49 protein-coding genes (2 of these 49 only partly in view) are annotated in these 57,671 nt (G+C 67.9%); 18 read left to right on the forward strand and 31 right to left on the reverse strand.

Annotated features, from left to right (window positions below; translation table 11 throughout):
* The 6 genes from trxB to ACFVMC_RS06210 form a co-directional block, all read right to left on the reverse strand.
* Positions 1 to 840: the 5' portion of a thioredoxin-disulfide reductase gene (gene trxB, locus ACFVMC_RS06185; RefSeq protein ID WP_379207329.1), read on the reverse strand. 141 nt of this gene lie to the left of the window's left edge; the window shows 840 of its 981 coding nt (coding positions 1-840); the start codon lies at positions 838 to 840; the stop codon falls past the left edge of the window.
* Between the two features lie 90 nt (positions 841 to 930).
* Positions 931 to 1,740: a hypothetical protein gene (locus ACFVMC_RS06190; protein ID WP_379207331.1), complete on the reverse strand. Its 810-nt coding sequence runs from the start codon at positions 1,738 to 1,740 to the stop codon at positions 931 to 933.
* Positions 1,741 to 1,814: 74 nt separating this feature from the next.
* Positions 1,815 to 2,426: an RNA polymerase sigma factor SigM gene (sigM, locus tag ACFVMC_RS06195; protein ID WP_379207856.1), complete on the reverse strand. Its 612-nt coding sequence runs from the start codon at positions 2,424 to 2,426 to the stop codon at positions 1,815 to 1,817.
* A 274-nt stretch (positions 2,427 to 2,700) separates the two neighbouring features.
* A complete protein-coding gene (locus ACFVMC_RS06200; protein WP_379207333.1) occupies positions 2,701 to 6,936 on the reverse strand; it encodes a murein biosynthesis integral membrane protein MurJ in 4,236 nt (1,411 codons plus the stop codon).
* Between the two features lie 234 nt (positions 6,937 to 7,170).
* On the reverse strand, positions 7,171 to 9,771 hold the full coding sequence (locus ACFVMC_RS06205) for a DUF6049 family protein (protein WP_379207335.1): 2,601 nt from the start codon (positions 9,769 to 9,771) through the stop codon (positions 7,171 to 7,173).
* Entirely contained in the window at positions 9,768 to 10,307 is a 540-nt protein-coding gene (locus ACFVMC_RS06210; protein WP_379207337.1) for an NUDIX hydrolase, read from the reverse strand. Before ACFVMC_RS06210 ends, ACFVMC_RS06205 begins: the two co-directional genes overlap by 4 nt.
* A gap of 97 nt (positions 10,308 to 10,404) precedes the next feature.
* On the opposite strand from ACFVMC_RS06210, the gene ACFVMC_RS06215 reads away from it, so the two are divergent.
* Positions 10,405 to 11,865: a CCA tRNA nucleotidyltransferase gene (locus ACFVMC_RS06215; protein WP_379207339.1), complete on the forward strand. Its 1,461-nt coding sequence runs from the start codon at positions 10,405 to 10,407 to the stop codon at positions 11,863 to 11,865.
* On the opposite strand, the gene ACFVMC_RS06220 is transcribed toward ACFVMC_RS06215, so the two are convergent.
* The 5 genes from ACFVMC_RS06220 to ACFVMC_RS06240 form a co-directional block, all read right to left on the reverse strand.
* A complete protein-coding gene (locus ACFVMC_RS06220) occupies positions 11,866 to 12,612 on the reverse strand; it encodes a hypothetical protein (RefSeq protein ID WP_379207340.1) in 747 nt (248 codons plus the stop codon).
* Positions 12,613 to 12,650: 38 nt separating this feature from the next.
* Entirely contained in the window at positions 12,651 to 16,256 is a 3,606-nt protein-coding gene (locus ACFVMC_RS06225) for a hydantoinase B/oxoprolinase family protein (protein ID WP_379207341.1), read from the reverse strand.
* A 61-nt stretch (positions 16,257 to 16,317) separates the two neighbouring features.
* Complete coding sequence (locus ACFVMC_RS06230) at positions 16,318 to 18,504, reverse strand: tetratricopeptide repeat protein (RefSeq protein WP_379207343.1); 2,187 nt, start codon at positions 18,502 to 18,504, stop codon at positions 16,318 to 16,320.
* Between the two features lie 164 nt (positions 18,505 to 18,668).
* Positions 18,669 to 19,133 (reverse strand): hypothetical protein, encoded by a 465-nt coding sequence (locus ACFVMC_RS06235; RefSeq protein WP_379207344.1) that lies wholly within the window; start codon positions 19,131 to 19,133, stop codon positions 18,669 to 18,671.
* Positions 19,134 to 19,257: 124 nt separating this feature from the next.
* Entirely contained in the window at positions 19,258 to 21,276 is a 2,019-nt protein-coding gene (locus ACFVMC_RS06240; RefSeq protein WP_379207345.1) for a M13 family metallopeptidase, read from the reverse strand.
* Positions 21,277 to 21,390: 114 nt separating this feature from the next.
* On the opposite strand from ACFVMC_RS06240, the gene ACFVMC_RS06245 reads away from it, so the two are divergent.
* Both ACFVMC_RS06245 and ACFVMC_RS06250 read left to right on the forward strand, forming a co-directional pair.
* Entirely contained in the window at positions 21,391 to 21,747 is a 357-nt protein-coding gene (locus ACFVMC_RS06245; RefSeq protein ID WP_379207347.1) for a PEP-utilizing enzyme, read from the forward strand.
* A complete protein-coding gene (locus ACFVMC_RS06250; protein WP_379207349.1) occupies positions 21,744 to 22,370 on the forward strand; it encodes a hypothetical protein in 627 nt (208 codons plus the stop codon). Before ACFVMC_RS06245 ends, ACFVMC_RS06250 begins: the two co-directional genes overlap by 4 nt.
* On the opposite strand, the gene ACFVMC_RS06255 is transcribed toward ACFVMC_RS06250, so the two are convergent.
* From ACFVMC_RS06255 to ACFVMC_RS06270, 4 genes are all read right to left on the reverse strand, one after another.
* Positions 22,367 to 23,284 carry a helix-turn-helix domain-containing protein gene (locus tag ACFVMC_RS06255; protein ID WP_379207350.1) on the reverse strand — a complete coding sequence of 306 codons (918 nt, stop codon included), beginning with the start codon at positions 23,282 to 23,284 and terminating at the stop codon, positions 22,367 to 22,369. The two genes, ACFVMC_RS06250 and ACFVMC_RS06255, sit on opposite strands and share 4 nt — an antisense overlap.
* 93 nt (positions 23,285 to 23,377) lie before the next feature.
* On the reverse strand, positions 23,378 to 24,583 hold the full coding sequence (locus tag ACFVMC_RS06260) for a cytochrome P450 (protein ID WP_379207352.1): 1,206 nt from the start codon (positions 24,581 to 24,583) through the stop codon (positions 23,378 to 23,380).
* Positions 24,584 to 24,723: 140 nt separating this feature from the next.
* Positions 24,724 to 25,101 carry a DUF397 domain-containing protein gene (locus tag ACFVMC_RS06265; protein ID WP_379207354.1) on the reverse strand — a complete coding sequence of 126 codons (378 nt, stop codon included), beginning with the start codon at positions 25,099 to 25,101 and terminating at the stop codon, positions 24,724 to 24,726.
* On the reverse strand, positions 25,098 to 25,961 hold the full coding sequence (locus tag ACFVMC_RS06270; RefSeq protein ID WP_379207356.1) for a helix-turn-helix domain-containing protein: 864 nt from the start codon (positions 25,959 to 25,961) through the stop codon (positions 25,098 to 25,100). The genes ACFVMC_RS06265 and ACFVMC_RS06270 overlap by 4 nt, the downstream gene beginning before the upstream one ends.
* A gap of 131 nt (positions 25,962 to 26,092) precedes the next feature.
* Between ACFVMC_RS06270 and ACFVMC_RS06275 the strand changes: the two genes are divergently transcribed.
* The gene (locus ACFVMC_RS06275) at positions 26,093 to 26,593 is read left to right on the forward strand and encodes a hypothetical protein (RefSeq protein WP_379207358.1); all 501 of its coding nucleotides are present in this window, start codon (positions 26,093 to 26,095) and stop codon (positions 26,591 to 26,593) included.
* 64 nt (positions 26,594 to 26,657) lie between these two features.
* Here the strand turns inward: ACFVMC_RS06275 and ACFVMC_RS06280 are convergent, their stop codons facing one another.
* Complete coding sequence (locus ACFVMC_RS06280; RefSeq protein WP_379207360.1) at positions 26,658 to 27,446, reverse strand: pirin family protein; 789 nt, start codon at positions 27,444 to 27,446, stop codon at positions 26,658 to 26,660.
* A 258-nt stretch (positions 27,447 to 27,704) separates the two neighbouring features.
* Between ACFVMC_RS06280 and ACFVMC_RS06285 the strand changes: the two genes are divergently transcribed.
* Positions 27,705 to 28,175: an NUDIX domain-containing protein gene (locus ACFVMC_RS06285; RefSeq protein WP_379207361.1), complete on the forward strand. Its 471-nt coding sequence runs from the start codon at positions 27,705 to 27,707 to the stop codon at positions 28,173 to 28,175.
* Positions 28,176 to 28,213: 38 nt separating this feature from the next.
* Positions 28,214 to 29,566, forward strand: coding sequence for an MFS transporter (locus tag ACFVMC_RS06290; RefSeq protein ID WP_379207363.1), 1,353 nt, complete (start codon positions 28,214 to 28,216; stop codon positions 29,564 to 29,566).
* On the opposite strand, the gene ACFVMC_RS06295 is transcribed toward ACFVMC_RS06290, so the two are convergent.
* Positions 29,536 to 30,021, reverse strand: coding sequence for a hypothetical protein (locus ACFVMC_RS06295; protein ID WP_379207365.1), 486 nt, complete (start codon positions 30,019 to 30,021; stop codon positions 29,536 to 29,538). The two genes, ACFVMC_RS06290 and ACFVMC_RS06295, sit on opposite strands and share 31 nt — an antisense overlap.
* A 141-nt stretch (positions 30,022 to 30,162) precedes the next feature.
* Here ACFVMC_RS06295 and ACFVMC_RS06300 point away from each other — a divergent pair, with 141 nt between their 5' ends.
* Positions 30,163 to 31,710 carry a DUF4185 domain-containing protein gene (locus ACFVMC_RS06300; RefSeq protein ID WP_379207367.1) on the forward strand — a complete coding sequence of 516 codons (1,548 nt, stop codon included), beginning with the start codon at positions 30,163 to 30,165 and terminating at the stop codon, positions 31,708 to 31,710.
* Positions 31,711 to 31,713: 3 nt separating this feature from the next.
* On the opposite strand, the gene ACFVMC_RS06305 is transcribed toward ACFVMC_RS06300, so the two are convergent.
* The 6 genes from ACFVMC_RS06305 to ACFVMC_RS06330 form a co-directional block, all read right to left on the reverse strand.
* Positions 31,714 to 32,793, reverse strand: a complete 1,080-nt coding sequence (locus ACFVMC_RS06305) for an ABC transporter ATP-binding protein (RefSeq protein WP_379207369.1) — start codon at positions 32,791 to 32,793, stop codon at positions 31,714 to 31,716.
* A 132-nt stretch (positions 32,794 to 32,925) separates the two neighbouring features.
* Entirely contained in the window at positions 32,926 to 34,251 is a 1,326-nt protein-coding gene (locus ACFVMC_RS06310; protein WP_379207370.1) for an ABC transporter substrate-binding protein, read from the reverse strand.
* 15 nt (positions 34,252 to 34,266) lie between these two features.
* The gene (locus ACFVMC_RS06315; RefSeq protein ID WP_379207858.1) at positions 34,267 to 35,058 is read right to left on the reverse strand and encodes a carbohydrate ABC transporter permease; all 792 of its coding nucleotides are present in this window, start codon (positions 35,056 to 35,058) and stop codon (positions 34,267 to 34,269) included.
* Between the two features lie 71 nt (positions 35,059 to 35,129).
* Positions 35,130 to 36,059 carry a carbohydrate ABC transporter permease gene (locus ACFVMC_RS06320; RefSeq protein WP_379207372.1) on the reverse strand — a complete coding sequence of 310 codons (930 nt, stop codon included), beginning with the start codon at positions 36,057 to 36,059 and terminating at the stop codon, positions 35,130 to 35,132.
* Between the two features lie 192 nt (positions 36,060 to 36,251).
* Complete coding sequence (locus ACFVMC_RS06325; protein ID WP_379207374.1) at positions 36,252 to 37,151, reverse strand: L,D-transpeptidase; 900 nt, start codon at positions 37,149 to 37,151, stop codon at positions 36,252 to 36,254.
* A gap of 265 nt (positions 37,152 to 37,416) precedes the next feature.
* Positions 37,417 to 37,923 (reverse strand): DUF6764 family protein, encoded by a 507-nt coding sequence (locus tag ACFVMC_RS06330; RefSeq protein ID WP_379207375.1) that lies wholly within the window; start codon positions 37,921 to 37,923, stop codon positions 37,417 to 37,419.
* A gap of 182 nt (positions 37,924 to 38,105) precedes the next feature.
* Between ACFVMC_RS06330 and ACFVMC_RS06335 the strand changes: the two genes are divergently transcribed.
* Together ACFVMC_RS06335 and ACFVMC_RS06340 are read left to right on the forward strand one after the other, a co-directional pair.
* A complete protein-coding gene (locus tag ACFVMC_RS06335) occupies positions 38,106 to 38,753 on the forward strand; it encodes a hypothetical protein (RefSeq protein WP_379207377.1) in 648 nt (215 codons plus the stop codon).
* Between the two features lie 26 nt (positions 38,754 to 38,779).
* Entirely contained in the window at positions 38,780 to 40,255 is a 1,476-nt protein-coding gene (locus ACFVMC_RS06340; protein ID WP_379207378.1) for an MFS transporter, read from the forward strand.
* Positions 40,256 to 40,312: 57 nt separating this feature from the next.
* On the opposite strand, the gene ACFVMC_RS06345 is transcribed toward ACFVMC_RS06340, so the two are convergent.
* A complete protein-coding gene (locus ACFVMC_RS06345; protein WP_379207379.1) occupies positions 40,313 to 40,984 on the reverse strand; it encodes a S1 family peptidase in 672 nt (223 codons plus the stop codon).
* A gap of 467 nt (positions 40,985 to 41,451) precedes the next feature.
* Between ACFVMC_RS06345 and ACFVMC_RS06350 the strand changes: the two genes are divergently transcribed.
* The 9 genes from ACFVMC_RS06350 (at position 41,452) to ACFVMC_RS06390 (ending at position 51,029) form a co-directional block, all read left to right on the forward strand.
* The gene (locus ACFVMC_RS06350) at positions 41,452 to 42,303 is read left to right on the forward strand and encodes an MlaE family ABC transporter permease (protein WP_379207381.1); all 852 of its coding nucleotides are present in this window, start codon (positions 41,452 to 41,454) and stop codon (positions 42,301 to 42,303) included.
* A 4-nt stretch (positions 42,304 to 42,307) separates the two neighbouring features.
* Positions 42,308 to 43,171, forward strand: a complete 864-nt coding sequence (locus tag ACFVMC_RS06355) for an ABC transporter permease (RefSeq protein WP_379207383.1) — start codon at positions 42,308 to 42,310, stop codon at positions 43,169 to 43,171.
* 6 nt (positions 43,172 to 43,177) lie between these two features.
* Positions 43,178 to 44,650, forward strand: a complete 1,473-nt coding sequence (locus ACFVMC_RS06360; protein ID WP_379207385.1) for an MCE family protein — start codon at positions 43,178 to 43,180, stop codon at positions 44,648 to 44,650.
* Positions 44,647 to 45,684 carry an MCE family protein gene (locus tag ACFVMC_RS06365; protein WP_379207387.1) on the forward strand — a complete coding sequence of 346 codons (1,038 nt, stop codon included), beginning with the start codon at positions 44,647 to 44,649 and terminating at the stop codon, positions 45,682 to 45,684. Before ACFVMC_RS06360 ends, ACFVMC_RS06365 begins: the two co-directional genes overlap by 4 nt.
* Positions 45,684 to 46,676, forward strand: coding sequence for an MCE family protein (locus ACFVMC_RS06370; RefSeq protein ID WP_379207859.1), 993 nt, complete (start codon positions 45,684 to 45,686; stop codon positions 46,674 to 46,676). The genes ACFVMC_RS06365 and ACFVMC_RS06370 overlap by 1 nt, the downstream gene beginning before the upstream one ends.
* Positions 46,676 to 47,773, forward strand: coding sequence for an MlaD family protein (locus tag ACFVMC_RS06375; RefSeq protein ID WP_379207388.1), 1,098 nt, complete (start codon positions 46,676 to 46,678; stop codon positions 47,771 to 47,773). The genes ACFVMC_RS06370 and ACFVMC_RS06375 overlap by 1 nt, the downstream gene beginning before the upstream one ends.
* Positions 47,770 to 48,870, forward strand: a complete 1,101-nt coding sequence (locus tag ACFVMC_RS06380) for an MCE family protein (protein ID WP_379207389.1) — start codon at positions 47,770 to 47,772, stop codon at positions 48,868 to 48,870. The genes ACFVMC_RS06375 and ACFVMC_RS06380 overlap by 4 nt, the downstream gene beginning before the upstream one ends.
* Complete coding sequence (locus tag ACFVMC_RS06385) at positions 48,867 to 50,045, forward strand: MlaD family protein (protein ID WP_379207391.1); 1,179 nt, start codon at positions 48,867 to 48,869, stop codon at positions 50,043 to 50,045. Before ACFVMC_RS06380 ends, ACFVMC_RS06385 begins: the two co-directional genes overlap by 4 nt.
* Before the next feature lie 123 nt (positions 50,046 to 50,168).
* Positions 50,169 to 51,029 (forward strand): hypothetical protein, encoded by an 861-nt coding sequence (locus ACFVMC_RS06390; protein ID WP_379207393.1) that lies wholly within the window; start codon positions 50,169 to 50,171, stop codon positions 51,027 to 51,029.
* Between the two features lie 64 nt (positions 51,030 to 51,093).
* Here the strand turns inward: ACFVMC_RS06390 and ACFVMC_RS06395 are convergent, their stop codons facing one another.
* The 7 genes from ACFVMC_RS06395 to ACFVMC_RS06425 form a co-directional block, all read right to left on the reverse strand.
* Positions 51,094 to 51,666 (reverse strand): ribonuclease H, encoded by a 573-nt coding sequence (locus ACFVMC_RS06395; protein WP_379207395.1) that lies wholly within the window; start codon positions 51,664 to 51,666, stop codon positions 51,094 to 51,096.
* A gap of 10 nt (positions 51,667 to 51,676) precedes the next feature.
* Positions 51,677 to 52,180, reverse strand: coding sequence for an SRPBCC family protein (locus ACFVMC_RS06400; RefSeq protein ID WP_379207396.1), 504 nt, complete (start codon positions 52,178 to 52,180; stop codon positions 51,677 to 51,679).
* A gap of 103 nt (positions 52,181 to 52,283) precedes the next feature.
* A complete protein-coding gene (gene lhgO / locus ACFVMC_RS06405; RefSeq protein WP_379207398.1) occupies positions 52,284 to 53,477 on the reverse strand; it encodes an L-2-hydroxyglutarate oxidase in 1,194 nt (397 codons plus the stop codon).
* Complete coding sequence (locus tag ACFVMC_RS06410) at positions 53,474 to 54,118, reverse strand: hypothetical protein (RefSeq protein WP_379207399.1); 645 nt, start codon at positions 54,116 to 54,118, stop codon at positions 53,474 to 53,476. Before ACFVMC_RS06410 ends, lhgO begins: the two co-directional genes overlap by 4 nt.
* A 368-nt stretch (positions 54,119 to 54,486) precedes the next feature.
* Positions 54,487 to 55,278 carry a TIGR03084 family metal-binding protein gene (locus tag ACFVMC_RS06415; RefSeq protein WP_379207401.1) on the reverse strand — a complete coding sequence of 264 codons (792 nt, stop codon included), beginning with the start codon at positions 55,276 to 55,278 and terminating at the stop codon, positions 54,487 to 54,489.
* Positions 55,279 to 55,353: 75 nt separating this feature from the next.
* A complete protein-coding gene (locus tag ACFVMC_RS06420; protein WP_379207403.1) occupies positions 55,354 to 56,709 on the reverse strand; it encodes a hypothetical protein in 1,356 nt (451 codons plus the stop codon).
* Between the two features lie 33 nt (positions 56,710 to 56,742).
* A protein-coding gene (locus tag ACFVMC_RS06425) for a PrsW family intramembrane metalloprotease (RefSeq protein ID WP_379207404.1) crosses the window boundary here: on the reverse strand, positions 56,743 to 57,671 show its 3' portion. Its footprint extends 130 nt past the window's final position; 929 of the gene's 1,059 nt are visible here — the last part of the coding sequence; its start codon lies beyond the right edge, outside the window; the stop codon is at positions 56,743 to 56,745.

Genomic DNA, 57,671 nt, shown 5'->3' on the forward strand with positions numbered 1-57,671 from the left:
GACCAGATCGCCCGCCGCGAAGACTCCGGGGACCGCGGTCTCGGTGCCGGGATGCTGCACCTGGACATAGCCCTCGGCGTCCAGCTCGAGCTGGCCCTTGACCAGTTCGCTGCGGGGATCGTGGCCGATCGCCACGAACAGGCCGGTGGCGTTCAGTTCGGAGGTTTCGCCGGTCTTGGTGTCGCGCAGGGTGAGTGCGGTCACCTTGTCGGTGCCCTGCACCGCGATGACTTCGGCATTGAGCCGGAACTCGATCTTCTCGTTGGCCTTGGCCCGCTCCAGCATGATCCGCGAGGCGCGGAACTCCTCGCGACGGTGCACGATGGTGACCTTGCTGGCGAACTTGGTGAGGAAAGTCGCTTCCTCCATCGCCGAGTCGCCGCCGCCGACCACCACGATTTCCTGGCCGCGGAAGAAGAAGCCGTCGCAGGTGGCACAGGCGCTGACGCCCTTGCCGAGTAGGTCCTGCTCCCCCGGGATGCCGAGATAGCGCGCGGCCGAACCCATGGCGAGGATGATCGCGTAGGCGGAGTAGGTCTCACCGCCGACGGTGACCGTCTTGACCGGGCCGGACAGGTCGATCGCGTCGACGTCCTCGGTGCGGATGTCGGCGCCGAAACGCTTTGCCTGCTCCCGCATCTCGTCCATCAGGTCCGGGCCCATGATGCCTTCGCGGAAGCCGGGGAAGTTCTCCACCTCGGTGGTGGTCATCAGGGCGCCGCCGAACTGGGTGCCCTCGAAGAGCAGCGGCTGGAGTTCGGCGCGAGCCGCGTACACGGCGGCCGTATAACCGGCCGGTCCGGAGCCGACGATGATCAGGTCGCGAACTGGCGTAGTCATGGGGCCCTTCCGAGAGAAAAACGTGGGACTGTTCGGTCAACAACAGCCTAATGTCCGTTGTTCCCCGGGAAATCTACCTGCTCGGCGGGCCTAGCCGATGTCGGTGACGTTCTTCACCTGTGGATCGTCGGGTGTGCAGGTGGTGCCGACGACCAGCGCGGTGATCTTGCGGCCGTCCGCGCCGCTGAGCAGAATCAAGACGGCGTCGGCACCCTTGTACCGCATATCGGTGGAGCCGAGCAGCTTGCGATCGCCCAGACCGGCGGCGGCGACACAGGCATTGAGCGAATCGCGCGTCGCGAGTGTGCCGGTGACATCGAAGCGGCCGATGGCGCCCAGGGCGAAGGCGGCGGGAATGGTGTCGTCATCGACATCCGGGGTGGGCGGGGTCGGCGGCAGCGCGGTGGGGGTGCCGGGTGTGGTGGTGGTCTCGCGATAGATCTGGACCGTGATGCCCGCGCCGGTGAGCAACACCACGGCGGCGGCCGCGGCGGCCAGCCAGCGCAGTCGCCGGTCGCGGCGTTCGCGCCGGTCGGCCAGGGAGATCGGGGCGTCGGGGCGCTCGGTCGCGGAATGCGCTGTGGCGGACCCGGATTCGGGACTCGGGGCACCGAACAGCGGCCGGTGCACGGTCGCCTCGGGCATGGCGTCGTCGAGCCCTGCCAGGAAGGAGTCCAACCGGGCCGAGACATCGCCGGGCATGGGTTCGGGCTCCCGGTCGGCGAGCGCGCGCAGCGCGTTGTTCACCTCGTCGAGGGAGTCCAGGTAGGCCCGGGCCTGCGGATCCGCACGGACGACCGGCCAGAGCTCAGCACTGACCTCCGGCGCTAGATTGTCCGCGTGCAGATCGGCCAGCAGCTCCGGCGAGAAGGGAGGCTGCGGATCGGATCGGCTCGCCATCGCACCTCCAGTGGTCTCGTTCCGCCATGAAATACATCGTCTCGTTGTTCGTCACTATTAATGACGCATCCCGGCTACTTCCGGTTCCGTGGATCTCGGAGAAATTCCAGGCGTTCTTGTAAGCGTTGTCGGCCACGGGCGCAACGGCTCTTGATCGTGCCCTCCGGGACGCCGAGCATGGCCGCCGCGTCGGCCACGCTATACCCTTCCATCTCCACCGCGACCAGGGCGGTGCGCTGATCCGGCGGCAGGGTATGCAGGGCGCGCTCGACCACCATCGACATCTCCATCTCGGCGAAGGAGTCCCGGTCGTCGAGGGGTTCGGGCACGTTCTCCGGATCCAGCGACAGCGCCCGGCGAGCCTTGTTGCGCCGGATCCGGTCCAGACAGGCATTCACCACGATGCGGTGCAGCCAGCTGCGCACCTCGGATTCGCCGCGGAACGATCCGGCGGTGCGATGCGCGGCCAGCAGCGCGTCCTGGAGCGAATCGGCCGCGTCCTCGCGGGTGTAGGAGGTGCGCAACGCGGTCTGCCAGAGATGGTCGTTGTGGCGGCGCACCAGTTCGGTGAAGGCATGGCGCTGGCCGGCGGCGTGTGCGCGCAGCAGCTCGATATCGGAATGATCGTCGGGGGTGAACGGCCGGGTACGGAACGCGACCGGACCCGATGGTCGGCCCCCGCTCATTTCGGACAACAGCCACCCCTCCGACGGCGCTCACACGATTACGGCCAGGCCGACCGTGACCATCCATTTCCCGCGACATCCAGGATTCGAGACACTGTATCCCGGGAAGCTCCCACCAGAGAGCGCGTAGCGATCATAACCGGCGAGCGTGCCGTCGCAGACAGCCGGGACAGCCTGGCGCACTGCGGTTTTGGCGGAGTCGAGCGAATGGCGCGGGATGGACACGCGCAGGAGTGGCACGGAATGGACACGTGCCGGAGGCTTCGAGACCTGTCTACTTGGCGGCGTCGAAACGGAGATCGGCGATAGCGGTTTGGAACTGACCACCGGAATTACCGAGTCCGGTGATCCAGACGAGCACATAGCGGGCGGGTTGGTCGGCGCGCACCGAGATCTCGGTGACGCCCTCCCCTAGTCGCGCCGAGCCGATCAGCTGGGTCTGATCCAGTGTCGGAGCATCGGTGGGCGAGGTTCTTATCTCGACCGAGGTGCCCGGGCTGGGCGAGGTGATCGACACGGTGGTCAGCTTCGCCGGGCTCGGTAGCGTCGCCAGCAGCCCGATGCCCTTCTTCAGGGCGGGGAACTGCTGGAAGTACTGATCTGTCTTCCACACGGTGCCGGGATTGTGGTCCAGCACCGCGTTGACCGTGCCCGCGTTGTCCGGGGTGCCCTCGGGCGAGAACACCTCGACCTTGGCCACCGGCACCGGGACCCCGGCGGGTTCGGCAGCGCTCGGTGTCGCCTCCGCGCTGGGCGCGGCCGTCGGCGGGGCGGTCGCCTCGGTGGTCAGGCCGATATTGCGCTGCTCGTTGAGCGGCTGCTCGGACGCGGACGGTGCGAAGAAACTGACCATCCACCAGATCACGACGCCGACCACCAGCGCGGCCAGAATGCCCAGCCCGACCATGATCCACATCATCCGCTGGGACCGTTCGCGCTCCTGTGCGAGCAGCTCCGGATCGGCCAGCGATTCATCGATGGCGGCCGCCGAGGCGGCGTTCTGGCGTTGCCCCAATCTGAGCACCGGGATGAAATCGGTCTTCTGGTCGACCACCGACGCCTGCTCCAGCACGTGCTGGACGGTGGCCGCGGTGCGCACGCCCTTGTTCGACTCCAGCGAGCGCACGGCGACCGCGGAGATCTCGAAGGGCACCTCGGGCCGGATCTGACGCGGCTCCACCGGGGTTCCGTCGGGACCGAAATCGGCCAGGCGCAGTCCGCCGACCGTCGCCGCGGTGCCCGCCATACCGCCCGTGCGGATCGGCCAGCGCGCGGTGATCAGCGCGTAGAGCATGGCTCCGAGCCCGCGCACGTCGGACTGAGCGTCGGAATCGGACAGGGTGCCCGGGAAAGCGAGCACGGCATCGCCGGAAGCGCTGATCCGCACCCGATCCGGATGATCGATGGACAGCGAACCGCCACCGCGGTGCGCCAGCTCGGCCGCCGAGGCCAGCGCGCGGATAGCGCGCGCGGCGCCGATCGGCGAGGGCACGGTCTCGGCCATCTCGCGCAGCGAACGGCCCGGCGTCCACTCGGCGACCACGATGCCGCCGGAACTGCCGCGCACCACGTCGAGCACGCGGGCCAGACCGGGCGAATTGATCCGGCCCAGGCGCAGCGTGCGCGACAGGATGGCCTGCGGGCCGTCATGCCCGGAGTTGTCGGCCGACTTCTGATCGGCGTCGACGAAGGTGAGGGCGACCTCGCGGTCGAGCTTGATGTCCAGGGCCTGCCAGAACCGCAGACCGCGGGCGCCGCCGTGCGGCGCGAGCAGCCGGTAACGGCCACCGGCCACGGACGCGCCCGCCAGCAGCTTGGGCCCACGTGGGCCCGGGCCGCGGCGGCCCTGGTCCGGCGGCGGCGCCTGCAACGGCGGGATCGGGATCATCCCGGTGTCGTACATCGGATCGCGCGCGGGGCCTTCGCTGTCGCGTCGCCCCTGATCCGGAGTGGGTGGTTCGATGTCGGTCTCCAAACCGCCGGCTGTGGTCGCAGATGGATCGGCGGACGGGACGCCGCCCACCGCCGCGTCGTCGCTCACCCTCGGTCCTCCTTCGCCCTGATCTGTCGAGGTGCCGGCGAATTCGCCACTTGTGCTTGTCTGCCGAACAGGGTACGGGAACTCAACCCGCCCGGTGCGGTCAACGGCTACGTCACGAATGACGGGCAACACCATGGTCTGTGCGTCCATATACGGGTCGAAACCGGAGTAGCCGTAGGGATCCGGCCGCCGGAACACCTGTGTGGTGTATTCGTCCTCGACCGGGGCCTCGAGATCGAGATCCGGTGCGGGCGGCGTGATTCCGAGCCGCCGGGAAATCGCGACCGTAATTGCAACAATTTCAGGAACACCGGCGAGTCGCATCAGGCCGAACGCCACGGTGAGCAGCACGACCCCATCGATCGCCACCCGGATGAGCGAGCCGGGTCCGCCGAGTGCGTCCGAAAGTCGGTCCAGTCCGAGCACCGTGTCGACGATGAGCATCACCGCGCCGCCCGCGATCGAGGCCAGCACCACGCGGGTGATGGTCCGGCCGACATTGGCCATGCGCAGATCGCCGAGGCTGCGGTGCAGCAGGAAGCCGCCGATGCCGGCACCGACGGCGAAGCTGATCCCATTGACCGCGCCGAGCACGATCACGACCTGCTCGGGTGTCTGTGCGAGCAGCGGAGCCAGCGCCGAGAGCGCGATCTTGACACCAGTGATGCCCAGGATGATCCAGGTCGGGGTCCAGGCTTGGTGCCGGGCGTAGAAGACGCGCAGATGGATCAGCACCAGCGAGTACGGGATCAGCGTGAACGCCGACCAGGCCAGGGCCTGGCCGAGCCGCTCGGCGTCGCCGGAGAAGCGGGCGTACCCGAACAGCGCCTCGCCGATCTGCGGTCCCGCCAGTGTGAAGAAGGTGACGACCGGTACCAGCGCGATCATGCTCAACCGGGTGGCGACCGACAGGTCGTCGACCACGGCCGGGGTGTCGTCGGCGGCGGCATTGCGGCTCAGCCGCGGCATGATCGCGGTCAGCAGCGTGACCACCAGAACGCCGTAGGGCAGTTGCAGCAGCAGCCAGGTGTAGGAGTAGATGGCCGGGCCCGCGGCGTCGGCCTGCGAGGAGACGTGGTTGGCGAAGATCATGCCGACCTGGCTGATCGCCACGTACAGGATGATCGCGGCGCCCATGGTGCCGAATTGCCGCAGCCGCTCGTCCAGGCCCCACAGCGGGCGCAGGTCGATGCCCTCGCGCCGGATCGCGGGCAGCAGGCTCAGCGCCTGTACCACCACGCCGAGCGTGACACCGATGCCGAGGACCAGCAGTTTCGGGTCGCTCATGTGGACCGGATCGAGCGTGATCTCGCCGGGGGTGAGCGCGTAGAGCCCGAGGACCGCGAGGACCACCAGGTTGTTCAGGACCGGTGCCCAGGCACCGGGTTTGAAGTTTTCCCGCGTATTGAGGATCGCTGTGAGCAGGGCGGACATGCCGTAGAACAGAATCGCCGGGAGCAGCAGGAAGGTCAGCGCGGTGGTGAGCGCCGTGTTGACCTTGCCGTCGGCGTCGACGAAGACGTGGGTCGCCAGGATCGGGGCCAGCGCGGTGGTGAGCACCGTGGCGGTGAGCAGGACTGCGAAGGCCGCCGTGATCAGTCGCCGGGTGAAGGCCGCGCCGCGGTCCGGGTCCTCCTGTTCGGCGCGCACCAGCGTCGGCACCACGATCGCGCCGAGCACGGCACCCAGCACCAGTTCGGCGATCATGTTCGGGATCAGGCTGGCGGAGGTGAACGCCGACGCGATCTCCGGGCCGAGCACGGCCGCGAGCATGAGCACCTTGCCGAAGCCGGTGATCCGGCTGATCAGCGTCGCGACCGCCATCGAACCGGAGCTGCGCAGCAACCGTCCGCCCGCGCTCTCCTTCGATTCGGGCTGCTCGGGTTCCTTGGTGGTGGTCGGCCACTCCTGCGTATTGGTCCGCCGCTCCGGCCGGGCCCGCTCGGGCCGGCGCTGTTGCGCGGCCGGATGCGCGGGTGCCGGGTTGGGCTGCGGTGGCGGGTAATTCGGCGGTGCGGCGACCCGCTTGGCAGGTGGACGCGGCTGCCCCGACCGTGGTCGATCCGGTCGCGGCTGACCGGCCCGCGGACGTCCCGGCTGCGGTTGACCGGCCTGCGGACGTCCCGGCTGCGGTTGACCGGCCTGCGGTTGACCTGGCTGCGGTTGACCTGGCTGCGGTTGTCCGGATCGCGGACGCCCTGGGCGACCCTGCCCGGGCTGTGCTTGACCGCCGGGCGCCCGCCCGGGCTGACCGGGCGGTATCGGCGGCCGGGGCCGTCCGGGCGGGGGCTGCCGGCGTTCCTGCGGGGGGTAGGACTGCTGGCCGGGATGCGGGCGCGACCCCGGCTGACGTGGTTCGCTCCGGCCGGGCGGGGGCGGCACCGGTCTGCCGGGTTGCTGCGGCGGGCCGCCGGGCCGGCTGACCTGGGGTGGACGCTGCGGTCCACCGTGTGGATCGCGGTGGGTCATGCCCGGCTCTTCTCGCTCGGGCGGTGGTAGTCGGCGCTCCCAGGGTGCCGCGGGCGCCCGGCGGGCGTTTGTCCCGTCGGGTCTGTCGTCGGGTCCAGCGGGATGAGCGGACAATTCATCGTCGCTCATCATGCCTCCTGTACCGCGCCGGACCTACGCACCCGGCGTGCCCGCCACCCGGCGTTTCGCCGTTCGAGCTCTCCCCCATTGTGCACACCGCTCAGTGCGGTCCGCTCAACTCTCCTCACGCAGCGCTCGTTTCCGTGCCCGCAGATAGCGGTTGACGCGACGCCGGGTCTTCGGATCGAACCCCTCGTCGGCCGGGTCGGGTTGTCCCCGGAACCGGTGCCACAACCGGCGCCCGGCCAACAGGAACAACAGCAATCCAGCGCATCCGGTCATTATCGCCAACGTCTGGCCGTAGGCGTTCGAGCGGACCGAGACCGAGGTCGGATGACCGAGAGGTATGCCTTCGGCTGTGGTAAGGGAGATGGGAATGACCAGGTAACGGCTGTCGTCGATCTCGGCCGGGATCTGGAATGACCGGGAGGCGTTGGGCGGCAACGCCTGTTCACCGATATCGGTGATCTTCGTCTCGCTGGGGGCTTCGATCCGGAACCGGACCCGGACGCTGACGGGCAGATCGTTGCGGGCCACCAGCAGCAGTGGGCTCTGTTCGGAGGCCAGGGTGTAGAGGCCGCCCGGCGGCAGCACCGTCACCGAGTTGTAGAGCTTGTCCACGGCGGTGGTGTTCTGGTCGACTCGCCGCTGCGCGAAGGTGTCGGGCTGGGTGGCGTTTCCGGTGCGGCGGTCCGAAAGACTGAGTACCCGGATCAGATCATCGCGCAGCGGGTCGAGGAATTCCCGTGGCGTCGGCTCGGCTTCGGGCACCTCGACCAGCGCGTCCAGCAGGTCGGTGATTCGCGCGGACTGGTCGCGGGCGGGCGGCACGAAACGGCTGGGTACCGCGTCGCGGGCGGCTTGCCCGAGGTAGTCCAGTTCGTAGGGCGCGGGATCGGGCTGTCCGGCGAGCAGTTCGGTGAACGGGCGCGGCGTCGCGAGATTGTTGCGGATCAGCAGGTCCAGCTGTTTGAGCAGGGCGGTGGCCTCGTCCTTGTTCGCGCCCCACTGCTGCGGCGGCATGAGCAGTTGTGAACGCGGGCGTCCGGCCAGCGGATTCAGCGCTGTCCAGGAGACCGCGCCGATCGCGTCCTGGAGCCGGGCGATGCGGGAGTCGATGGTGACGTCGTAGCGGACCCGGCTCGGTGTGTAGGACGGGGTCGGCGGATTCGAGCCGACCGCGGCGAGCGCGGTGGCCGACCAGATATCGAAGGGGGCGACCCGCAGGGCGGGATCCACGGGTGTCACCGGTTTCGAGGGGGTACTCGGCGTGGTGCTGGGTGCGGCGGAGGTCGAGGCCGGGGGGCTGGTGGTGGTCGGGCTCGATTCGGCCACTTCGGTATCGGGCGGACCGGTGTCCGGCGCGGTGATGCCGGGCACCCGGACCAGGTCGGGTGCGGCGGGTTCGGGCAGTGGTCCGCCGCGGTCGGTCGCGGCGTCGGGCAGGTCGCTGGTGCCGGCCGTGCCGACCGGCACCGCGGCGGTGTCGGCGAGGACAGCGGTGCGGAAGCCGTGGCCGCGCAACAGGGTTCCGGCAGCGTTGTCGATGCTGCCGGAATCGGGCAGGCTCACCCCGCGCACGGATTTGGTGGTCAGGATGGAGTCGACGATCTCGGCGGGCGCGCGCAAGGCGCGCGCGGACAGGTCCGGATCGTTCACCGCGGCCAGCGCGGACACGTCGACCTGGCCGAACGGCAGGGCCACCGTGCACACCGAGGCGGCGACCGTGCGCAGCCGGTCCAGCCATGCCTGCGCGGCCTCGGCGCCGGAGCCCGCGCGGGTCTGCCCGCCCGGATCCGACGGGCTGGCCAATACCCGGTAGCCCTTGGTCATGGCCTGCGCGGTGAGCAGCAGGTCCGGGTCGACGGCCACACAGATCGCCGCGGCCGGGCCGGTGCGGCCGCTGTTGCCGATCGCGTTCTCCAACGCGGCCAGCAACTGGTCGAGGCGACCGCCCCGGGCGAGCGAGGCGGCGAGTTCGTCATCGGTCAGTTCGGCCGTGCGGTTCACCGCGCCGGGCTGACCGCCGACCAGGCGGGGACGGTCGGCCAGCGGCCAGATCAAGGTGGTGGCCACCGGCACGTCGGCCGGTGCGGGCGCGGCGGGCTCGCCGTCGGCGGGCGGCAGACCCAGCACCGGCAGCAGAAAACGGGCGTCGTCCAGGCGGGCCTGGCTGCCGTAGGCCGGTTCCCCGTTGACGTTCAGCAGCAGCGGATAGACCCCGGCCTGGGTCAGGCCGAGCGAGTCCGCTTCGCTGCCGCGCAGCGCGATGCTCAGCGTGAACTGTTTGCGCTGACCGGGACTCAGCCGTTCGGCCACGTCCTCGAACGGGCCGGTGACCTCGTAGTTGATCTGGTCCAGGCGCAGCGCGTAGCGCAGATCGCTGGGTGTGGTCACCGCGGCGGCGCGCTGGATGCGGACGCTGATGTCCTCGACCACCCGGTCGCCGATATTGGTGACGGTGCCCGACACGGTCAGCCGGGGATCGCTGGTGGTGGTCACCGTGGACGGCGACACCGAATCCAGCGACAGCTTCAGGAATTTCGGGGTGGAGGCATTGTTCGACCCGCTCGGCTGTGCGTTCGCGAGCACCGGTGTCGCGAATACCGAACCGATCAGGATCAGGACCGCCACGACAATCCGTACCAGGCCCGCCCGTCGCCCGACCGCCACCTCCCACGGAATCGCTTCGCGATGCGGGAACCCCTGAATCATTGCTTGCCGGTCTCCATCCGGTCGATCAGTTTGTTCGCGACCTCAGCCAACCGCCGCTCGTCGGCATAGGCGAGCCGGGAACCCAGTTCGCTCAACGGAACCCAGTCGACCTGGGTGACTTCCACATCGGCGTCGGACAACTCACCGCCGACCGATCGCAGGAGATAATGATGCACGGTCTTGTGTACCCGGCGACCCTCGGTCACGAACCAGTAATCGATACTGCCCAGTTCGGCGACCACGACACCCTGGATGCCCGTCTCCTCGGCCACCTCGCGGATCGCGGTCTGCTCGGGCGTCTCCCCCGCCTCGATATGGCCCTTGGGCAGCGACCACAGCAGCCGGCCCCGGCGATCGGTGCGGCCGATCAGTGCGGCACAGCGCTTTTCGCCGGGCCCGTCGAGCCCGTCGACCACCAGACCACCGGCGGAGGTTTCCCGCACGGTGCGCATGCGCGGTTTCGGCGCGGCGTTGGGGGCCGAACCGCGGCGCCGAGGCTGGCGGCGTCGACTGTTCGCACGATCGGCCGGAGACACCAAGCAAGCTTAGATGGTGGCCGCCGGACCACCGGACTCGGCGGCGGGCATCCGCGCGCTTAGGTCCTGGTGGCGCTGGTCGGTAAGCTGCCGTTTCGTGGTTTCGCCCAAGTCCGAGGATGCAGCACTGGATCGACGTACCCGTTTGCTGGCCGCCGCCGCGGTCACCCTGGGCGGGTTGTCGGATGTGCTGACGCCGCTGGGCGAGCTGTTCGCGGCGCGCGGTCATCAGCTCTATCTGGTCGGCGGCAGCGTGCGCGACGCGGTGCTGGGGCGGCTGGGCACCGATCTGGACTTCACCACCGACGCCCGGCCCGAGGTGGTGCAGGATCTGCTGCGCGGATGGGCCGATCATCTGTGGGATACCGGCGGGCTCGTGTTCGGGACGGTGAGCGCGGCCAAGGCGGGCCAGCAGTTGGAGATCACCACGTTCCGCAGCGACAGCTACGACCGGGTCTCGCGCAACCCCCAGGTGACCTTCGGCGACACGCTCGAGGCCGATCTGGTGCGCCGGGATTTCCGGGTCAACGCCATGGCGGTGCGGATCCTGGCCGACGGGACATTGGAGTTCGTCGATCCGCTCGACGGCATGTCCGACCTGCTCGCGGGCGTGCTGGATACGCCTGCGGCGCCCGAGGATTCGTTCGACGACGATCCGCTGCGCATGCTGCGGGCCGCGCGGTTCGTCGCGCAGCTCGGGTTCGACCTGCATCCTCGGGTGCGCGCGGCGGCCACGGCGATGGCCGCGCAGATCGATCGGATCACCGCGGAGCGGGTGCGCGCCGAGCTGGACAAGCTGATCGGCGCGCAACATCCGATCGACGGCATCAACATCATGTGCGAGACCGGGCTGGCGCAGCGGGTGCTGCCCGAGGTGCCCGCGATGAAGCTGGAGATCGACGAGCACCACCAGCACAAGGATGTGTACTGGCATTCGCTGACCGTATTGCAGCAGGCGATCGATCTGGAGGAGGGCGATCCGGACCTGGTGCTGCGCTGGGCCGCGCTGCTGCACGACATCGGCAAGCCGGACACCAAGCGCAACGAGGCCGGCGGCGGCGTCAGCTTCCATCACCACGAGGTGGTCGGGGCGAAGATGGTGCGCAAGCGGATGCGGGCACTGAAGTATCCGAAGCAGTTCACCGAGGACGTGGCCCGGCTGGTGTTCCTGCACCTGCGGTTCCACGGCTACGGCAAGGGCCAGTGGACGGATTCGGCGGTGCGCCGCTATGTCACCGACGCCGACGATCTGCTCCCCCGGCTGCACAAGCTGGTGCGCGCCGACTGCACCACGCGCAACAAGCGGCGGGCCGCCGCGCTGCGCGCCACCTACGACGATCTGGAAGCTCGGATCGAACGGATCCAGCAGGCCGAGGATCTGGCGAAGGTCCGGCCCGACCTGGACGGCAACGCGATCATGGAGCTGCTCGGGCTGCGGCCGGGGCCGCAGGTCGGTAAGGCGTGGTCGTATCTGAAGGAGCTGCGGTTGGATCGTGGCCCGATGACCCGCGACGAAGCCGAGGCGGCGCTGCTCGAGTGGTGGAAGACCCAGAACTGATCAGAAGATGATCAGGGTGGTGCCGGTGACAATGGCCGAGCGGATCTGCGCGAGATCGAACGAGCCGGACATCTCGGGTAGTTCGACGCGGAAGCGGACCAGGTCGCCCTCGCGCGTGGCCGAGTTGATCCGGGCCTGATTCGGCAGGCCGTCCAGCAATACCGCGGGTGCGGTGATCAGCTTGCGCGGCAGGCGCATTCCCCACCAGCTGGCTTTGTCGATCGTCAGGCTGAGCAGGTTGTCCGTGACGCTCGCGTCGGCCAGGACGGTGAGTTTGCGGGTGCGATGTCGAGCCTGGATCAGGCCGCTCTCGTGCACGCTCAGTTCCCACTCCAGGCCGCGTTCGTTGAGCCAGCCGACCAGGGCGGTGGTGGTGACGGTGCCGTTCAGGTCGAAACGCTGGGCGCGGAGCTTGGTCGGCACGCCCGGAATCAGCCGAACGCCGTGCGCGATCAGGGTGACCGATTCGATGGTGTGACTGTCCCAGAGCATGCGGGACAGCACGGTCTTGGTCTGGAAATGCGCGCCGCGGCGGCGGACCTTGAGTACCTGGAGGGTGGCGTGCAGGTCGTGGCCGAGCAGGGTGGCGGTGATCTCCTGGCCGCCGAATCGGCTCAGGATGCCTTCGCTGAGCATGGTCATCAGCACGTCCGGCAGCAGCGCGGTGACGGTGCCCGCGCCCAGGTCGGCCATTGCCTCGACCGCCCGAAGCGGCGACCATGACTTCGGATCGAAATACGCGGCCATGATTGCTCCGAGCGTACCGGGCGCCGGTGGCCGGTCGATCAGCTGCCGTAACCGCCGCCGCCGGGGGTCTCGATGACCAGCACGTCGCCGGGGCCGAGGTCGGCCGAGTCCGCGCCCGTCAACGGCTGCACGGTCCCGTCGGCCCGTTCCACCCGGTTGACGCCCAGCGCCCCCGGTGCGCCGCCCGCCATGCCGTAGGGCGGCACGCGCCGATGACTCGACAGGGTCGAGACGGTGACCGCCTCGGTGAATCGGATCCGGCGCACCCCGCCGTCGCCGCCGCGCCAGTGTCCGTCGCCGCCGCTGCCGGTCCGTACCGAGAATTCCTCGAGCAGCACCGGCAGTCGCCACTCCAGCACCTCGGGGTCGGTGAGCCGGGAGTTGGTCATATGCGTCTGCACCACCGACGCGCCGTCGAAGCCGTCGCCCGCGCCCGATCCGGAGCCGATGGTCTCGTAGTACTGGCAGCGGTCGTTGCCGAAGGTCACGTTGTTCATCGTGCCCGCGCCTTCGGCCTGGACCCCCAGCGCGGCGTACAGCGCGCCCGTGATCGCCTGGGAGGTCTCGACATTGCCCGCGACCACCGCGGCCGGCGGCTCGGGGGCGAGCATGGAACCGGCGGGCACCACGATGCGCAGCGGCCGCAGGCAGCCGTCGTTGAGCGGGATGTCGTCGGCGACCAGCGTGCGGAAGACATACAGCACCGCCGCGTTCACCACCGCGTACGGCGCATTGAAGTTGCGGTCCAGCTGATCGGAGGTGCCGGTGAAATCGATGGTGGCGGACCGATTCTCGCGATCCACCGTGATCCGTACCCGGATGACGGCGCCGAGATCGGTCTCGTAAGCGTATTCGCCGTCGTCGAGCGCGTCGATGACGCGGCGCACCGCTTCCTCGGCATTGTCCTGTACGTGGCGCATATAGGCCTGGACCACGTCGAGCCCGAAGTGCTCGATCATCTTGGCGACCTCTTCGACGCCCTTGGCGTTGGCCGCGATCTGCGCGCGCAGGTCCGCGAGGTTGGTGGCCGGATTGCGGGACGGGTAGGCCGCCCCGGTGAGCAGCCGATGGGTTTCGGCTTCCCGGAAGCGGCCGTTCTCGACCAGCAGCCAGTTGTCGAAGACGACGCCCTCCTCCTCGATCCGGCGGCTGTTCGCGGGCATGGAACCGGGTGCGATGCCACCGATCTCGGCGTGATGTCCGCGCGAGGCGACATAGAACAGGATGTGGGTGCCGGCGTCGTCGAAGACGGGCGTGATCACGGTGACATCGGGCAGGTGGGTGCCGCCGTGGTAGGGATCGTTGACGGCGTAGGTGTCGCCCGGTCGCATGGCGTGTGTGCCGGTGCGCCGCCGGATCACCTCTTTCACGCTGGTGCCCATCGAGCCCAGGTGCACCGGGATGTGCGGCGCGTTGGCGACCAGGTTGCCGTCGGGGTCGAACAGCGCGCACGAGAAGTCCAGCCGCTCTTTGATGTTCACCGACTGGGAGGTGGATTCCAGGCGCGCGCCCATCTGCTCGGCGATCGACATGAACAGGTTGTTGAAGACTTCCAGCAGCACCGGGTCCGCGGCCGTGCCCGCGTCCGGCTCCAGTGCGGCGGCAACACGTTCCAGGACAAGGTGTCCGATATCGGACACGGTGGCCTGCCAGCCGTCGTCGACCACGGTGGTGGAGTTCGCCTCGGAGATCACCGCGGGGCCGGCCACCGCCGCGCCGGGCGTCAATTCCGCACGGCGGTACAGGGATACCGTGCGCCAGGCGCCGCCGGTGTGCAGCCGCACGGACTCCGGCCCGGCGGCGACGGTACGAGGCACCAGCCCGGACAGCTCGGGTGCTTCGGTGACGCCGGTCGCCTCGATCGAGAGCGCCTCCACCACGATCGGGCGGTCCAGGGTGAACGAATAGGTGCCGCGATGCCGGGTTTCGAACTCTCCGGCCATGGTGTCCGGTTCGGTGAACGGTACCGAGATCGCGGTATCGGTGCCGTCGTAGCGCAGTTGCGCGCGCCGCGTCACCCGAACACGTTGTTCCGGAACGCCTTCGGCGCTGAGTTCGGCGCGCGCCGCGGCTTCGAGTCCATCGGCGATCTCGGTGACCCGCGGCATGGACGCGGCATCCAACGGCAGTTCGACCGACTGCTCGCGCATGGCGGTGGTGTCGGCCAGCCCGATGCCGAGCGCGGACAGCACACCGGCCAGCGGCGGGACCAGCACTGTGCGGATGCCGAGGGAATCGGCTACGGCACAGGCGAGCTGGCCGCCCGCGCCGCCGAAGGTGGTCAGCGCGTACCGGGTGACATCGTGACCCTTCTGCACCGAGATCCGTTTGATCGCCGCCGCGATATTGGCGACCGCGATCCGCAGGTACCCCTCGGCGACCTGTTCCGGGGTGCGGTCGTCGCCGATCCGCGCGGCGAGTTCGGTGAACCGGTCACGCACCAGCGCGTCGTCCAGGGGCTGGTTCCCGTCCGGGCCGAAAACGGCAGGGAAGTACCCGGATTGGATGCGTCCGAGCATCACGTTCGCGTCGGTGACGGTCAGCGGCCCGCCGCCGCGATAGCAGGCCGGACCCGGGACCGCGCCGGCCGAATCGGGGCCGACGCGATACCGGCTGCCGTCGAAATGCAGGATCGAGCCGCCGCCCGCCGCCACCGTGTGGATGTCGAGCATCGGCGCCCGTAGCCGCACCCCCGCGATCTGGGTGGTGAACACGCGCTCGTACTCCCCCGCGAAATGCGAGACGTCGGTGGAGGTTCCGCCCATGTCGAAGCCGATCACGCGGTCGAATCCGGCGAGTTGCGACATGCGCACCATACCGACGATGCCGCCGGCCGGACCGGACAGGATCGCGTCCTTGCCCCGGAACTGCCCGGCCTCGGTGAGGCCGCCGTTGGACTGCATGAACATCAGCCGCACCCCGGCCAGCTGCTCGGCGACCTGCTCGACATAGCGGCGCAGCACCGGCGACAGGTAGGCGTCGACGACAGTGGTGTCGCCGCGCGGCACCAGCTTCATCAGCGGGCTGACCGCGCTGGACAACGAAATCTGGGGGAAGCCGAGCCCTTCGGCGACCGCGCCGATCCGCTGCTCGTGCTCGGGATAGAGGTGGCTGTGCATGCACACCACGGCAACCGCGCGAATCCCGTCGGCGTGGGCCTGGCGCAGCTGCTCGGCGAGCGCGTCGAGATCCGGCGGGGTCAGCACCGTGCCGTCGGCGGCGACCCGTTCGTCGACCTCGATCACCCGCTCGTGCAACAGTTCCGGCAGCACGATCTCCCGCGCGAAGATTCGCGGCCGGTTCTGGTAGGCGATCCGCAGCGCGTCCCGGAAGCCGCGCGTGATCACCAGGACCGTGCGTTCCCCCTTGCGTTCCAGCAGCGCATTGGTGGCGACGGTCGTGCCCATGCGTACCGCGTCGACCAGTTCGCCGGTCGGCTCCCGTCCGGTCGCGGCGGCCAGGATCTCGCGGATTCCCGCCACCGCCGAATCGGCGTAGCGCGCCGGGTTCTCCGACAGCAGCTTGTGGGTGACCAGCGCGCCGTCCGGTCGCCGTGCCACCACATCGGTGAACGTGCCGCCCCGGTCGATCCAGAACTGCCACCCCGATGTCCCGCCCGCCGGTGTCGTTCCCGCCTCGGTCACCGAAATCTCCTGCTCCTCGCCCACCTGCCGACCCGGGCACGATACCGAACGGCGGCGCCGCTCAATCGTCGTCGGGCTCGCGCTCGCCGAGCGCGAAGGGGACCGTGGGCGGCATATCGACGGTGGTCAGCGCCGCGACGGCGGCCTCGGCGGCGCGGGTGTCGGGGTGTTCGACGCCGAGGACGCGCCGCCGCGCCTGATAGACCTGATTGCCCAGGCGGATGGCCGCGTGGACGCGGCCCTGCTCGGCGTAGAGCGCGGCCAGGTCGGCGGCGGTGGCGAGGCTGCGCGGATTGTCCGGCCCGAGCATCTGCCGGTAGGACGCGAGCACCTGCTGGTATTCGGTTTCGGCCTCGTCGAGCCGACCGCGCAGCTTCAGTACCCGGGCCAGATTGTGGCCGGTACGCAAGGTGTCCGGATGTTCGATCCCTTCGACCCGGCGGCGTGCGGTGAGCACCGCGCGGTACTCCTGTTCGGCCGCGGCCAGGTGGCCGCGCTGTTCGAGCAGCCACGCCTGACCGTGCCGGGTGCGCAGCGTATCCGGGTGTTCGAGGCCGAGAATGCGGCAGCGCGCCGCGTACACCTCGGCATAGGCGGCTTCGGCTTCGTCCCAGCGTCGTGCGTCGGTCCAGCAGTTGCCGAGCTTGTGGTGTGCCATCAGGGTGGCCGGATGTTCCGGCCCGAGGACTCGCCGGCGCAGCTCGAGCACCTCGCGGTAGACGACCTCGGCGGCGTCGAGCCGCCCCTGCTGCCGCAGCGACCAGCCGAGCTGATGGCGGGCATCGATGGTGTGCGGGTGCTCGGGGCCGAGGATGCGTACCGCGATCCGGTGGCAGGCCTCCAGTACGGACACCGCCTGCGCGTAGGCCCCGGCCGCGTTGAGGTGGCGGGCGCTGAAGATGGCCAGGCGGGCCGCGCGGGCCACGGTGTCGTGGTCGGCGTCGGCGGCCGGGCACAGCCGCAGCGCCGCCGTACCGTGCGCGACCATGCGCTTCCAGCGCAGGAAGGTGGAGTGCGCGAACGGATCGAAGCGGCTGCCGTCCTCGCCCTGCTCGCTGACCTCGGTCACCGCGTACTCCATCACCTCGACCAGCAGGCCGAGGTAGGTGGAAAGCTGGCCGGCCGAACGCAATTGGTCCAGCCCGACCTCGCGGATCAGCGGGTGCAGATCGACCATGAAGACCGGGGTGCGGGCCTCGGCCTGCTCGAGCCGCCGCAGCTCGATCAGGTGCCGGTCGGCGAGTTCGAGCAGCCCCTCACGGACCGCGTTGCCGTCGGCGCCGTGGAAGGGCGTGCTGTCGGCGAGCTTTCGCGGATGCAGCACCTCCACGGGGACCACGGCGTCGTTGAAACAGGCGAGCAGCCACAGCAGCGGTCTGGCCAGCGTGTCGCCGTGGTAGGCGATCTGGCTCAGCGAGGTCGATACCACCTCCGAGATCGTTGCCACCAGCTTCTGTCCCGCGCTGGCCGAGCGCGGCACCGCGACCCGCTCGGCGAGTGCCTGGCGGTACGCGTCGAAGGTGCGTAGCGATTCGTCCCCGGGCCAGGTGGGGCCGGAAAGCGTTGCCTTGAGGTCGTTTCCGACCAGGGTGAGTGCCAGCGGCAGGTAGCCGAGCCGGGCGGCCAGGCGCCGGGCATCCGCGGGCGAACCGGCTTCGGAACCGGCCAGATCGAGGAGGACGCGGGCGGCTTCGGCGGGATCGAGAACGTCCATGGCACAGCGTACTGCCCACGGACCCCAGGTTCGGGGCGAACCGTCTCGGCTGGTGACGATGACCGCGCCGTGTGGCGCGGCCGGCGCGCGCAGCCAGCCCGTGCCGTCGCCGACGGCCGCGTGCTGGGCGGCGAGCAGTTCCGGCCGGTCGGCTTGGTCGAGCACCAGCAGCCAGGGCACCTGCGATCCGTTCAGCCAGCGCCACAGCAGATCCGGCGCGGAAGCCAGGCCGGACCAGGCGGCCCGCACCTTCGCGTCGTCGATGCCGAGACTGATCGCCACCTGCCGCATGCCCAGGCTCAGCTGCGAGGGTGTCGAGGCATCCACCCGCCAGGTCAGGATGCCGAGCTCGTGCGCCTGCCGCGCGACTTCCAGTGCGACCGTGCTCTTGCCGCAGCCGCCCGGCCCGTGCAGCACCCGCACCCGACCTCGCGCGTGGCCGAGAACCAGTGCGTCCACCAGGGTTTCGACCAGGGCGGCGCGACCGCGGACGATCGCGGGCAGCCGCCCGAACAGCGGTTCCACCGACACCATGCACGGTTCGTCGGCGTCGCGCTGCGCGATCGTCTGCAGGAAGATCTGATCTCGGTCGGCCCGGAACTCGTAGACCGTGCGCTGGTCGATCCCGATGCTCGAACCGGCACGTACCCCGGAGAAATGGACCGATGGCCTACGGTCCGGCGCGTCGGCTCCGGGTGTTACCGACGCGCCCGGGTGGGGTCCGGGTCCCGCTGACCCGCGCGCACTCGCTGTATCTCGATCTCGCCGTGGATCTTCGCATCGACAGCACGGACGCCGGTCCCGGTGGACTCGACCGAGCCGATCCGCAGGGCCGCCGCCTCGATGCGGTGCAGGTCGACGCCGATGGCGGGGCCGACGGTGGCGGCATGCGCCCGGACGGCGGCGATCACCGCCCGGGCGGCGTCGAGCAATTCGGTGTCCTGATCGGCGCCGGCCGCCGCCAGATCCTCCGCGAGCGATTCCCGTTTGGCCGCCGACTCCGGCTTGCGCTGCACGGGCGCTACGTCGATATCGCCGTAGCGCCCGCCCAGCAGATCCTTCAAGGCCGTGTAGGCGTCACCGATCGCCTGTGAGACGACCTGGGTCGCGCCCGCTCCCGCGCCCGCGGCGATCGCCGCCACGATCACCGTCACTGGTTCCATGGCAGTAATCGTGCCGACCAATCAGCTTGTGAGTCAACCGATTACAGGTAACCATCAGGTGCCCTGACCTGGGCGGACCGGTCGGTTCGCGGTGGTGGGATGACCGGCTGACCGTCCCGGTCGGCTACCAGATCCGAACCCGCTCGGCCGGTGCCAGGTACAGCGCGTCACCGGGCTCGACGCCGAACGCCTCGTAGAAGCTGTCGACATTGCGGACCACGGCATTGCAGCGGAATTCCGGCGGCGAATGCGGGTCGGTGGACAGGCGGCGGATCGCTTCCTCGGTACGGGCCTTGGTGCGCCACACCTGTGCCCAGCCGTAGAAGACGCGTTGCAGACCGGTGAGCCCGTCCAGCTCCGTCGCCTCGGCGCCGTCCAGTGAGATGCGGTACGCCTCCAGCGCGATGGACAATCCGCCCAGGTCGCCGATGTTCTCGCCGACGGTGAACGCGCCGTTGACGCGGTGGTCGTCGGAGAGCTCCTGCGGGGACAGCGCGTTGTACTGCTCGATCAACGCCTTGGTGCGCTTGGCGAATTCGGCCCGGTCGGCATCGGTCCACCAGTCGACCATATTGCCGTCGCCGTCGTATTTGGCGCCCTGATCGTCGAAGCCGTGGCCGATCTCGTGCCCGATCACCGCGCCGATCCCGCCGTAGTTGGCGGCGTCGTCGGCGTTCATGTCGAAGAACGGCGGTCGCAGGATCGCGGCGGGGAAGACGATCTCGTTCATGCCCGGGTTGTAGTAGGCGTTCACCGTCTGGGGGGTCATGAACCATTCGGTGCGGTCCACCGGGCCGCCGAGCTTGTTCAGGTCGCGGTCGTGGTCGGCGGCGTAGCCGCGGCGGTAGTTGCCGACCAGGTCGGCCGGGTCGATCTCGACCGCGGAGTAGTCGCGCCACTTGTCCGGGTAGCCGATCTTGGGGGTGAACTTCTCCAGCTTGGTCAGCGCGGCCTTCCTGGTCTCCGGGCTCATCCACTCCAGCTGGGAGATATTGCGGCGGTAGGCCTCCTGGAGATTGGCCACCAGTTCCACCATGCGCGCCTTGGCCGCCGGCGGGAAGTGCTGTGCCACATACAGCTTGCCGACGGCCTCGCCGAGCAGCGCCTCCACCAGCGAGACGCCGCGCTTCCAGCGCTCCCGGTTCTCCGGCTGACCCGAGAGGGTACGGCCGTTGAAATCGAAGCTCTCCTCGACCAGTTCGTCGGTCAGGTAGGCGGCGCGCGACCGCAGGATCCGCCAGGCCGCCCAGGCACGCCAGTCGTCGAGCGACTCCGCGGCCCAGGTCTGGGCGAAGGTGCGCAGGTACTCGGGCTGGCACACCACGACCTCGGCGAACAGTTCCGGACCCGGCTTCGCCACGCCCTCGCTCAGCGCGGAAGTCCAGGCGGTCCAGTCGAATTCCGGGTTGGCGGCGCTGAGCTCGTCGAAGGTGGTGAGGTTGTAGCTGAGTTCGGCGTCGCGGCGTTTGACCACGTCCCAGTGCCCCGCGGCGAGTTTGCGCTCCAGCTCGAAGACCCGCTGCCCGATCGAATCCAGGTCCTCGGGCAGCTGCCCGGCGACCCGCTCGTCGGCCGCCGCGAGGGCGAACATGCGCCCGATGTGGTCGATGTACTTGGCGCGGATCTCGGCGAATTCGTCCTGCCGGTAGTAGGACTCGTCGGGCAGGCCGATGCCGGACTGGCTGGTGTAGGTCACGTAGCGGGCGGAGTTCTTGTCGTCGGTGTTGACGTAGACCGCGACCGCGCCGCCGATCCCGGTGCGTTGTAACCGGCCGAGCAGCGCCGCGAACTCGGCGCGGTCGGTGACCGCGCGCACGGCGGCGAGCTCCTCGGCGATCGGGCCGAGCCCGGCCGCGGTGACCGCGGCGGTGTCCATGAAGCTGGAGAACAGATCGCCGATCTTGCGCGCATCGGTTCCGGCGGCCGCGGCTTCGGTGGCGGCGTTCTGGATGATCGCCTGCACGTCCAGCTCGGCCTGGTCGTAGAGCGCGCGAAAGGCTCCGTCGACCGAGCGGTCCGCGGGGATCTCGTAGGTGTCCAGCCATTTGCCGTTGACATGCGCGAACAGGTCGTCCTGTACGCGCACGGCGTCATTCAGGTGGGACAGATCGATACCGGAAGGGCTCGTCAGTTCGGAAGTCACGGTCTCCAGTATGCCGGTGGATCCGAACCGGCCGCCGGGCCCGAAGCCCGCGGCAGCAAGCGGCCAGCCACCGAGCTGTTGACTGAAACTCGATCGTCAACTTATGGTTGACGCATGGTGTCACCCTCCGATCCGATCGTCACCGGCGCACCGGCCAGCCGCGGCGTCGCCACCGGCCCGGCCCGGCTGGTGCGCGGCGTCGACGATTTCGACACGGTCCGGCCCGGCGACGTCATCGTCTGCCGGACCACCGATCCGGCGTGGACCGCCCTGTTCGGCATCGCCGCCGCGGTGGTGACCGAAACCGGATCGATACTGGCCCACGCCGCGATCGTCGCCCGGGAGTACGGCATCCCGGCCGTGGTCGCCGCCAAGGGGGCCATGTCGGCCGTGGCGAAGCACCAGGTGATCTCGGTCGACGGGACACACGGACAGGTGCACGCCGTCGACTCGGCCCGGTGGTCCCGATGACACACGTCTCCGAAAGTTCGCTGCTGACCCTGCACGCGATCCGCCTCGGCGGATTCGCCGACACGCGCGTCGTGGCCGACCGATATCGCATGCCGGTCGGCCTCGCCGAATCACACCTGCGGGATTTCCGGGAGCGCGGCTGGATCAGCCGGTTCAGTTTCGGGGGCGACGCGGGGTGGTCGCTCACCGAGAGCGGGCGCGCGGAGAACGAGCGCATGCTCGCCGCCGAGCTCGCCGAATGCGGGGCCCGGACGCCGGTCGAAGCCGTCTACCGCGAATTCCTCCCGCTGAACACACGTGTGGTGCGGGCATGCACGGCGTGGCAGCTAACGGTCCTGCCCGATGGCAGCATGCGGGACAACGACCACAGCGATATCCGGCGAGATGAGCAGATCCGCGCCGAACTGGAAAGCCTCGCAGCGGAATTGGCACCCCTGAGCACCCGGCTCACCGAACGACTGGCCCGGTTCTCCGGTTACGACACCCGATTCGCCGCGGCCGTCGCGCAGGCAGCCGACCGGCCCGAGCTGGTCACCGGCGCCGAATCCGATTCGGCCCATCGGATCTGGTTCGAACTGCACGAAGATCTGATCGCGACACTGGGTATCGACCGAGCCGCCTAGTGCGCGGATCTGCGGCGGCGCCGGAAATCCCGCGGTGTTTCGCCGTACTCGGATTTGAACGCTGTCGAGAATCCGGCGCTGGTGAATCCGGCGCGGGCAGCCACCTCCCCGATCGACAGCGGGTCGGCGCCCGCCAGCAGATCCCGTGCGGCGCGCAGTGCCTCGGTACGCCGGAGCTCCCGATAGGTGAGGCCGGTCTGATGCATGACCGAGCGCAGCTGGCGTGGTGACCAGCCGAGCGCCCGGGCCACCGCGGGCAGCCGCACGTCACCGGACCCGATATTGGCCCGCACGAATGCCCTGATGGCATCGACGGTTTCGGCCACATGGGCCTGCTGCGGCCCGACATCGCCGACGCGCATCAGGCACAGCAGTTCGGCGATGCGGTCACAGACGGCGTCGAATTCCAGGGTTGTCAGATTCGATTGTCCGGCAAGTGTGGTGGTGAGCATGCCCTGCACCACCCGGCCCAGACCCGAGGACATATCGAGCACCGTCCGGGCGGCGGCGCGGGCGGGCAGGCGCTGCTCGAACTGCGCGCGGGGCAGGCGCAGCGCGTAGGCCGTCGAATCGGGAAGCAGCACCCGGCAGATCCGGTCCAGCTCGAGGACGAACCCGCGCTGCGGCGCGACCCGGGTCAGCCGATCCGGCTGCCGGATGACGTATTCGCCCCGGCGCGGGAACACGATCCAGCAGTGCTCGGTCGAGCCACGCCGGATATGTGAACCGCTGCGATTCATCAGGTGCTCGCCGCGTTGCTGTGCGCGCAGCAGGGTGTAGCCCGAGGATTCCTGCACCGTGATCCGGGCCCACCAGTTGGCCGGATCACGGTAGCGATGCTCCGCCGTCAGGAAATGGTCGGTGACCTCGGTCCACACCGCTGCGTTCGCGACGGTCAGCTCGGAATACCGCATGGCGGTTGCTCTGTCGCTCTGATGCTCAACTCCGCTGCTCACTCGGTGGTGTTCCGAATGAAAGTCTGACAGATTCCCGCCCGGGGTGCCCGGTCAGCCGAGGGAGCGCAGGTGTACCGGCACGCAGAGCGGTCCGTTGGTCATGAACTGTGGCGCGTAAGGGATTTCGGCCGGATCACACACCAACCGCAACTCCGGGAACCGGCGGTACAGCGTGGCCAGTGCGATGTGGGATTCCAGGCGGGCCAGATGCGCGCCGAGGCAGAAGTGCGGACCGCGGCCGAAGGCCAGCTGATCGGAATGATCGCGGGCGATATCGAAGACCTGGGGATCGGCGTGCTTGCGCGGGTCGCGTCCGACGCCTGCGAACCAGCCCACGATCGCGCCGGCGGGGATATCGACACCGGCGATCCGCACGTCGGTCAGGGCGTACCGGTTGAACATGGCGCAAGCCGCGTTCCGGTAGCGCAGGGTCTCCTCGACCACCTCCGACCAGCGGTCGCCGTCCTTGGCTGTCGCGAGCTGATCGGGGTTGGCCGACAGCGCCACCACCGCGTTGCCGAGCAGATGCATCGTGGTCTCGTGTCCGGCCACGATGATGATCCACAGCATTTCGACCAGTTCGGCGTCGGTGATGCCGTTTTCGGGCTGGGCCCGCACCAGGTCGGAGGTCAGATCGTCACCCGGATCGCGGTGCTTGTCCTCGACCAGCCCGGTCAGATATCCGACCATCTCGCCCATGGCGGCCTGGGTTTGCTCGCCGCTGCTGGTGTGCGAGATCAGGGTGGCGGTCCAGCCGCGGAACTTGGCCTGATCGCCGGCCGGGACACCGAACAACTCGCAGATCACGGCGACGGGCAGCGGCATCGTGAAATGTTCGACGAGATCGATTTCGGGCTGGTCGGCGAATCGGTCGATCAGATCGTCGGTGAGCTGCTGGACGCGCGGCTGGAGCTGCGCGACCCGGGCGGGGGTGAACGCGCGGGCGATGGCACGTCGCATTCGCATGTGGTCGGCACCGTCCAGGTTGAGCAGGTGGTCGGCGTCGGTCAGGACGCGCAGCGGCCAGTCCGCCGGGACGGTTCCGTCGTGCATGGCGGGACAGTTCTTCGTGCTCTTGCTGAACAGCGTCCCGTCACCGGCGAGCACCTCCTCGACCGCCTGATGGCTGACCGCCATCCAGGCCTGGACGCCACCCGGCAGCTCGTAGGGAACGATGGGCCCGGTGCGGATCATCCGATCGAAGGTGTCGATAACGGGTTCTCCGGCGGTGGGCAGCTGGAAGAGCGACTCGGTCATGCGGGTCTCCGGTGGCGTAGTCGGCGTCTGACGGCACGTTCGATACGTGCTCGACGAGTGTGCGGCCGGTCGGGTACCCGGATCGACTCGAGCGGAATTCTCTGCCTCGCAGCGAAATCCGCCGGCGCGAATCCAAAATGTCAGTGCATCTGCGCGACCCGGTCGAACTCGCCGTCGCGGGCGCCCGCCAGGAAGGCGGTCCATTCGTCCGGGGTGTAGGTGAGGCAGATGTCGTGGTGCCGCAGGGTCGCGCCGCCGTCGGCGGTGGGGCGGGCGAGCAGCTCATCGTGGACGCGGCCGCGCAGCAGCAGCGTCAGGAATTCGGTCCAGACGCGCGCGGTGACGGTGATGACGGGTTCGTCGGCCCGGGGGTTGGCCGGATCGCGGCGATACTTACTGTCGCGGATGCGCACCGCGTCACCGTCGAAGCGGACCTCGACGCACTGGTTGCCATTGTTGGAGCGTGAGGATGTGAACCAGCCGATGCGGGCCGGAAACGGGCTAGCGGTGGTGGTCATGCCGAGGACTTTACCTCGGCATAGGTCCTGATCAGGGCCAATGATTCGGCGCGGGACAGGGATTGGTCCAGCGCGCGCACATAGGCGAACCCGAGATCGCGCACCAGTTCCGGATCCTCGACCGCGCCGCCGAACACCGAACTCTCCGCCCAGCCGAAGGTCGGCAGCTGCTCGACCGCGAAGTCGATCAGGTGGAAACTCGAGCCGCCGAGGATCGCGCCCGCGGTCGCGGCGAACGGGATGACCCGCACCGCGATGGTGTCGTATTTCTCCAGCAGCTCGATCAGATGGGCGAGTTGTCCGCCGAGCACCCGCGCCCCGCCGGTCTGCTGGCGCAGCGCCGCCTCCCCGATCACGGCGGTCAGCTCCACCGGATCCGGCCCGAGTAGTCGCTCCTGGCGGCGCATTCGGATCCCGACCAGCTGTTCCACCTGTACCGGCCGGATCATGACGTCGGCGCTGATCAGCGCGCGGGCATAGTCCTCGGTCTGGAGCAGGCCGGGCACGATCAGGCTGTCGTAGCTGCGGATGCTGTGCGCGCCGAACTCCATGCCGTAGAGGCGTTGCAGTTCCGGGCCGAGCAGCGCCGCGGATTTGGTCCACCAGCCGCGCTGCTTGCTGGCCTCCAGCAGATCGAGTAGTTCGGCGCGTTCCTCGACGGCGACCTCGAGTAGTTCGAGGACCGGGCCGATGGTGTTGACGGTCAGGACGCGGCGGCCCTTCTCCACATGCGACCAGTTGGCGGCGGTGAAGCCGACCTGTCTGGCGAAGCCAGCGGAGTCGAAGCCGCGCTGCTCCCGTAATTCCCGCAGGCGCAATACCAATTCCCAACGCGCGACGGTCGGCGAGACGGGTGCCATGGCTTGCGATGCTACGCCCGAGCGATTCGCCTGCGTGTGACTATTGTCAACCCTGGGGGCCGGAGCTACTGTCGCAACCGAGCTGGCCGTTCACCCGTCGATCGATCCACCGATGCATCGAGGCGAGGTTCATGAGTCCGTCGCGCATTGATCCCGGCAGTCCCGAAGGTTTCGCGGTCACCCAGGACGCTTTCGCCCGGTGCCGCAGGTATCGCAAGGAGCACGGCCTATACGGGGTGGTCGATGCCGCCCTGGGCCGAATCATGTTGGAGGTGGGGGCGGTCGGCGCGGTCGTCATGCCCGCTCCGCTCGGCGCCCGGGTGCGTGATCTGCTGGGCCGCGCGCAGGAGCACAGCGGTCCGGTCATCGCGCATCCGCGTTCAGGCCGCTGGACATTTCTGACCGGGCCCACCGATAACTCGTATCTGGATATGACGCTGTTCTCGGAGCTGTTCCGGGTGTGCGCCTCGGTCGCGCTGCCCGGCAGCCGGCTGGTGCTGCCCTCCCCCGCCGACGAGCAGGGTGGGTATCGGGTGTGGATTCATCCCCCGCACCGCGACTTTCGGCCACTGCTGGCCGACGTGGTCGCCGCGACTCGCGCGTGTTCGGCCCGCATCTCCGCCGGCGATTAGCTCGCACCGCTGTGTCGATTCGCGGGCCTGCGTGGTTACGCGCTCGGCTGTGGCCTTCGGGACCTCAGCTCGCGCCGCCGAGCCGCGCGTGCATCTCCCAGATGAGCACCTCGGCCGGTCCGTGCGCGGTGATTCGCTGGCCGCCGGATCTGGTCAGGCGCACGGCATCACCCTCGTAGAGCGGGCCGACGTCTTCCATCTCCACCTCGCCGCGCGCGACGAAGACGTGCAGATACGGCGCGTCGGGTAGTTCGATCACCTGCGGTGCGCCCTCGGCGCCCGGCATGCGCGCCACGTGGAACGCCGAGTGGCTGCTGTTGATCGCGATGGCGGTGCGGTCGCGATAGCGCGGCAGGCCCGAGGCCACCGTCACCAGTCCGCCGCCGGCCAGTTCGTCGTCGATCTCGAGTTGCTGGTAGCCCGGCGTCAGCCCCGGCTCGTCCGGCACCACCCACATCTGGACGAAATGCACCGGCTCCTCATGCTCGGCCGCGGTGTCCGACAGCCGCCAGGAGTCGTTCTTCTCCGAGTGCAGAATGCCGGCGCCCGCGCTCATGCGCTGGGCCAGGCCGGGATAGATGACGCCGCTGTGCCCCAGCGAATCCTGGTGCACCAGGCTGCCGCCGAGCACCCAGGTGACGATCTCCATATCCCGATGCGGGTGGGTGTCGAAACCCTGGCCGGGCAGCACGATGTCGTCGTTGTTGACCAGCAGCAGGCCGTGATGGGTGTTGTCGGGGTCGTAGTGCTCGCCGAAGGAGAAGGAGTGCTTGGAGTCCAGCCACGAGATGCGGGTCTTCATGCGGTCGCCGCCACGGTGGACGTCGATATGGGGAGTCGTGAGCGTGGACATCGGGGGTCCCTCCTTCTCCGACCTGCGTTTCCGGGTGGGAGCACCTCCGACGGGGTACCCCGGATTCCTAGTAGATTGTCCTGCACCGGGCATTTTAGCCAGCGACTTTCGGGTGAACGCAATGTGCACAGTGTCGCGTCGGCGACCGGGCGCCCGGCGCCGGTCGGGCGGAGTGTCGGCCGGTCGGGGGAGCGCGGGCCCAGGGCCAGTAGGGTACGCAAAATATCTGCGCGACAACGGAACCGGAGGTGATCGGGGATGCGAGCGGAGGAATTCGAGCGGGATCTCCGTGCCACCGCGCTGGCCGAGGGCATCACCGACTTCGTGGTGGGGGTCGCGGTCTTCCGCGAGCGCAAACTGCTGGTCGTGCGCCGAGTGCCGCACGCGCACTACGGCGGGTTGTGGGAATTGCCGGGCGGCGGCGTCGAGGCCGGGGAGACCTTCGCCGAGTGCGTTGCCCGGGAATTGGTCGAGGAGACCGGGCTGCGCGTGCGCGCCATCCGGACGTTTCTCGGGGGCGTCGACTACGCCACCCGCACCAAGGCCCGGGTGCGCAAGTTCTCCTTCACCGTCGACACCGAGCCGGGCGAGGTCACGCTGGCACCGGGCGAGCACGACGCCTACGCCTGGATCGACGCGTCCGCCCTGACCGTACTGCCTTTCGCGCCCGACACCAGCCAGACCGTGCGCGCCCTGGTGGACTCGCTCGACCAGCCGCACTCGGCCTGACCGATCGTCGGTGACGGGTAACCGGCACAATCGTGGTGATGTCGACAGCCTCCGCTCCACCCGAGTCGGTGCCGTTGCGCACCGCGTTGCGGGAAAGCCCGGGCGTGCTGCGCCTGGCGATCGTGCGTTTCGCCGGACAGTTCGGCGACGGAATGTTCCAGGCGGCGCTGTCGGGCGCCATCCTGTTCAATCCCGAACGCGAGACCGACCCGCTGGCCATAGCGGCCGGATTCGCGGTGCTGCTACTCCCCTATTCGCTGATCGGGCCGTACGCGGGCGCGCTGCTGGACCGCTGGGATCGGCGCGCGGTGCTGTTGGTGGCCAATATCGTTCGCGCGGTGCTGATCGGCGCGGTGGCGATCGGGCTGCTGGCCGGGGCCGAGGAGACACCGCTGCTGCTCGGCGCGCTGGCGGTGGTCGGGATCAGTCGCTTCGTGCTGGCGGGTGTGTCGGCGGCGCTGCCGCGGGTGCTGGCGCAGCGGTGGCTGGTGCCGATGAACTCGGTGCTGGCCACGGTGGCCTCGGGATGTGCCGGGGTGGGCGCGGCCGCGGCGGTGGCGATCATCGGCGGGCTCGGCGCAGGCGATTTCGCCTCCGCGGTCGCGGTCGGGGTGAGCGCCACCGGGTCGGTACTGGGCGCGCTGCTCGCGGCCGGCTTCCGCGCCCGGGTGCTCGGGCCCCAGGACGGCACCGCGGGCAAGGAGAGCACTGTGCGGGCGATCGCGACCGGATTGCGCACCGGCGCGGTCGCGGTGTGGCAGTCCGCCCATGTGACCACGGCGATGATCGGTATCGGCACGCATCGGATCGTGTTCGGCACCAACACCTTGATCATGGTGCTGGTGCTGCGGCAGGTGCCCGACGGCGGCTCCGGCCTGGACAGCGGGCTGCTCGGCTTCGGTGTCGCGATCACGGCGGTCGCGGGCGGCATGCTGGTCGCCGCGGTGGTGGCGCCCCTGGTGATTCCGCGGCTGGGCCGGCCGCGCACGGTGGTGGCCGGGCTGCTGATCGCGACGGTGGTCCAGTTGACCCTGGTGACCCCGATCGCGCTGGCACAGGATGGCGGCGCGGCCCGCTACGCCCACCATCTGCTGCTGGTGGGCGCGTTCCTGTTCGGCTTGGCCGGGCAGACCATCAAACTGACCGGTGACGCGACCATGCAGATCGATATCGACGATGATCGCCGCGGCCAGGTGTTCGCACTTCAGGACACCGTCTTCAATATCGCCTTCGTGCTCGCGATAGCCGTTGCCGCGCTGGTGATTCCGGCGGACGGGCGTTCGCTGCCGGTGGTACTCGCCGGCGCGGCGATGTATATCGCCGGAATCGTGGCGATCGTGGCCAATGCGCGGCGGGCGCGTTATTCGGCGCGCCAGGAACTTTCGTGCTGATCGTCCGGATCGAATTCGCGCAGCGGTGCGCGCGGCGAATCATGGGTCAGCAGTGGGTAATCCGCGAGCGCCTGCCCGATTCCCGCGGACAGGACGCCCTCCGCCCCCGGCTCGGATGCGGGGGCAGGCGTTTCCACGGGTTCACCACGGGTGGACCACGCCAGCGGTTCGTTCGCGGTATCGAAGCCGGTGACCAGGTGATTCCAGGTGCCGAGCCCGGTCGGGTCGGTGTAGAAGTGGTCGAGCACGCCGTCGTCGTTCAGGTCCAGCCCGGCCACGTCGGCGCTGCCGGCGCCGCGGGTGTCCCACAGCGCGTCGTCGAGTAGGCCGTCACCGTCGAAATCCAGCTGCACCGCGTCTACGGTGCCGGTGTTCGCCAATTCCAGATCGGCCGGGGAGGACCAGACATGAAGCTCACCGTCACCCGTCCCGAAGACGTATTCGATATCGCTCATAACCCCTTGGACGCAGCGCCGTGGAATTCGGTTCCATATCGACTGGATTGCGACCGCCCGGCTTCCCGCGTTCACGCACCGGCTCGGGTAAGTTGATCTTCCCCGCCAGTACGTCCGAATCGACATGGGAGTCAACAGATCATGGGCTTGCTGCCGGAGAAACTGGATGTCCCAGTGCTCTTCGGAGTGGTCCTTACCGGACTGCTCTGTGTGCCGTCCCCGGCGCAGGCCGCCCCGCCGCCGTGGGCGCCCCCGCCGGTGAACATCTGTGGCGAGGTCGGCTTCGATCCGCTGCTGCGCCAACCGGATCCGAATCAGCCCCCACCGCCGCCGGTCCAGATCCCGCCGCGGATCGAGATCCCGGTGCCGTGGCCGGAGTTCACGCCGGTCCCGGTCCCCGATCCGCCGCAGGACAACACCCGGATCAAGCCGGAACCGCTGCCCTCGGACCCGTGCCGTAATCCGTGCCCGGATATCCGGGACACGCCGGAACCTGTGGAAGCGACGGAACCCGAAACGCCAGACACCGGGTCCAGCTCCGGGTCGGGGACGTTCGTCCTGCCGAAACTCGAGGTCAAACCGGAGATCGAGCCGATTCCCATCCCGGTGCCCGGCGGCGAGGGTGAACCGGCCCAGCCCGCTCCCCCGCCGGTCGTGCACCCCATCGAACCGGGGCCGGTCGTCGAACCCGTCGCCACGCCGCGGGTCGAGCGGGTCGAGTTGGTCGGCCAGGTGACCGGCCGCGGCTCGAGCAACCGCACCGACATGCGCTGGCAGGTGGACGGAACCGACCTGGGCCTGATGTGGGAGACCAAGCCCGGCGAGGTCGCGGTGGTCTTCGGTGACACGTTCGGCGACGGCTGGGTCACCGGCGGTGCGGGCGGACCGGACTGGCGCAGCAATGTGCTCGGTTTCAGCACCGACCGCGAGCTGGCCGACGGCCTGACCATCGATACCTTCGTGCAGGACAGCCGCTGCCACGCCGCCGAGTTCCTGGCCAGCCGCAAGATCAAGAACTGGGAGACCACGGTCATTCCGACCTCCGGGTTCGCGCTGGGGGAGCGGCAGTACCTGAGCTACATGTCGGTGAACCACTGGAGCCGGATTCCCGGCCTGTGGTCCACCAACTACGGCGGCATCGCCTACTCCGACGACGGCGGCCACACCTGGGTCAAGGACCAGCATGCCAAGTGGGACAACCTGTTCGGCCAAGGCAAGTTCCAGGTCGCGGCCATGGTCCCGCAGGGCGACTACGTCTACATGTTCGGTACGCCCAACGGACGCGTCGGCATGATCGCGCTGGCCCGGGTCGCGAAATCCGAGGTGCTCAACAAGTCCGCCTACCAGTACTGGGTGGACGGCGATTGGGCGCCCGCCGCCGAAAACGACGCCACCCCACTGGTACTCGGTCTGGCCAGCGAGATCTCGGTGCGCTACGACGCCGACGCCGACCAGTGGCAGATGGTGTACCTGGACCCGGCCCAGGCCGCCATCGTGGTCCGGAATTCGGCTACGCCCCAGGGGATCTGGACCGAAGCGGTGCCCCTGGTCGCCACCGCGGACTACCCGAAGGCCTACGGCGGCTTCATCCACCCGTGGTCCACGACCGAGGACCTCTACTTCACGATCTCGGCGTGGGACAGCTACAACGTCTATCTGATGCGTGCCGCGCTGAAACCGGCCGACTGAGTCTCAGCGCAGGCGCTGCTCGGAATCGGCGTCGAAGAAGAAGATCTCGCTCGGCTTCGGCCGCAGCCGCAGCCGATCGCCGAGCGCGATCCGGAAGTGCCGATCCACCCGGGCCACCACCTTGCCCGACCGGCTGGACCACGCCGCGGTAATCGGATGGCTGTAGACGAAGGATTCGGCGCCGAGTTCCTCGAGGAGCTCGGCGTCGACCGCGAGACTGTTGTCGGTATCGGTGCTGACCTCCCACGACTCGGGTCGGATACCGACGATGATCCGGTCCCGGGAAGTGCCGTTGGGCACCGGGATTCGCAGGTCCCCGAGGATCGCGTGCCCGTCCTGCACCGGTGCCTCGAGCAGGTTCATGCCCGGCGATCCGATGAATCCGGCGACGAAGGTGTTCACCGGATTGTCGTAGAGCTCGCGCGGCGCGGCGATCTGCTGGAGTTTGCCGTCGAGCAGCACCGCGACCCGATGCCCCATGGTCATGGCCTCGACCTGGTCGTGGGTGACATAGACCGTGGTGGTGCCGAGCCGCTTCTGCAGGGCGGCGATCTGCGAGCGGGTGCTGACCCGCAGCTTGGCGTCCAGATTGGACAGCGGTTCGTCCATGCAGAACACCTGGGGACGGCGCACGATGGCGCGGCCCATGGCGACCCGTTGCCGCTGGCCGCCGGACAGTTTCGCGGGTTTGCGGTCCAGCAGCGGCTCGAGCTCGAGCATTCTGGCCGCCTCGAGCACCCGAACCTTGGTGTCGGCCTTGCTCATTCCCATATTGCGCAGCGCGAAGCCCATGTTCTCCGCGACCGTCATGTTCGGGTACAGCGCGTAGGACTGGAACACCATGGCCACATCCCGGGCGCGCGGCGGCAGCCCGGTCACGTCCTTGCCGCCGATCAGGATGCGCCCCTGCTCGACGGATTCCAGCCCCGCGAGCATGCGCAGGCTGGTGGATTTCCCGCAGCCCGAGGGGCCGACGAGGACGATGAACTCCCCGTCGGCGATCTCGAGCTCCAGGCTGTCGACAGCAGGGCTCGGCGCACCGGGATACTGGTGCGTCACCCCGTCGAACTGCACGGTCGCCAATGCTCTTCCGCCTCTCCGCGTATTCAGGCCAGACTCATGTGCGGGAATCGGCAGCGTTGGCGGCTGCCGGTCTGTGGATGGATGGGTTAGCCGGTACCCGATGAGTTACCCATGTTCTTGCGAAATCAGTTGTTACTTGGGCAGCTTCGGTGTGATTTGTCGGTCGATGATCGCTTGGAGCTGGCTCGCTACTCCGGCGAAGGCGGTGGCCGGGTCGGCGTTCTGCAATGCGATCTGCTCCAGGCCGGTGCCGATGATCTGGTCACCGCCCGGTACGAACACGCGCGCGTAGTCCTGGGACTTCGTCACCGCCAGCTGGTCGATGGCGACCTTCGAGTTCGGGTTCTTGGCCAGGAAATCCAGTTCGCTGGGGTCGTTGACCGCCGACTTGCGCACCGGCATGTACCCGGTGTTCTGCGAGAAGTACGCGGTGTTCGCGGCGTTGGTGACGAACTCGATGAACTTGAGCGCGTTCACCTTCCGCTCATCGGAGATGCGCGACGGGATCGCGAGACCGGCGCCGCCGGTGGTGACGCCCGGCCCATTCGGGTGCGGGAGGAACGCGGTGCCGAATTGCAGCTTGCCCTCGGAGTTCTTGGCGATTCCGCGCAGGTCGCCGGTGGAGGCGATGGTGGAGGCGATGACACCGGCCCCGAAATCCGTCGCGATGGCCGGCTTCACACCCGCGTACTTCTTGGTGTGGATCATGTCCCGCAGGAACTGTCCGGCCTTGATGGTGTTGGGGTCGTTGAACTTCAACGTCCACTTGTCGGAGTAGGCGCCACCGAAGGTCCAGTTCGGGCCCTGGAAGGTCCACGCGAAATAGTTCTTCGCGTCACCCCAGCCGTGCGCCAGCTTGCCGTCGCCGACGACGGACTGGATCTTGGGGCCCCACTCGTCGAATTCCTGCCAGCTCTCCGGGCCACGGTCGGGCAGACCGGCTTTCGCCCAGACATCCTTGTTGTAGTAGAACAGCGGGGTCGAGCGGGCATAGGGCAGCGCGTAGTGCTTGCCGTTGAACAGATAGTCGGCGGCGAGCGCGTCCACGTAGTCGTCGAGCTTTACCCCGGCATCGGCGAAGTGACCGTCCAGCGGTTCGATGGTGCCGTTCAGCGCGTAGTTGAACCACCAGACATCCGACAGCACAACGACATCGGGCAGGTCACCGCCGGAAAGTGCCGCGTTGAACTTCTGCGACACCTCCTCGTAGTTCTTGCCCGCGTCGACCAGGTTCACCTTCAGATCGGGGAACTCGGCCTGGAACCGGTTGATCAGCTCCAGCTCGTAATCCTTCGAGGTGCCGGGGTGATTCGACCACCAGTTGATGGTCTTGCCGTCACCGCTCTGCTTGCTGCCGCCTCCGCCCGCGCACGCGGTAAGGGCGAGACCGGCCGTGGCCGCGCCGGCCAGGCCGAGGAAGCCTCGTCTGGACAGGTTGGGAAATCGTGAAGTGGGCATTGGCATCTCCTGTATTCAGCCCTTGACCGCACCCGAGGTGAGGCCTTTGATCATGTGGCGTTGCAGCAGCAGGAACACGATGAGAATCGGCAGCATGGTGAGCAGCGTCCCCGACATCACCGGCCCCCAGTTGGTGACGGAGGTGTTCTCGGTGTTCTGCAACAGCGTCAGGCCCACCGGCAGCGTGGCGACCTCGGTGCTGTCGGCCATCAGGAACGGCCAGAGATACTCGTTCCATTCGTTGACGAGCGTGACCACCGCGAACGCCACCATCGTCGGCCCGGACATGGGCAGCACGACCCGGGTCAGCAGGCGCCACCAGCCCGCACCGTCCATGCGCGCCGCCTCGATCACCTCCGATGGCAGCGACAGGAAATGGTTGCGCATGAGAAAGGTGCCGAACGCGACGCCGCAGAGCGGGATGATGATGCCCTGCAGCGTATTTCGCCAGCCGAGCTGGGCGATGAGCGCGTAGTTGGAGATGACGGTGATCTGGTTGGGCACCATCAGCGCGGCGATGATGACCAGGAAGACCAACGTCTTGCCCGGGAATCGCAGGAAGACCAGCCCGTAGGCGCTCAGCACGCCGAGGACGAACTTGACGGCGGCGATGATGCCGGTGACGACCAGCGAGTTCCGCAGGAAGGTCCAGTAGGGGAGCGTCGTGGTCGCGTCGCCGTAGTTCTGCGGACGCCAGGTGCGCGGCCAGTAGATGGCGGGCTGGGTGTAGATGTCGGGTCGTTCCTTGAACGAGGTGATGAAGATCCAGAACAGTGGCAGGCCGACGATGATCAGCACGCACACCATGGCGGCGTAGCCGAGCGCCGTGACCAGGCGCTGGCGGCGCCGGTAGGAAAGTGGCTCCACGGCAGTTGTTCTCACTGGTCGCCTCGATCCATGACGCGCACCTGGAGCAGCGTGACGATGAGCAGTACCAGGAACATGATGGTCGCCACCGTCGCGCCGTAGCCGGCCCGGAAATTCACGAATGTCTCCTGATACACCTGGTAGACCATGGTGGAGGTGCTGGTGCCCAGCGGCCCGCCGCGGGTCATCACGTTGATGATGTCGAAGACCTGCAGTGAGTTCAGCAGCACCGTGATGGACAGGAAGAACGTCGTCGGCCGCAGCTGGGGCATCAGTACCTTGGTGAAGGTGGTCCAGCGGCTCGCGCCGTCGATCTCGGCGGCCTCCATCAACTCGGCGCGAATGCCTTGCAGCGCGGCCAGATAGATGACGAAGGCGTAGCCCAGGTTCTTCCAGATGTAGGTGACGGTCACCATGAACAACGCCCAGTTCGGATCCTGGTAGAAGTCGGGGACGTGCTGCACGCCGAGCCGGTGCAGGACATCCTGGATCAACCCGAAGCTGGGATCGAAGATGAACTGGAATGCGACACCGATGGCGGCGCCGGAGATGACGAACGGCGCGAAGACCGCGGAGCGGACCACGTTGCGCCCGAACAGTTTCCGGTCCAGCAGCAGCGCCAGCGCCAACCCCAGCACCATGGAGCCGACCACGGCGGCGATGGTGAAGATGACGGTGTTGGAGACGATCTGCCAGGAGTCGTCGCGTCCGAACCACTCGGTGTAGTTGTCGAACCCGATGTAGGTGACGAACTGGTCGGAAATATTGAAGTCGGTGAAGGAGAGCCGGATGTTGTCGGCCAGCGGGCGATAGACGAAGAGCGTGAGTAGCGCGAGGTTGGGGGCTACCAGGACCAGGAACAGCGCGTAGTCCTGCCACGGCCGCCCGCGTAGCCCCTTACCTCGGGGTTGGGGGAGTACACGCTCGGGTCTGGATCGCACGGCGGCAGCTTTGCGGCGCACAGCAACTAGAGAGTTAACGCCGCTCGGCGTCGAGCTGAACAGTCCGCGCATGCGCGCAAGTGAACCAAGTACCGGACAAACCGGTCAGTGAATTGGGGGAATTCGATCGTTTAGTTCACCGGAACGACGAAGGGCCACCGGCGATCCGGTGGCCCTTCGAGTGTCTGCCGGCTAGTTCCAGTCGCCGAGCCCGTCGCGGGCGTTGAGGGTGCCGCCGCTGGTGTTCTGCACGATCACCGGGTCACCCTTCTTCGCGTTCTCGAAGAACCAGCGGCCATTGTCGGTGCTGACGTTCAGGCAGCCGTGGCTGGCGTTCGAAACACCCTGCTGCGCAACCGACCACGGGGCGGCGTGCACGAAGATGCCGGAGTTGGAGATGCGGGTCGCGTACTCGACCTCGATCTTGTAGCCCTCCGGATCGGTGATCGGCACACCGTAGGTGGAGGAATCCATGGTCATCTTGCGCAGCTGCTCGCCGACGATGTAGATGCCGTTGGGCGTCTCGTGCTTGGGCTTGCCCATCGAGATCGGCATGGTCTGCACGACCTCGCCGTTGCGGGTGATGGTCATGGTGTGGGTCGCGTCGTCGGCGGTGGCGATGAGCGCGTCACCGATCCGGAACGCGCTGCGGGTCTCGCCCGCCTCCACCGTCACGTCGGTGTTGTCCGGCCAGAAATCGTTCGGCCGGAATCGAACCTGCTTGTCGCTCCACCAGGTGAAGTGACCGGGGGCGGGCTTGGACGAGGTGACCTTGATGGCCTTCTCGACGGCCGCGCGGTCGCCCTCGGCGATCGGGTCCTTGAAGTTGATGATGATCGGCTGCGCCACGCCGACCTCTTCACCGTCGGCGATATTGATGCTCGGCGGTGCGAAGGTGGCCTTGGGTGCCGGGTCGGTGGCCGAGGAGCCGAGCCCGGGGAAGCCGGGAATCAGCGGTTCGGCCTGGGCGGGCGCGACTACGAGAGCACCGGCCGCCGCGACGGCCGCGGACAGGAGCACGCCCTGCCGGAGTCGACGGGAGAGCCGAGACCGCGATCTCGGCAACGACCTGCTCTGCGAAGCGGCATGCATATGTACCTCATCCATTCCAAGAAATAGGTAGAACTGACCCGACCCCGTCCGTCCTTCCTACCGTCCGGAAGCGACCGGAATCCAGCCGGATCCGGTACTGATTCGGGTAGACCACCCGGTGTGTTCTCGGACACAGAAGTTGCAGTGCCGCACCGATATTCGACAAAGATGCCGGTCACCTCGGCGAGTCATGGATCGGGCCGAATGCCGTCAGTCCGTGGGGTATTGACGCACACCAAACGCCTTCGTGACGAAGATCACTCGGTTACGCGCGCAGGTAGAACGGCGTCACCAGGCAGCTCGCGCCGGTCGCGGAGTTCCACGCGAACGCGCCCGCTCCCAGACACACCACCGAATTGTCCGCCGCGGTGACCTGAGCCCGCGAACCGTAGAGCGCGATCGTCAGGCCGAGCGTGTCATCGGCGGACCCCGTGCCGGACAGCGAGGTGAGCGCGATCGCGTCCGGGCCGAGTCCGATGGCGATCGGCATGCCGCCCTCGCCCTCGCTGGCGCCGACCCCGCCGCCCGCGCCGACGCCGAGCGCGATCGCGCCGAACGTCGCACTGGCATAGCCGACGCCGTCGAACCCGGCGGCGCGGGCCTGCCCGAGCGTATCGGTGACGGCGCGGCAGGCGGTGCGGCCTTCGACGACGGTGATGTCGACACCCCGGTCGGAGGTGCAGTGCACATCGGTGGCGGCGGCCGAGCCGGGGACCAGCAACGAAGCGCCGGCGGCAGCGGACGCGACGCCGAGCGCACTGAACAGCTTCACGGACTGCCCCTTTCCCACCGGTGAGCCCACACCCTATCGGGCGAAGGTGAAAGAATTGCGTTTCTACTGATCCGACGGCACGGCGCGGCGCGGGGCCGGTAGGGATGATACGAGTCGACGCCCTCGCGGCGATTATGTAAGCATGGCGTGTTATTTCGGCGGGCAGCTCGGGAGGACTGTACGTGTCTCGTCTACTTGAGTCTCGTCTACTCGAACGGATCGCACTGGGGTGCGGTGCCGCCGTCGCGGTGCTGGCCCTGGTCGCGTGCGGCGCGACCATCGACGGCCAGGCCCGCCCGATCGGCAACGGCACGGTCGACGCGGTGGAGACCAGCCCCAGCAAGACCACGACGGCCAAGCCGAGTTCGAGTCCCAGGTCGAGCCGGTCGGCCAGTCCCAGCACCAGCGCGGCGGATCAGGGCGGCAGCATCGACTTCGACGCGGCGGTCGGTGACTGCGTCAGCCTCGGCGGCGCCAGCAACGATCCCAAGATCGAGAAGGTCACCTGCGGCAGCAAGGCCTCCAACTACAAGATCATCGGCAAGGTGCCCAATACCGCGCTGTGCGTGAGCGATCGCGACAGTTACTACGCCGAGAAACGCAATGGCGTGCAGACCGGTGCGCTGTGCCTGGACATCGACTGGGTGGTCGGCGACTGCATGGATGTCGGCGGCGAGGATCCCAAGCGGATCGCCTGCACCGAGTCCGCCGTCGAGGGCGTCAAGGTGGTCAGCATCAAGCAGAACACCACCGAGGTGTCCGCCTGCGGCACCGGCTCCGGATTCACCTACAAAGAACGTAAGTTCGTGGTCTGCGTATCGGACATGTAGGCCGCCCGCGGGGCTAGGTTGGGTCGGTGCCCACCTCCGAGCTGCCTCGATTGCGATCGGCCACGGGGCGTTGGATCCTGCTGGCCACCATCCTCGGATCCTCGGTGGCCTCGCTGGATGCCACGGTGGTCAATATCGCCCTGCCACGCATCGGCGCGGAGCTCGAGACCGATGTGGCCGGTCTGCAATGGACACTGAACGGCTATACCCTGACGCTGGCGGCATTCATCCTGCTCGGCGGCTCGCTGGGGGACCGGCTCGGCCGCCGGCGCGTGTTCCTGTGGGGCGCGGTCGGTTTCGCGGTCACCTCGGTACTGTGCGGCGCCGCGCTGAATGTCGAGATGCTGATCGCGGCGCGAGTGCTGCAGGGCGTCGCCGGGGCCATGCTCACTCCGGGCAGCCTCGCGCTGATCTCGTCGTCGATCGATCGCCGCGATCAGGGCGCCGCCATCGGCCTGTGGTCCGGTTTCGGCGGTGTCGCCGGCGCGCTCGGCCCGTTCCTGGGCGGCTGGCTGATCGACGTGGTCGGCTGGCGCTCCATCTTCTTCCTCAATGTTCCGCTGGTGCTGGTGGTCGTGCTGGTGACGCTGCGGCACGTGCCGGAGAGCCGGGATCCGGCGGGGTCGATAAGCGCCGCGCGCCTGGATGTTCCCGGCGCGGTGGTGATCGCGCTCGGCCTCGGCGCGCTGACCTTCGGCCTGATCGATATCAACCTGCCGCTGCTCACCGTCGGCGTGCTGCTGCTGCTCGTCTTCGTGGTGATCGAGCTGCGCAGTGACCATCCGCTGGTGCCGCCCGCGCTGTTCCGCTCCCGCGTGTTCACCGCGGCGAATCTGGTGACGCTGGCCGTCTACGCGGCGCTGGGTGGCGTGTTCTTCCTGCTGGTCCTGGAATTGCAGCTGGTGGCGGGCTATTCACCGCTCATGTCGGGCGTGGCCACCGTGCCGATCACGCTGATCATGCTGGTGCTGTCCGCCCCGGCCGGTCGCTGGGCCCAGCAGCACGGCGCCCGCCTGCCGATGACGCTCGGCCCGCTGCTGTCGGCCGCGGGCCTGGTCCTGCTGTTGCGGATCGGGCCGGGCACGGTCTATTTCGCCGATGTGCTGCCCGGGGTCCTGGTCTTCGGGCTCGGGCTGGCGGTGCTGGTCGCGCCGCTCACCGGCGCGGTACTCGGCGCGGTGCCCGCCACCGAGGCCGGGATCGCCTCCGGGGTCAACAACGCGATCGCCCGCACCGCACAGCTGCTCGCGGTGGCCGCACTGCCCGGCCTGGCCGGAATCTCCGGATCACTCGACGACCCGGCCGAATTCGACCGCGGGTTCGGTGTCGCGATCTGGATCTGTGTCGGCCTGCTGCTGGCGGGCGCGCTGCTGGCCGCGGTGCTGGTGCGGCCCGAGCGCCGCGAGCCGCCGGCCTTGCGCAAGGCGCCCGAGCTGGACACGGTCGACTGTGTACCGCAGTGCGCGATCGCCGGTCCGGCCGTCGCGCCGCGCGATTCCTGACCGGCGACGACGAAGGGCGGGCGCCGAAGCACCCGCCCTCCGTTGTCGCTGCTGCCGCTAGATCGGCTGGTAACCGGCTCCGACGCCGCCGCGTGCGTTGATGTCGTCCATGATCACGTTCATGTTGGTGCCGACCTCCGGGCCGAAGCAGGCCAGCGCGAGGTAGGCGTTCACCATGCCGACCAGCGTCGAGCCGACGACCACCGGCGCGCCGGAATCGCCTTCGACCACGCACATCTGGGTCCAGGTCTCGATCTTGCTGTCGAAGACGTCGCCCCAGACCAGGCCGCAGGTGTTGCCGGTGGTCCGGCCTTCCTTGCAGACCACCTGCGGGAACTGCGGCGGCGCGCCGACATTGGTGATGGTGACCCCGCCGATCCGGTTCACCGGCACGATGCGGCCCGGATCGAACTGGATGACCGCGTAGTCGAGGTCGTGGTTGGAGTAGACGAATCTGCCGACGACGCCGGCGTCCCGATCGGACTCGGCGTACACCTGCGCGCCGGCCTCACCGCAGTGTCCGGCCGTCAGGCCGACCAGTCGGCCGGCGCCGTCGTGGCCGACAGTGGTGACGGTGCATTCGAATTGGTTGTCGATGATGATCCCGGAGCCACCACCCAGGACCGGTGGGGTCGCCGCGTGCGCGGCTCCAGCGCCCGTCCCGAGCAACGCCGCACCCAGGGCTACGGCGAAGGCAGCGTGAACCGCCTTGGCGAGTTTGCTGAACATGTCCCTCCAGACGTCGGAAGACCGCACGATATCAATCTGTCGCACCCATCGTGTCAGTATTCGGTCTCGGGCGCGTCAGGTAGGGGTGGGTGTCGCTGATAGCGAGGCTCTATCGAAACCGTTTCGGGGGCGTCGAGTTTTGTATTTCGAGCGCGCGATCCGAATGTTCAATTGGCATTGGAAAACACGGGTTTTTTAGATGAAAGTTTTCCTTGTAAACGTCCGGAGATGCCCTCTTACCTGCCCCTGACGTCGAAGGGGAACTGTAACCAGTTGCAGAACTCGCCCGGGGATTTTGGTGCGTGTCCCAAATGATGGGCCGGTATTCAGGGCATTTTCGCGCATAGTGACATCCATCTATGACTGCAATCACATGACCATGGTGTGTTCTGCACTACTCCGTAGTAAGGTGCGACAAGCAAACTGTCGTCGGGGTTGTCCAACCTGGCGTCGAGAGGGGATAGCGAGTGCAGTCGACCAAGAGCCCACCGAGGTCACGGATCAGTGATGCGGTCGATTGGACTAGGGACTACTGGGAAGACCATCCGAAGAAGTCGCTGGAGACCGGCGGCCGTCAGATCACGATGGGAATCGCCGCGGTCGCAGAGCTTTTCGTGGCCATCTTCCGCCGCCGCTTCCCCTTCGACGAATTCGTCCGGCAATGCGCCTTCATGGCCAATGTCGCCGCGGCGCCCACCCTGCTGGTGGCGATCCCGATCGGCGTCATCGTCTCGATCCAGGTCGGTGCGGTCGCCGGCCAGGTCGGCGCCACCTCGTTCATCGGCGCGGCCAACGGCCTCGGCATCATTCAGCAGGGCGCGCCGCTGGTCACCTCGATCATGATCGCCGGCGCGGTCGGCTCGGCCATCTGCGCCGACCTCGGCTCCCGCACCATCCGGGAAGAGATCGACGCCATGAAGGTCATGGGCGTGGATCCGATGCGCCGCCTGGTCGCCCCCCGGTTGGGCGCGGCCATGCTGGTCAGCGTCCTGCTCTGCGGCTTCGTGGTTTTCGTCGGCTTCCTGACCGGCTACGTCTTCAACATCTTCGCCCAGAGCGGCACCCCGGGTTCCTACATCGGCACCTTCTCCTCCTTCGCGACCTCCTTCGACCTGTTCATCGCACTGTTGAAATCGTTGATCTTCGGCCTGCTCGCGGCGATCATCGCCTGCGACACCGGGCTGAACACCCGCGGCGGGCCCGGCGGCGTAGCCAATTCGGTGAACTCCGCGGTGGTTTCGTCCGCGATCATGTTGTTCGGAGTGAATCTGATCATCACGCAGATCTACAGCGCACTCTTCCCCCCACAGGTGGTCTGAGCCGGTGTCCTCAACCTATGTGCCGCCGCTGCTGCGGCCCTTTCAGCAACTCCGGCGCGCCGGACAGGCGCCGGTCGACCTGCTCGCCCGCCTCGGCCACCAGGTCTTCTTCTTCCTGAGATCGCTCAGCTCCATCCCGCTGGCACTCAAGCACTACCCCAAGGAAGTGTGGCGTCTGCTCTCCGACGTCACCTGGGGCAACGGCAATCTCGTCGTCGGCGGCGGCACCATCGGCGTCGTCGTCATCCTCAGCGCGTTCGGCGGTATGACCGTCGCCATCCAGGGCTACACCTCGCTGAATCTGCTCGGGCTGAGCCCGATCACCGGCGCCATCTCCGCCTTCGCCACCACCCGCGAACTCGGTCCGCTGCTCGCCGCACTGGCTTTCGCCGCACAGGCCGGCTGCCGGTTCACCGCGCAACTCGGCGCGATGCGGATCTCCGAGGAGATCGACGCGCTGGAATCGATCGCCATCCGGCCGCTGCCGTATCTGGTCAGCACCCGGATCTTCGCGGCGATCGTGGCCATCGTCCCGCTCTACTGCCTGGGCCTGGCCATGGCCTACATCTCCTGCTCGTTGACCGTGCAGCTGGTCGGTGGCACCGCGAGCGGAACATACGCGCACTACTTCTATCAGTTCCTGGTGCCGACCGACGTGATCTACTCGTTGGCGAAAGCGATTCTCTTCGTCGCGATCACGACGTTCATCCAGTGCTACTACGGCTTCTTCGCCTCGGGTGGCCCGGAGGGTGTCGGTGTCGCGGCTGGCCGGGCGATCAAGATGTGCATCATCCTGGTCGTCTTCGCGGACCTGTTCATGACGTTGGCTATCTGGGGCGTTGAAGCCGGAATCCGGATTTCGGGGTAGGGCGAGATGATCATTGATCCGAGTGGGCGCGGCCCCACGATGCGGCAGCTGATGCTGGCCGGTGTGGCGGGACTCATCGTCTTCGCCCTGGTCATGGGCTTCCTCATGGCAAGGTACAAGGGCTATTTCGTGCCTAAGGTGAATGTGGTTGCCCAGCTGACCACCACCGGTGACGGCCTGCCCTCCAAGGCGGACGTGAAGTTCCGCGGCGTGCTGGTCGGCGCGGTCAAGGACGTCGACGTCGCGGCCAAGGGCGAACTCCAGAACGTGCGGATCGAGCTGAAGCCCGAGCTGGCCGAAGGCGTTCCGGCCAATGTCACCGCGCGCGTGGTGCCGTCCAACCTGTTCGCTGTCACCTCGGTCGAGCTGGTCTTCAACGGCCCCGCCGACCAGTTCCTGAGCGAGGGCTCGGTGATCGAGGAGGACCGCAGCAAAGGCACGATCGCGCTGCAGGACACCTTGACCTCCGTCGAGAAGGTGCTCGACAAGATCGACCCGGTGCAATTCGGCCGGGTGCTCGGCACGCTGTCGCAGGCGCTGGACGGCAGCGGCCGGATGCCCGGCTCCACCGTGGAACGCCTGGACCGCTGGCTGCTCTCGGTGGACCAGTCGATCCCGGATCTGGGCGTCATGCTCAACGACATCTCCTCGTCGGTCCACGCGCTGAACCAGTCCGCGCCGGAACTGCTCGACGTGGTCAGCAGCTCGGTGCAGACCGCGCGCACCATCGCCGATCGCCGCGCCCAGCTGGTCGCGCTGCTCACCGGCACCAGCTCCACCGTCGACAAGGTCAACGACCTGTTCGCGCGAAACCCCGATCAGGGCAAGCAGATCGTCGCCGGAACGGCCGACATGTTCGGAGCGCTGGCCGCGGATCCGCAGTCGGTCACCAACGCCATCCTGAACCTGGGCAACTCGATCGCGAAGCTGCAGACCACCTTCACCTGGGGTACACAGCAGCAGATGCGGTGGAACGCGGGGCTCACCTTCACGCCGTACAAGCCGTGGACCGTCGCCGACTGCCCGCGGTACGGCGAACTGGCCGGCCCGAGCTGTGCCACCGCGCCGGCCGTGGCGGAACTGCCGCCGATGCCGGAGAACCTGAAGCCGCGCCGGCTCGAATCCTCGATCGGCCTGCCCGAACTCGTCGCGATCCCGGGCCTGCCGGAAATCCCCGGTCTGACCATTCCGACGGTGCCCGCGCCGACCGCGCAACCGGATCCGACCCGGCCGTTCTCGGGTACGCCGCTGGAAGGGCTGTTCCCGTGGCTGCCCGGCCTCGGCGCCCCGCAGCCCGTGCCCGCGGCTCCGGCCGAACAACCGGAGGTCAAGCCGGCCGCGGCGCCCATCGCCTACCAGGGCGAGGCCGCCATCACGCAGCTGCTCGGCCGCAAGCCGACATCGTCGGAACTGTTGTTGCTGAGCACGATCATGAGGAACGGAACCCTGCAAGTGACTCCTAGTGGGGGCAGCCGATGAGTATCAAGAAACCTCTGATCGGGTTCTCGCTGTTCGCGATCGTCTCGGTGCTGGTCACCGTGGTCGTGTGGAACACCCTGGCGCGCATCGTGCCCGGCGACACCCGCACCTACTCGGCGGTCTTCACCGACGTCCTCGGCCTGCGGGAGGGCGACGACGTCCGAATGGCGGGCGTGCGCGTCGGCAAGATCGAACAGATCGAGCTGGACACCGAGAACAACGCCAAGGTGACCTTCATCGTCCAGTCCGACCAGACCCTCTACGACGACACCAAAGCCCTGGTCCGATACCAGAACCTGATCGGCCAGCGCTACGTCGCGCTGGCGCCGGGCCAGTCGTCGGCACCGCAGCCGCTGAAGAACAAGGACACCATTCCGGTCGAGCGCACCGAACCGTCCTTCGATGTCTCGGGCCTGCTCAACGGTTTCCAGCCGCTGTTCCAGGTGCTACAGCCCGAACAGGTGAACCGGCTGTCGGAGACCTTCATCCAGGCACTGCAGGGCGACGGAGTCTCGCTGAGCGCGTTCGTCACCCAAGCGGCGGCGCTGGCCTCGGATTTCCAGCGCCGCGACGTGATCCTGACCGATGTGATCGTCAACCTGTCCGCAGTGATGCAGGGGTTGGCCAAACGAGGTGATGAATTGGAAACCTTGGTGACCCAGACCCGGTCACTGATCGGCGGGCTCTATGAACAGGGCCAGTCGCTACAGACCTCGACCGTGGCGATCGCGGACGCGACCAGCTCGCTGGTCGACATGATCGGCAAGGTACAGCCCAAGATCCAAGCGGCCCAGAGCTCCACGCACGCGACGCTCACCCTGCTGATCAATACCGGCGCACAGCTGGACCAGGCGGCCGTCGACCTGCCCGCCGCCCTCGCCAACGCGGGCGTGTTCACCTCCGAGGGCACCTTCGCCAACGCCTACCTCTGCGAGCTGGACATCTCGCTGTACGGTGTGCTGTTCCCACGCGGGTTCCTGCCGAGCATCATGTCCCGCCTCGGCACCACCCACTCGGCGGTGTGCCGCCCATGATGACCTCGCTCAAGCGCAGATTCGACAACAACCGCTACTTCTGGCTCGGCGTCCTCGGAGCCTTCCTGGTGCTGGTCATGCTGGTGGCCTCCAGTGCCTTCCGGCTGCTCGGCGTCGGTGACCAGACCGTCAAGGCGGAATTCGCCCAGGCCGCCGGCATCCGGGTCGGCGACAAGGTGGACGTGGCCGGCGTGCCGGTCGGCACCGTCGCCGGGGCGAAGATCGAGGGCGATCACGTACTGCTGGAACTGAACGTCAACAGCGATCTGAAGCTCGGTCCGGACGCGCGCGCGTCGATCAAGATGGCCACGCTGCTCGGCGCCCGCTACGTCGACCTGGAGCCCGGTGACGGCACCGGGCTGCCCGGTAAGCGGATCCCGAAGTCCAACACCGACGTTCCCTACAACCTGGCCGACGTGGTGCAGATCGGCACGCCCAAGTTCGAGCAGCTCGACACCAAGAAGCTCAACGAGTCGCTGAACCTGATCAACCAGGAACTCAGCAATCCGGAGCTGATGGCTCAGGCGCTGGACTCGGTCGGCGCGCTGGCCAAGGTGATGGACGCGCGCAAGAACGAGGTCGACGGCCTGCTCAAGGATCTGAACAAGGTCACCCAGCTGCTCGCCGACAACCGCAACAGCGTGCTGCTGATCATCACCCAGGGGGAGGCGATCGCCAATCGGGTGATGGAACGGCAGGGTCTGCTGCGTCAGCTGCTCGACAATGTCGCGACGCTGACCCGGCAGCTCCAGGAGATCGGCGCGGAGAACGACGGTCAGCTCGGCCCCACCCTGGACCAGCTGAACACCGTGGCCGAGGGCCTGCAGAAGAACAAGGACAACCTGGACCGGCTGCTGTCGATCGCGCCCACCTCGGTGCGCTATCTGGCCAATACCTGGGGCGGCAACGGCAATTACGCCGAGGTCGGTCTGCCCTGGATCTTCCCGGACAACTGGCTGTGCAAGGCCGCCGTGATCGAAGGGTGCCAGTGATGAAGGTAAGCAACCCGCGACTGCGGCGTGCGATCGTGCTCGGCGCGACCGCCCTGGCGATCGGCAGCTGCTCCATCCTGCCGAGTTCGGTCAACGACGCGCTCGGCACCACCACGCGCATCACCGCCGATTTCGAGAACATCGCCGGTATGTACGAGGGCAACCCGATCACCGTGCTCGGGTTGCAGGTGGGCAAGGTCGACAAGATCGTGCCCAAGGGCACCTTCGTCGAGGTGCACATGTCCATCGACAGCGGCACCAAGATCCCCAAGGACGCCATCGCGGCGATCATCTCGCCGTCGATCGTCACCGACCGGCACATCGAGATGACGCCGGTCTACACCGGCGGCGACACCCTCGGCGACGGCGAGCATCTGCCGCTGAAGCGCACGCGCACACCGGTCGAGCTGGACACGATGATCAAGACCATCGACCAGTTCGCGGCCGCGTTGAAGCCGGAGCCGGGTCAGGAAGGTGTCGGCGCGCTGTCCGGCCGGGTGCTGTACCCGATGCTGAACGGCAACGGCGAGAAGATGCGCGACACGCTCAACGCGCTGTCCGGTGCGTTGAAGGTCGGTGTCGACAACAAGGACGCGGTCTCCAACATCATCATCAAGCTCAACGAGCTGACCACGATGCTGGCCGAGAACGACCAGTCCGTGCGCGATTTCAGCGACCGGATGACCCAGATGACCGGTCTGCTCGCCGAGCAGGCGCCCGGTCTGCAGGCGACATTGCAGCAGATCAACGACTTCCTGGCCAACACGAGCTCGGTGTTCGTGCAATACCAGGACAAGCTGTCGGGCACGCTCACCGGCTTGACCTCGGTGACCAACCAGTTGCGCGCCAACGCCTACGGCATGACCGAAATCGTCGACGTCGCACCGGTGCTGCTGCAGAACATGGACCTGGTGGTCAACCGCGAGAAGGGCTTCATCCGCCTGCACGCCGTGATCGGCACCGCGCTCAGCGGCGAGATCGTCAGCCTGTTCTGTGAGCGGATCCAGATGCGTGCGGACGGCTGCCGCACCGGCAATATGCAGGACTTCGGGCCGGACTACGGTCTCACCGCCGCACTGCTGGGACTGACGAAATGACAAAGCGAATGTTGAAGGCGCGCAGAGCGATCGTGGCGCTGGCCGGGGTGGCCGCGATCGGCGTCAGCGCCGGCTGCGGGTTCACCGTGGAGGAACTGCCACTGCCCAAACCCGGGCCGGGCGCGAACACCTACACCGTGCAGGCGGTGTTCGAGAACGCGCTGAACCTGCCCGATCAGGCCAAGGTGAAGATCGGCGGCTCCGATGTCGGCGTCGTCACCAATATCACGACCAAGAACTTCCAGGCCGTGGTCGACCTGACCATCCGCGACGACATCGAGCTGCCCAAGGGCAGCACGGCAGAACTGCGGCAGGCCACCCCGCTCGGCGATGTGTTCGTGGCCGTCTCCAAGCCGAAGGCGGAGCCCGGTCAGGTGATGCTGCAGGACGGCGACAAGCTGCCGCTCGAGTCGACCTCGGCCGGCGCCACCGTCGAGGAACTGCTGATCTCGGTCTCCATGCTGTTCAACGGCGGCGGCATCGCCAGCCTGAGCCGGCTGATGTCGGAGCTGGACTCCATCGTCGGTGGCCGCGGCGAGCAGCTGGCCCACCTGATCACCGAAATGACCGGTGTGGTCGGCAGTCTCAACGCCAACACCCAGCACATCGATGGCGTGCTGGCGAATTTCAGCACGCTGACGACGACCATCGAGTCCCGGCACAACGAGCTCGGCCAGGTGGCCGACACCCTGCCGCAGATGATCGGCGCGATCGCCGAGAACAATCGCGCGCTCGGCGATCTGCTCACCAAGGTCTCCACCACCAGCGCCGCGCTCGGCGACTTCTCCAACACCTCGAGCGACCAGCTCGGCGACCTGTTGGTCAACCTGCGCAGCCTGATGGACGCGCTGGGCGCGACCGGTGACAAGTTCGGCTACGCGCTGGATCAGCTGCACGAGATCGTGCCCAAGGCCAACGCGAGCTTCAAGGGCAAGTCGCTGGCCGTCGCCGCCACGCTGACCAATCTCGATGTCGGATTGCTGACCGATCCGGCGAACAGCAAGTTCTTCGACCTGAAGGACATGGCGGACTTCACAGGCAGCTTCCTCCAGGTGCTCCAGGTGATCCAGAACCGGGTAGGGAGTGCACCGCGGTGAGCCGAGTCGGAAAGCTGTTTCGCAGCAAGCTGTTCCTATCCAATGCGGGCTTGATCCTGGTGTTGGTGGTCGGCGCCACCTACCTGCTGGTCAGCATCATGCGGATCAACCCGCTGAACCAGACCTACACGGTCACGGTGCAGTTGGACCGCTCCGGCGGTCTGCAACCCGGCAACGACGTCACCCTGCGCGGCCACCGCATCGGCAAGGTGACCTCGATCAAGCTGACCGACCGCGGTCAGTCGATCGCGGCAGCCGCGGAGATCGACTCCGACTACCGGATTCCGCAGGACACGCGGATCGCGGTGCAGGCCCTGTCCGGTGTCGGCGAGCAGTACATCGACTTCCGTCCGGACAGCGACCAGGGACCGTACCTGCGTGATGGTGAGAAGATCGCCTTCGACGCCGAGCGGATCAAGACACCCACCCCGGTCTGGTCGGTGCTGGACAACACCACCGCCCTGATCTCGCAGGTCGACCCGGACAAATTCGCGGTCATCCTGTCCGAACTGGATATCGCGCTCAGCGGTGGGCCGGATCAGCTACGTGGCCTGGTCAACGGTGTCAGCCTGGCCGCCTACGGTCTGGACAATCTGCTGCCGCAGACCACCAACCTGATCGCGAACCTGCGCACCATCGCCGAGACCACCTCGCACGCGCAGCCGGATCTGGCCACCCTGACCAGCAACTCGGGCGTGTTGTTCAACCAGTTCAACAACGCCAACGCGGAACTGCAGGCGATCCTGGATCAGGCGCCCGGCCAATTCGACAGCCTGGGCGCGGTGCTGGACAAGACGGCCGACCCGATCACCAGCCTGGCCACCAACTTCGCGGCGATCACCAAGGCCGCGCAGCTGCGTCAGCCGGCGTTGCGCGCGCTGTTCCCGGCCCTGGCGCTGGGTCTGGACGCGCTCGGTGTGCCCGCCCATGACGGCGAATTCCACACCATCATCGATGTGTGGCCGCGCCCGACCTGCTACTACAACACCCCGACGATCCGGAACGAGATCGTCTCGGACAACACCATGCCCAAGTGGAACTACTGCGTGAACCCGCCACCGGGTCAGCAGATCAGGGGCGCGGCCGCCGCGCCGCGTCCTGACGTGCCGAACAACGGCGCGCAGATGCCGCCGAACGTGGATCCGAACGAACGGACGCTGCCGCCGGTGAGGTGAGTTACACCCCGTCCGGCGCCACCGACACCGGACGGGGCATACTCGCAGCTACGCGTACGGTTCGCCCAGGTGAGCCGCTAGCCGATCGGTGCTTCGTGCGCCGGGAAAGTGCAGGTTGTATCGATGTCCAAGGACGCCGACACCAATAAAGACGCCGAGATCACCGAGAAGATCGAGGCTACGGATCACGCCGACACCGAGCAGACGGTCGAGGCCGAGACCGCCGCGGTGACGGCGCAGCCGGATCTGTCCAAGAAAGCCGCCGACGAGCCCACGGTCAAGGTCGAGAAGGCCGAGCAGGCAGCGGCCGAGCCGAAGAAGGCCAAGCCGAAGAAGGAGCCCAAGGCCGCCGTGCCGAAGGCCGCGGATTACCTCGGTGACTCCCCGCGCGGCTCGTCGAACCTGGTGCCGATCATCGCGGCGTTCGCCGCCGGCATCCTGCTGGTCGCGGCGGCCACCGCGGTCACCCTGTTCTACCTACAGGCCAGCAAGAAGAGCGATGAGCTCGCCGCCGTGGACGCCGCCACCAAGGCCGCGTGCACGTTCGGAAACGATGTCTCGACCTACGACTACTCCAAGGATCTCGAGGGCTACTTCGCGAAGGTGAAGTCCGGCGCGACCGGTGACTTCCTCAAGGAGTTCGACGACGCCACCAAGGCGCTGACCGATGCCATGGTGCAGGCGCAGGTGAAGTCCTGGACCGACAATGTCGAATGCGGCTTCCAGTCCGGTGACACCAGCACGGCCAAGGTGCTGGTCACCCTGGCCCAGTACCGCACCAACTTCACCAAGGCCGAGCCCGATCGCCAGTACGTGGCGATCGTCGCGGATCTCGAGCACACCGACGGCCGCTGGAAGGTCAGCAAGCTGGATTCCCCGATGCTCAAGGGCGCGGATTCCGGCCTGCCCGGTACGGCTCAGGCACCGCAGGCGACCACCCCGGCTCCGGCACCGGGCGACCAGCAGCCGCAGCCGGGCAACTGACAACACGCGAGAACCCCCGGCTCAGTGGGTCCCAGTACCACTGAGCCGGGGGCTCTTTCGACGGTCAGAACAGGGTCAAGGTCTGAGTCGCCGCGGGCGCGGTGGCCGGTTCCGGGGTCGGAGCCGTAACCGGTTTCGGGTGCGCCACCGGTGCCGTGTCGGCCACCGGTTCATCCATTGGCAGCGTCCTGTCGGTGCTCGGCCCTGCCGCTGCCGCCTTTCGTGCTGCTTCCCCAGCCAGCACGTCGGCCTTTTCATTGAAGTAATTCCCCACATGCCCCCGTACCCAGCGGAACCGCACCGGTCCCGGGCGGGTGGCGATGGCCCGATCGATCTGCTTGATGATCTCGACGTTCTTCACCGCGCCGCCGCTGGCGGTGCGCCAGCCGTTGAGCCGCCAGCCGTTGATCCACTCCGAGGAGCATTTGATCGCGTAGAGCGAATCGCTCTCGATGAGCAGCGGTTCGGCTCCGGGATGGGCGCTGATCGCTTCGGATACCGCGCGCAGTTCCGCGATCTGGTTGGTGCCCGTCGCGGCGCCCCCGCTGTTCGCGCCGCCCTCGTGATTGACCCAGGCCCAGCCGATGGCGCCGCCGGGGTTTCGGAGGCAGGATCCGTCGGTGCTCACGATGATCATGGCTGGCACCCTACGCAATCCGGCCGACAAGATCGGTACCGTGGAATTCCTCTATCTCCCTTCGCAATTGCGATTCGGTGCGGCGTAGCGCCGAGCGCACCGCGGATTCCACCGGGCGGGCGCAGAGGCGGCCGGGGAATCCCCGCGAAGCAGCGTACTCCGCTTGCGAGGTCAGCACCGAACGCCCGTAGCCGAGCGGATCGAAGCGCAAGGTCAGCGTGCCGCGCAGCGCGCCGCGCAAGGTATAGCCGATGACCGCGTTGCGGCGGTATTCGGTGACCTCGCAGTCCAGTACGGGCCGCCAGAGCGCGAACCCGGCGCGGGTGGCGTAGCGGGCGCCGAGCCCCTGATCCAGCTCGCCGGTCGGTTCGAAGGCGGTGACCGCGAACATCCAGTCGGGCACGAAGACATGGTTCTCGGTGTAGCTGAACGCCGCCTCGACGGGTGCGCCGACATCACTCGCATACCTGATGAGGTGGCTGGTCCCGCTTCCCCGAGTTGCCCATGTACTCACGAGATCACTGCTTCCGTCGAGCTACGTTGACGATTCCGCGGCTGCGACAAAAGTACTACAGATCTCCTCTTTATTTCCGGGATCCGGGAAACCCCGCGCGACTTCAGGATCGGAGCTGCTCGACGATGTGTTCGGCGATCGGCATCGCCGAGGTGGCCGCGGGGGAGGGGGCGTTGAGGACGTGCACCGTGCGCGCGGTGCGTTCGATCATGAAGTCGTGCACCAGCGTTCCATCGCGCAGCACCGCCTGGGCCCGGATTCCCGCCTCGCGCGGTTGGAGGTCGGCCAGCGTCAACTCCGGGCAGTAGCGTTGGCATTCGGCCAGGTAGCCGCGTTTGAACAGCGAGTTGCGCAGTTCGCGCGCACCCGTGCGCATATGCCGCCGGGCGACGCGGTGCAGCCCGCGGTAGCCGAGGATCTCCCTGGTGTCGCGCCAGTTCACGCTGCCCTTCGGATAGCCCTCGCGGGCCAGTCCGAGCACGGCATTGGGGCCGACGGTCAACCCGCCGTCGATGGTCGGGCTCAGGTGCACGCCCAGGAACGGCAGGCTCGGATCGGGTACCGGATAGATCAGTGTGCGCACCAGATCTTTTCGCTCCGGCGGCAGCTGGTAGTACTCACCGCGGAACGGCACGATGCGGAAATCGACGGGCACGCCCGCGAGCCGCGCCATGCGGTCGGCCTGTAGGCCCGCGCACACGATCAGCGTGCGCGCGGTCCAGGAACCGCTCGGTCCGGCCGCCGTTACCGCGTCCGCGGTCTCGGTGATCGCCGTGATCTCGGCGCCGAGCACGATCGCACCACCCGCCCGCCGGACCGAATCGGCCAGCGCGGTGACGATTCTCGTGAAGTCGACGATGCCGGTACCCGGTACGAACAGCGCGCCGACGCCGGTCACCCGGGGTTCGCGGCGGCGCAGCTGCGCCGCGTCCAGCAACTCGACCTCGACGCCGTTGGTGACCGAACGCTCGTGCAACGCGAGCATCCGCCGATGCTCCCCGGAATCGGTGGCCACCAGCAATTTTCCGCATATCTCGAACGGAATGCCATGGGCAGCGGCGAATTCCCGGGTCCACCGCGCGCCGCGGCGGCACAGCTCCGCTTTGAGGCTGCCGGGCTCGTAATAGATGCCGGAGTGGATGACACCGCTGTTGTGCCCGGTCTGATGGGTCGCCAGCGCCGCGGCCTTCTCGACCAGAACCAGGCTCGCGCCGGGGTGGCGGCGCAGGATCTCGTGCGCGGTGGCGACACCGACGATGCCGCCGCCGATCACGCAGAAGTCGTAGCTGGGTGTCACACGGTTATGGTGCCAGTACCGGGCTCGGGTGTCTCCGAAGCGATCGGCGCCTCGGGGGTTTGCACCGGTGTCGGCGTGCGGTTCAACTGGATCGCGTGCTCGCCGATCGCCGGATCGGACACCGTCATGGTGAGTCCGCCCCGGCTGTCGAACTCGCTGCGCAAGTAGGTGACACCGGCCTGCGCGTCCAGGCCCTCGGACCGCAGGAACTCCGACAGCGCCGAGAACACATTGGTGTCCACGGTGATCGCGAGGGTATTGCTGTGTACCGGCGCGACCTGGGCACCGACATAGGTGGTGGTGCCCAGGCGCAGTGTCCCGGTCAGGCCGGTGGCGGCCGGCGCGGTCGAGACGACCTGCGGCAGCACCGGTTCCGGCGCGAACCCGGCGGCGGATACGGGCAGGCGGCGGCGTTCGCCGGTCAGCACGACAGCGGCGGCGGGCCGCGCGAACCCGGTGTCGATGGAATCGGTGGCGTAGTGGTCGGACTGCGGCGCGGGTGGCGCGGACTGGCTGCGCTGCACGTCGCTCATCTGAGTCATGATGTAGGCGCCGGCGGCGCCGGTGAGCGCGATACTCGCGGCTCCGGCGAACACAATGGCGGTATGCCGGATGACCTGGGCAGGATTGTGTGCGTGCACGATGCTTCCCCTTCCCTGGGCTCCCCTTATCTCCCCTGACGCACGGCCCGCATCGTTGAAAGCCGTACGCCCGTCCAGGTTACGGGCCGCGGGGCGGCCCTCGCCCGCTCCTGCGAGCAGGATCACAGCCCCGCCGAACGTCGTGTGAATACACAGTTGACGAATAGATGAACGTGACATGTTTCTGGTACACGTCCAGCGGGTAAATAGAGAGATAGTCGACGAGCGTCATTCTCGACTGCCACATCGAGACACCCGGCCAACGGCGTCCGGCCGACACGAACGGCGCACCCAAGTGTGATGCTCGTCGGCTCCGAACGTTCGATCGGGGCCGGGTGGCTGACGGCCAGGCTTTCGGGCCCGGCCGGTCAGTCGAACTGTCCGGCTTTTCTACCTTCTCCAGTGGGCCCCGCGAAAGCCTGTGCGATCGTCAGCCAGTGCGCGCAATCCGCTCCCGTCGCGGTCAGCGCGAGATCGTCACGATGACGGCGCTGCGTCACCAGCAGGCAGAAGTCCAGGGCCGGGCCAGTGATCCGCTGCTCGGCGTCCTCCGGCCCCCAGGTCCACACGCTGCCGTCGGGCGCGTCGAGTTCGACGCGGAACTCGGCCTCGGGCGGGGTGGTGCCGCGCACCTGGTAGGCGAAGTTGCGGGTGCGGACGCCGATGTGGGCGATATTGCGCAGTCGCGCGGTGGGCACGCGGGTGGCGCCGAGCCCGTCGGCCACGTCCTGTCCGTGCGCCCAGGTCTCCATGATGCGGGCGGTGATCATCGAGCCCGCGCTCATCGGCGGGCCGAACCAGGGGAGTTTGGTCCCGGCGGGTACCGCGCGCAGCGCCTCGATCAGGGCGATCCGCCCGCGACGCCATCGGGCCAGCAGATCGGCAGGGGCCATGGCGGCGGCTTCCTCGGCGGCGTCGTCGACGAAGGTGAACGCCTTCGGGGTGGCCGCGGCGACCATGGCCGCGAACTGCCCGGCGTCGGCGGCGGCTACCGTGGCGATCTCGTCGGTCCAGGTCAGGTGGCCGATCTGATGCGCGATGGTCCATCCGGCGGCCGGGGTCGCCCGGGTCCAGTCGGCGGGGGCGAGCGATGCGACCAGGGATTCCAGGTCCGCGCATTCGTCGGCGAAATCGCCCAGCAGCGCCTCGAGGTCAGCCATGCGCTCAGCATCGCAGCGGTCCGAGAAAAATGCAAGCATGCGTGCTTGTTATTGCGCGGCGGGGAAACTCCCCGCTCACCAACCGAAAAGCACCAGGTGCGCCGCACCCACCACCAGACCGAGCAGCGCGCCGTGCAGATACAGCAGCCAGGCGTCCTGCTCGATCGAGGCATAGAACATCTCCATGAACTCGCCCGGGCTCAACTGCTGCAATTTGCGCGCGGCGAACTCATCGATCTTCTTGGCCTGCTCGCGCGCGAATTCCTCGTCGGCGATCATGCTCGGCGCCAGGCCGACCGCCGCGCCCGCCGCACCGACCTTCAAATTGTCGAATTGCCGCTTGCCGAACGCGGCCCGCACCATGGACGTGGTCGGGCCCAGCTGTCGGTGGATCTCATCGGAGATCAGGCGCTCGATCAGCTGCCGGGTCTTGTCGCCGTTGGGGCCATCCAGCAGTTCGCTCGCCAGATTCGGCAGCGTCAGCACCTGATAGGCCAGGATATGCGCGAGATCCGTCGCGGCCTGCGGTTGCCGCTTGGCCAGCAGGGCCTGCCGCCACAGATACTTGTAGCGCGGCTGCGGGTCGCCTGGTTCGAACACCATCTTGACCGCGATCACATTGACGAGCACGCCGATGGCCGCGGCGCTGGCCAGTACGATCAGCCAGATCGGTAGCCAGCCGAGCACCGGAATGTCATGGTGCACATGCAGATACAGCGCCATCAGCAGGCCGAACGGCGCACCCAGCAGGCCGATCCGGACCATGAACTTCAGCTCGGGGGCGGCGATGGTGGTGGTCAGATCCTTCAGGATGTCCGGATTGTCCTGGAGATACCGGATGACGAAACTCTTGATATCGATGAGCTGGTCGATATTGTCGCCGAGGGTGTCGAAGGCGCGCTCGCACAGGCTCGGCAGCTCGCGTTCGATGCGCTGATAGACCACCTGCCGGACCTGACGCGGCACGCTGCGCCACAGATCCGGGTTCTCCCGGTACATGATCTCGTCGACGATCGGCCGCACCTGGCCGCGCGCCAGCTCGGCGATGTAGTCCGCGATGCCCTGGAGATCGAGCTCATGAATGAAATCGCGCGGGCTGCCGATCCGCATGAGCGCCTTGTCGACGCAGATACTGGCCATCTTCTCCGCGCGCGCCGGAATGAAACCCTGGAAGCCGAACTCCCGCCCGTCACCGGAGAAGGTGGGCAGCACCTGCACCCGGCGTGGGAAATAGGGGTACAGCAGCGACAGGCCGGGGATCCGGAATCCCCGGAAGCGCACCGGCCAGAACAGCATCAGCACACCGGTCCAGTTGGTGAGCCAGCCGGCCAGCGCGCTGAAGATCGGGAACGTGATCAGCTCGACCACGAATTTCGACTGCCCGGTCAGTTGTTCCCAATCGATGAACACGCCGGCGGCGAGTGTCGCCATCGTGGGATCCCCCTAGCAGCCTGACCTGAGCGGTTACGGCCCCAACAGTCTCATTGCGTTCGCCGGGGTGTCAACGCGGCCCGTCGCGCGCAGATAGGTGCCGTAGCCCTGGACCCAGTCGATCAGCCGGATCTGACGACGCCGCAGGTCGAGCCCGGTGGCCGCTTCGTGCCGGGCCCGCCGCCGGGACCGCCGGGTCAGCAGGGTGGCCGGTTCCTCCGCGGGCGCGGCGCCGCGGGCCACCGCCGTCGCCACGGTGGCCAGGAACCAGCGCCGTTCATCGCGCACCACCGCCGCGTAGATCACCGCGAAGATCAGCACCGCCGCCGTCATCCGCAGCGCCACGATGCCGAGCGGGTATCCCTCCCGCGGCTGCGGCGAATCCCACAGGAAGTGGAAGAAGACGCCGAGCAGATAGAACAGCGTGAATACGCGCACCCGCTTGCCCATCGGCCAGTCCGCCCGCGCCACGGCAGCCACGATGCCGATCCCGGCCAGTGCGGTGAGCATCCAGTGCGAGGTGAGCCCGGTCAGTAATCGGACCGCGCCCACCAGAATCGCGTCGGCCGCGCTCGGCTGGGCCGCGCCGAGTCCGACATTCGCCTCGTAGGTCGCGTTCTCCACGACCTGGAAGCCGAGGCCGGTGCAGCCGCCGAGTAGCAGTCCGTGGATCGGGCGCCACAGGCGTGACCGCCACAACCAGGCCACGGTGAACACGCCGAGCCCCTTGATCGCCTCCTCGGCGATCGGCGCGGAGATCGCGGCCTGCCAGTTGATGGCGAAGGCGTCACCGGCCAGGTTCTTGATCACCGCGAGATTGTGGTCGTTGGCCCACATGGCGATCCCCGGCCCGGCCAGCGCGCCCCAGGCGAAGCCCATCAGCAGCGCCGACCAGATCCAGTGGTGGGCGCGCAATCGGTCCAGATGCAGGATCAGCGCGCCGAACACCAGGAAGGTCGCGA

The organism is Nocardia sp. NPDC127579 (genome assembly GCF_042672005.1).
In the GTDB taxonomy this organism is placed as follows: domain Bacteria; phylum Actinomycetota; class Actinomycetes; order Mycobacteriales; family Mycobacteriaceae; genus Nocardia.

Coding starts and splice junctions, on each gene's coding strand:
- ACFVMC_RS06220 (WP_379207340.1), bottom strand. CDS start 12,612: ATGGCCGCGTATTTCGATCCGAAGTCATGGTCGCCGCTTCGGGCGGTC.
- ACFVMC_RS06415 (WP_379207401.1), bottom strand. CDS start 55,278: ATGGCTGACCTCGAGGCGCTGCTGGGCGATTTCGCCGACGAATGCGCG.
- ACFVMC_RS06205 (WP_379207335.1), bottom strand. CDS start 9,771: ATGATTCAGGGGTTCCCGCATCGCGAAGCGATTCCGTGGGAGGTGGCG.
- ACFVMC_RS06360 (WP_379207385.1), top strand. CDS start 43,178: ATGATCATTGATCCGAGTGGGCGCGGCCCCACGATGCGGCAGCTGATG.
- ACFVMC_RS06290 (WP_379207363.1), top strand. CDS start 28,214: ATGTCGACAGCCTCCGCTCCACCCGAGTCGGTGCCGTTGCGCACCGCG.
- ACFVMC_RS06390 (WP_379207393.1), top strand. CDS start 50,169: ATGTCCAAGGACGCCGACACCAATAAAGACGCCGAGATCACCGAGAAG.
- sigM (WP_379207856.1), bottom strand. CDS start 2,426: ATGAGCGGGGGCCGACCATCGGGTCCGGTCGCGTTCCGTACCCGGCCG.
- ACFVMC_RS06265 (WP_379207354.1), bottom strand. CDS start 25,101: ATGACCACCACCGCTAGCCCGTTTCCGGCCCGCATCGGCTGGTTCACA.
- ACFVMC_RS06255 (WP_379207350.1), bottom strand. CDS start 23,284: ATGCGGTATTCCGAGCTGACCGTCGCGAACGCAGCGGTGTGGACCGAG.
- ACFVMC_RS06280 (WP_379207360.1), bottom strand. CDS start 27,446: ATGTCCACGCTCACGACTCCCCATATCGACGTCCACCGTGGCGGCGAC.
- ACFVMC_RS06370 (WP_379207859.1), top strand. CDS start 45,684: ATGACCTCGCTCAAGCGCAGATTCGACAACAACCGCTACTTCTGGCTC.
- ACFVMC_RS06230 (WP_379207343.1), bottom strand. CDS start 18,504: ATGGTGTCGGTGGAACCGCTGTTCGGGCGGCTGCCCGCGATCGTCCGC.
- ACFVMC_RS06300 (WP_379207367.1), top strand. CDS start 30,163: ATGGGCTTGCTGCCGGAGAAACTGGATGTCCCAGTGCTCTTCGGAGTG.
- ACFVMC_RS06200 (WP_379207333.1), bottom strand. CDS start 6,936: ATGACCCACCGCGATCCACACGGTGGACCGCAGCGTCCACCCCAGGTC.
- ACFVMC_RS06260 (WP_379207352.1), bottom strand. CDS start 24,583: ATGACCGAGTCGCTCTTCCAGCTGCCCACCGCCGGAGAACCCGTTATC.
- ACFVMC_RS06345 (WP_379207379.1), bottom strand. CDS start 40,984: ATGTTCAGCAAACTCGCCAAGGCGGTTCACGCTGCCTTCGCCGTAGCC.
- ACFVMC_RS06285 (WP_379207361.1), top strand. CDS start 27,705: ATGCGAGCGGAGGAATTCGAGCGGGATCTCCGTGCCACCGCGCTGGCC.
- ACFVMC_RS06245 (WP_379207347.1), top strand. CDS start 21,391: ATGGTGTCACCCTCCGATCCGATCGTCACCGGCGCACCGGCCAGCCGC.
- ACFVMC_RS06380 (WP_379207389.1), top strand. CDS start 47,770: ATGACAAAGCGAATGTTGAAGGCGCGCAGAGCGATCGTGGCGCTGGCC.
- ACFVMC_RS06315 (WP_379207858.1), bottom strand. CDS start 35,058: ATGGTGTGCGTGCTGATCATCGTCGGCCTGCCACTGTTCTGGATCTTC.
- ACFVMC_RS06325 (WP_379207374.1), bottom strand. CDS start 37,151: ATGCATGCCGCTTCGCAGAGCAGGTCGTTGCCGAGATCGCGGTCTCGG.
- ACFVMC_RS06275 (WP_379207358.1), top strand. CDS start 26,093: ATGAGTCCGTCGCGCATTGATCCCGGCAGTCCCGAAGGTTTCGCGGTC.
- ACFVMC_RS06190 (WP_379207331.1), bottom strand. CDS start 1,740: ATGGCGAGCCGATCCGATCCGCAGCCTCCCTTCTCGCCGGAGCTGCTG.
- ACFVMC_RS06235 (WP_379207344.1), bottom strand. CDS start 19,133: ATGGAACCAGTGACGGTGATCGTGGCGGCGATCGCCGCGGGCGCGGGA.
- ACFVMC_RS06365 (WP_379207387.1), top strand. CDS start 44,647: ATGAGTATCAAGAAACCTCTGATCGGGTTCTCGCTGTTCGCGATCGTC.
- ACFVMC_RS06250 (WP_379207349.1), top strand. CDS start 21,744: ATGACACACGTCTCCGAAAGTTCGCTGCTGACCCTGCACGCGATCCGC.
- ACFVMC_RS06270 (WP_379207356.1), bottom strand. CDS start 25,961: ATGGCACCCGTCTCGCCGACCGTCGCGCGTTGGGAATTGGTATTGCGC.
- ACFVMC_RS06295 (WP_379207365.1), bottom strand. CDS start 30,021: ATGAGCGATATCGAATACGTCTTCGGGACGGGTGACGGTGAGCTTCAT.
- ACFVMC_RS06310 (WP_379207370.1), bottom strand. CDS start 34,251: ATGCCCACTTCACGATTTCCCAACCTGTCCAGACGAGGCTTCCTCGGC.
- ACFVMC_RS06395 (WP_379207395.1), bottom strand. CDS start 51,666: ATGATCATCGTGAGCACCGACGGATCCTGCCTCCGAAACCCCGGCGGC.
- ACFVMC_RS06420 (WP_379207403.1), bottom strand. CDS start 56,709: ATGGCGACACTCGCCGCCGGCGTGTTCATCGATTGGGAACAACTGACC.
- ACFVMC_RS06375 (WP_379207388.1), top strand. CDS start 46,676: ATGAAGGTAAGCAACCCGCGACTGCGGCGTGCGATCGTGCTCGGCGCG.